This window comes from Streptomyces sp. NPDC058221 (assembly GCF_042882365.1).
In the GTDB taxonomy this organism is placed as follows: domain Bacteria; phylum Actinomycetota; class Actinomycetes; order Streptomycetales; family Streptomycetaceae; genus Streptomyces.
Genome location: NZ_JBHVWF010000050.1, coordinates 1 through 50,725, shown reverse-complemented (window position 1 = coordinate 50,725; position 50,725 = coordinate 1). Strand labels below are relative to the sequence as shown.

The window sequence follows — 50,725 nt, the reverse complement described above, 5'->3', positions numbered from 1 at the left end:
GGCCGGCAGTGATGACTGCCGGCCGCCGCCGCGGCGTTCTTGCAGGACGGTGTTCCTACAGGAACGAGTTGATCTCGATCGTCTCGGTCCGGCCGGGGCCGACACCGATCGCGGAGATCGGGGCGCCCGACATCTCCTCCAGCGCCTTCACGTACCCCTGCGCGTTCTTCGGCAGGTCGGCGAAGGTCTTCGCCTTGGTGATGTCCTCGGACCAGCCCGGCAGCATCTCGTAGACCGGCTTCGCGTGGTGGAAGTCGGTCTGGTTGTACGGGAGCTCCTCGACGCGCTTGCCGTCGATCTCGTACGCCACGCAGACCGGGATCTGCTCCCAGCCGGTGAGGACGTCGAGCTTGGTGAGGAAGAAGTCGGTGAGGCCGTTGACCCGGGTCGCGTACCGCGCGATCGGGGCGTCGAACCAGCCGCAGCGGCGGTCACGGCCGGTGGTGACACCGCGCTCGCCACCGATCCGGCGCAGCGCCTCGCCGTCCTCGTCGAGCAGCTCCGTCGGGAACGGACCGGCGCCGACGCGCGTCGTATAGGCCTTGAGGATGCCGATGACGCGGCTGATCTTCGTCGGTCCCACGCCGGAACCGGTGCAGGCGCCGCCCGCGGTCGGGTTCGACGAGGTGACGAAGGGGTACGTGCCGTGGTCGACGTCGAGCAGCGTGCCCTGACCGCCCTCGAAGAGGACGACCTTGCCCGCCTCGATGGCGTCGTTCAGGATCAGCGAGGTGTCGGCGACGAAGGGCTTGATCTGCTCCGCGTACTGGAGCATGTCCTCGACGACCTTGCCGGCCTCGATGGCGCGACGGTTGAAGACCTTGGCCAGAAGCTGGTTCTTCTGCTCCAGGGCCGCCTCGACCTTCTGCTCCAGGATCGACTCGTCGTAGAGGTCCTGGACGCGGATGCCGACGCGGTTGATCTTGTCGGCGTACGTCGGGCCGATACCGCGGCCGGTCGTACCGATCTTGCGCGTCCCGAGGAACCGTTCCGTCACCTTGTCGACGGTGACGTTGTACGGGGTGATCAAATGAGCGTTACCGCTGATCAGCAGCTTGGACGTGTCCACGCCGCGGTCGTTGAGCCCACTCAGCTCGGAGAGCAGGACGGCCGGGTCGACCACGACACCGTTCCCGATGACCGGGGTACACCCCGGCGACAGGATTCCGGAGGGGAGGAGATGCAGTGCGTACTTCTGGTCGCCGACGACCACCGTGTGGCCGGCATTGTTGCCGCCCTGGTAACGCACCACATAGTCCACGGATCCACCGAGGAGGTCGGTGGCCTTCCCCTTGCCCTCGTCACCCCACTGAGCACCGAGCAGCACAAGTGCGGGCACAGGCGTACACCCCTTCCGGGCGGGGCATGTCCAAGGTCAGGGGGCGTACGTAAACGTCGTACATGCCGTACGACGTTGTACGACAAGGCCTGAACCGTCGAACCGGGTGCCCCGGAATAGACCAAGCCCCTGGCGCAATAGCGCAAGGGGCTCTTGCACCAAGATGCTACCCGAGGAAGGACCGAGGTGTCGGCTGCCCAGCCCCCCGGTAACGGTGCGCCCCATCTGCTGGTGGTGATCGATCCGGTCGCCCGCAGGACGGACGGCGAGTCCGTCCGGATCGCGAAGGACGTGCTGAGCGCCGGCTCGCACGCCAAGATCTGCCTCCCGGACGGGCCCGAGGAGTTCGCCCGCGCCCTGTCCCGCAGGGGCGGCCGACGGCCGGTGGTGGTCGGCGACGACCGGGCGCTGAGGCGTGCGGTGGCCCAGCTGCACCGGGAGCGCGAACCGGCCGGAAGCGCCCTGTCGCTGATTCCGGTCGGCGCGGCGGCGGCACTGGAACTCGCCCATTCACTCGGTGTGCCGACGGGTGCGGTGGCCGCGGCCCGCACCGCGCTGGACGGCGCGGTACGGCGTCTTGACCTGCTGGTCGACGACAGCGACGGGGTGGTCCTGGGCGCGCTGCGCATCCCGGCCCTGAGCAGCGCACCGGGCACCGACGGTCAGCACTCGGGCGTCACCGCCGTCTGGGACACCTGCCGCTCCCTGGTCCGCACCCTGGTGCACCCCGCGCCCTCGGCCCTGCCCGCCCCGCTGCGCACGCACCGGCTGCGGATCGAGGCGGACGGCGTCCTGCTGAACGATCTGGACCGCCCGGTCGCGTCGGTGACGGTGACATCGGGCTGCGGTGCCGGCGGTCTCGCGGAGGTGACGATCCATGCGCCGGACGGCGAGCCGGTCACCAGCGAGGCCAAGGCCGTCACGGTCTCCGGCGCGGACTTCCGCTACCACGCGGACATACAGGTCGGCGGGCCGGTCCGGACACGGACCTGGACGGTGCGGGCCGGCGCCTGGGGACTGATGCTGCCGATAGCGGCGGGATAGCCGGCGCCCCATTCCGGCTGTCCCTTTCCCGCCGGGTCCTTCAGGCGCCCGCGGACTCGTCGGCCGACGGCAGGTCGAGCGTCCTGCGGTGCTCCTGCCAGCGGCCCATCAGGCTCTCCAGCTCCGACTGGAGGAACTCGAAGAACGCCGCCGTCTCGGCGATCCGGGCACCGGCCGGGGTGTGCTCGCCGAGCGTGCGGGCGCCGTCCTTGAGGGTCTGCTCCCATCGGGTGAGCACCCGGTCGCGGCTGGCGAACGTGGTGTACCAGATCTCGTTGTGCAGGCGGTAGCGGTCACGGCGCGAGCCCGGTTCGCGCTCCCGGCCGACCATGCTGACCTGGGTCAGGTAGTTCACCGCGCCGGACACGGCGGCCGGGCTGATCTGCAGCGCCAGGGCGAGCTCGGCCGAGGTCATCGAGGCGTCGTCGTCGGCGAGCAGGGCGGCGAAGACGCGGGACGCCATCCGCTGCATCCCCGCCTCGGTCATCTCGGACGCGAACCGCTCGACGAAGCGCGAGACCGCCTCCGGGTCCCGCTGCCCGCGCGCCCCGCCCGCGTCCTGCCGCTCCGCTGCACTCTCTCCGGATTCGCTGCTCATCGCCCCATCGTCTCCCCTGCGGTCCCGGCTGATCACCGGCCCCGTCACACCTTCGAGTTTATACGTTTCCTTAACTTCACAAGTTTGTGAAAGTAGCGTACGTTCAAAATCATGACGAAGGCAATCACCGTGGCCGGACTGCACAAGTCGTTCGGCCGGACGCATGCGCTGGACGGGCTCGACCTGACCGTCGAGTCCGGTGAGGTCCACGGCTTCCTCGGGCCCAACGGGTCCGGGAAGTCCACCACCATCCGGGTCCTGCTGGGCCTGCTGCGGGCCGATTCCGGTGCGGCCCAGCTGCTCGGCCGCGACCCGTGGCACGACGCGGTCGCATTGCACCGCCGGGTGGCATACGTGCCCGGTGACGTCACGCTGTGGCGCAACCTCTCCGGCGGCGAGGTGATCGATCTGTACGGGCGGCTGCGCGGCGGTCTGGACGCCGCCCGCCGCGCCGACCTCATGGAGCGGTTCGAGCTCGACCCGACCAAGAAGGGGCGTACGTACTCCAAGGGCAACCGGCAGAAGGTCGCCCTGGTCGCCGCGTTCGCCTCCGACGTGGACCTGCTGATCCTGGACGAACCGACCAGCGGGCTCGACCCGCTGATGGAGGAGGTCTTCCAGAGCTGTGTCGCCGAGGAGCGCGACCGCGGGCGGACGGTCCTGCTCTCCAGCCACATCCTCAGCGAGGTCGAGTCGCTCTGCGACCGGGTCAGCATCATCCGTCAGGGGCGGACGGTGGAGACGGGCTCACTGTCCGCCATGCGCCATCTGACACGTACCAACATCCGCGCCGAGCTGGCCGCCGAGCCCCAGGGTCTGGCGGCGCTTCCCGGGGTGCACGATCTCGAGGTCCGGGGGCGCCAGGTCACGCTCCAGGTCGACACGGACAAGCTGGACGCCGTCCTCACATCGCTCTCGTCGTCCGGGGTCCGCTCGCTGAGCAGCACTCCGCCGACGCTGGAGGAGCTGTTCCTCCGGCACTACGCGGCGGACGCCGGCCAGGCCGCGGAGGTGGCAGCGCGATGACTGCCGTGACCATGACCGCACCGGCCCGCACCGGGCGCCGGACCGGGACCGGGCAGCTCGCGGGGACCTGGCCCCTGCTGAGGCTCGCCCTGCGGCGCGACCGGATCGTCATGCCTCTCTGGGTGGTTGTCCTCGGCGGCTCGTTCTCCTCCGTCGGGAAGTCCATCTCCTCCCTGTACGAGACGGCCGCCCAGCGCGCCGAGCTCGCCGCGTCGATGAACGGCAACAGCTCCCTGCGGGCCATGTACGGACCGGTGTTCAGCGATTCCGTCGGCGGGCTCGTCAGCTGGCGGATGATCGCCTTCGGCGCCGCGCTGGCCGCGGTGATGAGCCTGGTCCTCGTCGTGCGGCACACCAGGGAGGAAGAGGAGACCGGCCGTCAGGAGATGCTCTCCTCGGCCATGGTGGGGCGCCGCGCCCCGCTGACCGCGGCGCTGCTGGCCGCGCTGATCGCCAACACCGCGCTGGCCCTGGTGATCATGGCCGGGATGGCCGCATCGGGGGCGGGCGGCGCCGGCGCGGTGGCGCTCGCGCTGGCGGTCGCCGGGGTCGGTGTGCTGTTCGCCTGCACCGCCGCGATCGCCGCACAGTTCACCGAGAGCGCCCGGCTCGCGAAGGGGCTGACTGCGGCGGCGATCGGAGCCGCCTTCGTCCTGAAGGCTGCGGGCGACTCCGCGACGGACGACGGCTCGTCCGTCCTCAACCGGCTCTCCCCCGTCGGCTGGGCGGAGAACACCCGGCCGTACGCGGGCGAGCGGTGGTGGGTGCTCCTGGTGATCGCCGGCGCCGCGGCGGTGCAGTGCGTTCTGGCGTACGCGCTGGCCGGACGGCGCGATGTGGGCATGAGCTTCCTGACGACGCGGCCCGGGCCGGCCCGGGGCCGGATCTCCACCGCGTACGGGCTCGCCATCCGGCTCCAGCGCGGCGCGCTGCTGGGGTGGACGGTGTCGTTCGCCGCGGTCGGCATCGTCTTCGGCGGGCTGACCGGCGGAGCGGCCGACCTCGTGGGGGACAACGCGAAGACCAGGGAGATCTTCGAGCGGATGGGCGGACAGGCCGGTCTGACCGACGCGTTCCTCGCCTCGATGGTCTCCGTGCTCGGCACGGTCGCGGCGCTGTACATCGTCTCCTCGGTCCTTCGGCTGCACGGGGAGGAGATCGCCGGCCGGGCCGAACCGGTGCTGGCGGGCGGGGTCGGCCGGACCGGCTGGGCCGCCGGTCATCTGCTCATCGCCTTCGGCGGCGCGGCCCTGATCATGGTGGCCGGCGGCCTCGGCCTGGCCGCGGGATACGGGCACGAACTCCCGGCCGTGCTCGGCGCCGCCCTGGTGCAACTGCCCGCCGTCTGGCTGCTCGGCGGGGTGACGGTGCTGCTGTACGGGGCGCTGCCGAAGGCCGCCGCGGCGGCCTGGGGCGTGATGGGGCTCTGTCTGGCGCTGGGCTGGATAGGCCCGGCCCTGGATCTGCCGCAGCCGGTGATGGATCTGTCGCCGTTCACGCATCTGCCGAAGCTGCCGGGTGCGGCCGGCATGCAGTGGGGCCCGGTGACACTGCTCACCGCGCTGACGGTGGTGCTGGTGGCCGGTGGCCTGGCCGCGCTGCGGCGGCGGGACATCCTGAACTGAGGCGGTGCGGCAGCCGCCGCCCCGCACCCTGCCCGTCACAGCTCCACGCGCAGCTCCTTCACTCCCCGGATCACGTACCCCGGATTCCACTCCGGCTCCTCGACCAGCCGCATGCCCGGTGCCCGCCGCAGCAACTCCCCGAAGGAGGAGATCAGTTCCACCCGGGCCAGTGGGGAACCCAGACAGAAGTGGACGCCCGCGCCGAAGCTGATGTGCGGGTTCTCCTGCCGGGAGAGGTCCAGGGTCTCCGGGTCGGTGAAGCGGGCCGGGTCTCGGTTGGCCGAGCCGAAGAGCAGCGCCACCTCGGATCCGCGCGGAATGACCGTGGAGCCGATCTCGATGTCGTCCAGCACCCAGCGCTCGAACATCTGGAGCGGGGTGTCGTACCGCATCAGCTCCTCCACCGCGGACGGCAGCAGCCCGTGGTCGGCCCGCAGCGCGGCCAGCTGCCCGGGGTTGCGCAGCAGCGTCCACCAGCCGTTCACGGTGGTGTTGACGGTCGCCTCGTGCCCCGCGTTCAGCAGCAGCACACAGGTGGAGACCATCTCCTGCTCGGTCAGCCGCTCGCCCTCGTCATGGGCCGCGATGAGCGCGGAGATCAGGTCCTCGCCCGGGTTGCCCCGCCGCTCGGCGATCAGCTCGCGCAGATAGGCGGAGAAGTCGAGGGAGGCGCGTACCGCGGCGCGGGCCGTCTCCTGCGACGGGTTCAGCTCGTACATCCCGCAGATCGCCGCCGACCACGGCCGCAGCGGCGCGCGGTCGGACTCCGGAATGCCGAGCATCTCGGCGATCACCGCGACGGGCAGCGGCTCGGCAACGGCCGTGAGCAGATCACCGCCGCCCTGCGCCACGAAGTCGTCGACGAGCCCGGCCGCCAGCCGCCGCACGGTCGGCGCGAGCTGCTCGACGGTACGCGGGGTGAACGCCTTGGAGACCAGCCGCCGGATCCTCGTGTGGTCCGGCGGCTCCAGGTCCAGCATCCCCTGCCCGTTGAGCGTCTCGAACGGCTCGTGCTCGGCGGGCGGGGCGGTCCGGCCGAACTCCTCGTGCGCGTACCGGTGCAGATACGTCCGCCCGAGCCGCCGGTCCCGCAGCAGCGCGGACACATCGGCGTGGTGCGGGACGAGCCACTGGTCGGTGCGCTCGAAGTAGTGCGCCCGGCCGGTGGCACGCAGCTCGGCATAGGCGGGGTACGGGTCGGCGACGAACGCCGCCGACCACGGGTCGAACGAGGCGGCGGGGCCAAAGGACGGGCTCGGCGACGGAGACATGAACCGACGCTAACCGCCCGCCCGCGCCCGGACCAGCCCTCCCGGGGCCTGCCCGGCAAGCGGCGTGCTGCTGCCCGGCAACGGCGTGCTCCGCGTCCTCAGGACGGCGTGACCAGTCTGGCCTCGTAGGCGAAGACCGCCGCCTGGGTGCGGTCGCGCAGGCCCAGCTTGACCAGGATGCGGCTCACATGGGTCTTGATGGTCGACTCGGCGACCACCAGATGCGAGGCGATCTCCGCGTTCGACAGGCCCTGGGCGATCAGGACGAGCACCTCCGTCTCGCGCTCGGTGAGTTCGCCGATCCGGGCGAGGGCGGGCGGGCGCGGGGCCGCCGCGAGCTTGGAGAACTCGTTGATCAGCCGCTTGGTGACGGTGGGGGCCAGCAGCGCCTCACCGGAGGCCACCACCCGTACCCCGTCCGCGAGTTGGCGGGCCGAGGCGTCCTTGAGGAGGAAGCCGGAGGCACCGGCCCGCAGCGCCTGGTAGACGTACTCGTCGAGGTCGAAGGTGGTCAGCACCAGCACCTTGGCGTCTGCGTCGGCGGCGACGATCTCGCGGGTCGCCTCGATGCCGTTGAGCTCCGGCATCCGGATGTCCATCAGCACCACGTCGGGGCGGAGCGCCGCGACCTGGGAGACGGCCTGGCGGCCGTCGACCGCCTCGCCGATGACCTCGATGCCCGGCATCGCGTTGAGCAGCACCGAGAAACCCTCGCGGACCATCATCTGGTCGTCGACGATCAGCACCCGGATCGGTGTACCTGCGGCGTTCGTCATGCCTGCTCCACGTGGGCGTCGGACGGGGCCGGCTGGACGGGGATGAAGGCCGTGACCTCGTAGCCGCCCTCTGTGGTCGGCTCGGCGGTCATCTCGCCGTTCAGCATCGCCACCCGTTCCCGCATCCCGGTGATCCCGTGCCCGGCGCCCGGTGATGGCTTCACCGGACCGGTCGGCGGGCCGTTGACGACCCGCAGTCCCAGTCCGCCCAGCACATAGCCGATCTCCACCTTGGCGCTCGCTCCGGGAGCGTGCCGCAGGCTGTTGCTGAGGGCTTCCTGAACGATCCGGTACGCCGACAGCTCGACACCCTGCGGCAGTTCGCGCACCGCGCCGGTCACCGTCTTCTCCGCCGGCAGCCCCGCCTCGGCGACATTGGCGAGGAGCCCGTCGAGCTCGGCCAGGGTGGGCTGCGGCGCGTCCGGTGCCTCGTAGTCCTCGGCCCGTACGACACCGAGGACCCGGCGCAGCTCGGTGAGTGCGGCCACGGCGTTCTCCCGGATGGTGAGGAAGGCCTGCTCCAGCTCGGGCGGCGGGTTCTCCACCCGGTACGGGGCGGCCTCGGCCTGGATCGCGACGACCGACATGTGGTGGGCGACCACGTCGTGCAGCTCGCGGGCGATGGTGGTGCGCTCCTCCAGCAGCGTGCGCCGGTCGCGCTCGACGGCGGTCACGGTGCGCTGCACGGTGACCTCGCGCTCGGCCTCCCGGCGGATCTGGACCAGGCTCACGACGAGCAGCACGAAGGCCGACGCCACCGCCATGCCCTGGGTGGTCGACGGGCTGCTCCGGCCGGCGACGCCTTCCAGGAGCGTGCCGAGCACCACGGTCAGGACCCACATCCAGGCGGCGGTGCGCGGCCTGTTGCGGGCCGCGACCACGGCCATCACCACGAGGTGCGCGATGAGGGTGCTCGGTCCCCAGGGCCAGTCGTCGTCGCCGGTGACGACGGACACCGGGGCCAGCGCCATCGATATCCAGAACGCCCCGACCGGCCTGACCAGCGTCATCGCCACACAGCCGGCGGGCAGCAGCCCTGAGAGCAGCACCGCGGCGTTGCCGGTCCTGCTGAACCCGACCATGAAGGTGATCAGGGCCGCCGCCAGCACCAGCGCGTGCGGCGTCCACGCGGCACGCTCCCGGAGCCGCGCCGGCAGCCGCCGGGTCAGCGCCCCGTCGGTCCGCATGGGCGGCAGCGGGCGGTAGGCGAACACGTTGTGCAGCAGGTCCTGCCGCAGGCCGTCCATCGCCCCTGCGGCCGCCCGGAGCTCAGGGCTTCTGGTCTTGGTCTCGGTCACGTCTCCACGGTAGGCGGCGCGGCGAACGGGGTCGTCAGCAGTGATACGGATCCTGAGCCGTCCGTCGCAAGTACTACGGGGGTCCGCCCGCCCCCGTACCGCGGGGTTTCACCAGGCGAGCTGGGCGATCTCCTCGGCCACCACGGCACACGCGTCGGCCGCCGGGTCGATCAGCGGGAAGTGCCCGACACCGGGCAGCAGGGTCAGCATCACGGTCTCGCCCTCCTTGGCCGCCGCGTCGACGAACGCCTCCACGACCGCCTGCGGGACCGTGAGGTCCGTGGTGCCCTGCACCACGGCGGTCGCGATGCCGGTGGGCAGCAGCAGCGCCGGGTCGGCGTGCGCGCTCCGCTCCGCGTAGTCCTCCTCGCGCCCCAGGAACTGCCCGATCGCCCCGGAGCACACCTCCAGCTCGATCGCCGAGGCGAAGTCCGCGATGGGTGCGAGGGCCACCACGCCGCGCAGCGCGGGCGGGCGCGGCAGCCGCCACGGAGAACCCTCCGGCAGCACGTGCCGGGCGGCCGCCCACAGGGCCAGCTGCCCGCCCGCGGAGTGCCCGGTGACGACGATCCGCCGGACGTCCGCCGCGGGCAGCTCCCGCGCCAGCAGCTCGGGCAGCGCGTCCATCGCCGCCGCGACATCGTCGAAGGTCTCCGGCCAGCGGCCCGCCACGGGGCCCGAACCGCGCTGCTGCGGGAGCTCGCTGCCGCGCCGGTACTCGACGCTGGCGACGGCGAAGCCGCGTCGGGCCAGGAAGCCGGCGAACGGGGACATGTGGAGCCGGTCGTACGGCGCCCGCCACGCCCCGCCGTGCAGGACGACCACGACCGGGGCACCGGTGCGCCCGTCGTACGGGGCGTAGAAGTCGATCGTCTGGTCCGGGTGACCGCCGTAGGCGGCGGAGGCATCGGGGGCGAGGACCGGATGGGAGAACGCGGACTCGGTCTCGGCTGCGTCCCGATCGCGCGCGGCGGAATCCGACATGCTGCTCCAACCGTCCCTGACATCTGCCCAACTGGCCTGACCTGCACGGACGGTACCAGTACAGCAGGCTTGCGTGCCCGTCGGGAATCCCTGCGGGTGGATGTGTGCGGATACGGCACGCGGGGCCGTCCGGCGACCGGGGCGAGCCGGTCGCCGGACTGACCCGGCAGCCTACGCCGCCGGGGCGGCCAACACGTCCGCGAGCACCCGCGCCGCACGTTCCGCGTCGGCGAACCCCACGTACAGCGGTGTGAATCCGAACCGCAGTACGTCCGGGCGGCGCAGGTCCCCGACGACCCCGCGCGCGATGAGCGCGCTCATCGCCGGTCCGGCGTCCGCGCAGCGCAGCGCGACCTGACTGCCGCGCTCCCCGTGGGCGGCCGGGGTGACCGGGACGACGCGTCCTTCGGGGACGTACGCCCCGACGCACTCCAGGAAGAAGTCCGTCAGCGCCAGGGACTTGGCCCGCACCGCCTCGATCCCGACGCCGTCCCAGACGTCGAGGGACGCCTCCAGCGCCAGCATCGACAGGATGTCGGGGGTGCCGACCCGGCCCCGTACGGCACCCTCGGCGGGCGCGTACCCGGGGGTCATCGCGAACGGGTCGGCGTGCGACGTCCACCCCGGCAGGGGCGAGTCGAAGACCGCCTGGTGCCGCTCGGCGACGTACAGGTAGGCAGGCGAACCGGGGCCGCCGTTGAGGTACTTGTACGTACAGCCGACGGCCAGGTCCACCCCGTGCGCGTCCAGGCCCACCGGCAGCGCGCCGGCGCTGTGGCACAGGTCCCAGACGGCGATCGCGCCCGCCGCGTGCACGGTGGCGGTGAGACCGGGCAGGTCCTGGAGCCTGCCGGTGCGGTAGTCGACGTGGTTGAGCAGGACGGCAGCGGTACGCGGGCCGAGGGCGCCCGGCACGTCGGCGGGGGCCACCGGGACGATCCGGTGGCCGGTCATCCGGGCCGCCGACCCGGCGATGTAGCCGTCGGTGGGGAACGTGTCCGCGTCGACCAGGATCTCGTCGCGGCCCTCCGGCGCCAGCCGGGTCGCGGCGACGACGGCCTTGAAGACGTTGACGCTGGTGGAGTCGCCGACGACGATCTGCCCGGCGGCGGCCCCGACGATCGGTGCGATGCGGTCGCCGATCCGCTCCGGCGCGGTCCACCAGCCGCTCTCGTCCCAGGACCGGATGCGCAGCTCGCCCCATTCGCGGGTGAGGACCTCCTGCAGCCTGGCCGGCACATGGCGAGGCAGTGCGCCCAGCGAGTTGCCGTCCAGGTAGACGGTGTCGTCGAGCGTGAACAGCTCGCGCAGCGGGGCCAGTTCGTCGGCGGTGTCGAGCGCCTGTGCGCGCTCCTGGAGATCAGACATGGCTGCGGGCCGTCCAGAGCTCGGGGAAGACGTTCTTCGTGGCGCGCTTCTCCAGCCAGGCGACGCCGGCCGAACCCCCGGTCCCGGTCTTGGAGCCCATGGCCCGCCGGGTGGCGACGAGGTGGTCGTTGCGCCATCGCCACACCAGCTCCCCGACGTCGGTGAGCGCCTCGCCGAGCCGGACCAGCTCGTCGTGCTGGTCCGCGTTGGCGTAGATCTCCGCCCAGACGGCCTCGACCTCGGGCGACGGCTCGTACTTCTGCGTGAGGTCGCGGCCGAGCACGGCCTGGGGGATCGCGTGGCCGCGCCGGGCGAGCAGGGCGAGCGCCTCGTCGTACAGACCCGGCTCACCGAGCGCCTTCTCCAGCTCGGCGTGGACCCGGGGCGCGCCCCGGTGCGGCACGAGCATGGAGGCGGATTTGTCGCCGAGCAGGAACTCCATCCGCCGGTACATCGCCGACTGGAAACCGGAGCCCTCGCCGAGCGCGGACCGGTAGGAGTTGAACTGTGCGGGGGTGAGCTGGGCGAGCGGTGTCCAGGACGCATTCAGCGCCTCCAGCTCCCGCACCGACCGCTTCAGCGCGTCGCGCGCGACCGGCAGCCGGTCCTCGCGCAGGGCGTGCGCGGCGGTCTCCCACTCATGGACGATGACGGTGAACCACAGCTCCATGACCTGGGTCGTGACCAGGAAGACCATCTCGCCGGGGTCGTCCGAGCGAAGGTGCTGGAGGTGGGTCAGGACATCCGCCTGGACATAGTCCTCGTACGGAGTCGTTCCCGCGAAGTCGAGGTGCGGGGTCTGCGCACCGGTGGCTTCGGGGTCGGGGTGAATCGTCGACATTGCTGTCTCCTCGACACGAGCTTCCGGGTAGCGGTCCGCCCCTTCCGTGAGGTGGTGGAGCTCCGGTCCCCTGCTCGCATCCTAAACGTGCCCCCGGGGGACGCGCAGGCCCCGCGGACGGTGAGCGTCCGCGGGGCCGGTGGGACAGGTGCTGCGACGAATTAGCCGAGCGTCTCGGCGGCGGTCGGCGAGGAGTCGCGCAGGAACGCCGAGCAGCGCTCGTACTCCTCCTGCTCACCGATCGACCGCGCGGCGCGCGCCAGGGCGTGCAGGGCGCGCAGGAAGCCGCGGTTCGGCTCGTGCTCGAACGGGACGGGGCCGTGGCCCTTCCAGCCGGCCCGGCGAAGCGCGTCCAGGCCGCGGTGGTAGCCGGTGCGGGCGTAGGCGTACGACTCGATGACCCGGCCGCCCTCGAACGCCTCGTCGGCGAGCTGCGCCCAGGCCAGGGAGGAGGTCGGGTACTTCGCTGCGACATCGGCGGGCGCGGTGTCCGCCGCGAGCAGTTCACGCGGTCCCGGGTCGTCGGGCAGGTGGGTCGGGGCGGGGCCCCCGAGCAGGTTCTCGTGGATCGACATGGGTCCAAGTGTGCCTGGCACCGGCACCTCCGGGGCACCAGGTGCGCACAATGCCCGCCCGGACACTCATGGCTCGTCCGCCTGCCGTGCCGCCTCCGGGGCGGGCTCCAGCGGCGGGGCGGTGACACCGCAGTGCATCGTGCACTCGGGCCGGGCGGTGTCCCGCACGGCCGACGGGGGTGTGCGGACGGTCGACCAGGCGATCAGGGCGCCCAGCACCAGCACCCCGGCGCACATCGGCATGGCGCGCCGGAACGTCACGGCGAACTCCCCGGCGTCCCGGTAGGCCTCCGGCCCCATCCCGGCGAGCAGCGGCAGGGCGGCCACCGCGATCAGCCCGGCGGCGCGGGCCGCGGCGTTGTTGATCCCGCTGGCCAGACCGGCCCGGCCGGTGTCCACCGAGGCCAGCACCGTCGCGGTGAGCGGGGCCACCAGGGTGACAAGACCGACGCCGAGCACGGCCACGGCGGGCAGCACCTCGGTCAGATACCCGGTGACGGAGTTCGACCCCGGCCCCACCCGCAGCATCAGCAGCATGCCCGTGGCGGCGATCAGCGGGCCCGCGGTGAGCGGGATCCTGGGTCCGAGGCGCTGGCCCAGCTCACCCGATCTGGCCGAGAACAGCAGCATCAGGACGGTCGTCGGCAGCAGTGCGGTACCCGCGCCGAGAGCGGAGTACCCCGCCACGACCTGGAGCTGGATCGCGGAGAGGAAGAAGTAGCCGCCGAGCGCCGCGTACACACAGAGGGTGACGAGGTTGACGGTGGTGAACTGCCGGGAGGCGAACACCGACGGCGGCAGCATGGGGTGCGCCTTGTGCCGCTCGACCTGGACGAACGCGACGCCGAGCAGCACCCCGCCCACCGCGGCCCCGATCACGGCCGGGGATGCGCCGAGACCCGGGGCCTCGATCAGCGCGTACGTCACCAGCGCGAGAGCGAGCGCGCCGAGCGCTGCCCCGAGGACGTCGAAGCGCCCGCGCGCGTACGGGTCGCGGGACTCCGGTACGTGGCGCAGGGCGACGGGTACGCAGACGGCGGCGAGCGGCAGGTTGAGCAGGAACACCCACCGCCAGCCGGGCCCGTCGACGAGCCACCCGCCCACGAACGGCCCGACCGCGGCCCCGACCCCGCCGAACCCGGACCACAGCCCGACCGCGCGGGCCCGGTCGTCCGGATGGAAACTCGCCTGGATCAGGGCCAGCGACCCGGGGGTGAGGAGCGCCCCGCCGACGCCCTGCAGGGCCCGGGCCGCGATGAGCACGACGGCGTTGGGCGCGATGCCGCAGAGCATCGAGGCGAGGGCGAACCACACGACCCCGACGACGAAGACCCGCCGCCGCCCGTACCGGTCCCCGAGCGCTCCACCGAGCAGGATCAGCCCGGCGAGGGTCAGCATGTAGGCGTTGACGGTCCACTGGAGTGCGGCCAGATCGGTGCCGAGATCGTCGCCGATGCGGGGCAGGGCGACATTGATGACGGTGGAGTCGAGCATCGCCATGCTCGACCCGAGCACGGTCGTGAGAACCACCCAGCGCCCGGTGGCGGAAGAGACCCGGATCCCGGGCCCGTCCGTCTCACTCATCTCCATGCCCTCAGCATCGCTCAGCCGGGCAATTCAAGCCCCTCCAGCGAGGAGTCCGGCCCAGCCGGGCAGGTCAAGCCTCTCCGGCGATTGAGGAGCGGGGGCCCGGGGGCAGCGCCCCCGAAACGGCCCGCACCACCCGCGCCCGCACCAAACTCCCCGCAGCTACGCGCCGGCGCCCCGTACCGCCTCCACACCCCGGATCAACGCCGCCACCCCCGCCTCCACCTTGCTCCGCGCACACCCCACATTCAGCCGCACAAAGCCCTCCGCCCCGTACACACTCCCCGGCATCACCGCGACCCGCTCCCGCTCGATCAGCACCCGCTGGAGCGCCTCGTCGTCCTCGACGCCCGCCCGCCGCAGATCGATCCAGGCCAGGTACCCCGCCTGCGGCGGCTCCCACCCCAACTCCGGGAACGCCGCGTTCAGACGTTCCGCGACGAACTCGAGATTCCCGGTGACATACGCCCGCACCGCGTCCAGCCACTCCGCACCCTCCCGGTACGCGGCGATGTGCGCGGTCAGCGAGAGCACCGCCGGGGAGGCGAGCCCCTCCGCGGTCTCCATCCGGCGCAGGTACTCCGTACGGTCGTCCGTCCGCCCGATGAGCCCGTACGAACCCGTCAGCGCCGGGAAGTTGAACGACTTCGACGCCGAAGTGATGACCGCCCACCTCCCGTCGCCCGCCACCCGCGTCCACGGCACGTGCGGGCGCCCGCCGTGCACGAAGTCCGCGTGGATCTCGTCGCTGATCACCGCGACCCCGTGCCGCGCGGCGAGCGAGGCCATCTCCGCGAGCTCCGCCTCCGTCCACACCCGCCCCGTGGGGTTGTGCGGCGAGCACACCAGCAGGACCTTGCTGTCCGCGCGTGCGAGCTCCCGCTCCAGCGCGGCCGGGTCCCCGAGCGGCACCCCGCGCAGCTCCCGCCCGAGCCCGGTGATCGCCTTGCGGAAGCCGTCGTAGGTGGGGGCGTGGACGACGACACCGTCCCCGTCGGATGTCCACATCTGCAGCAGCTGCGACAACTGGCTGAGCACGGACGGCCCGTACACCAGCCGGCCGGTGTCGATCGTGGTGCCGTAACGGGTCTCGTACCAGTGCGCGATCGCCGAAGTGAAGTCCTCGTGCCGCCAGTCGGTGTAGCCGAACACGCCGTGGTCGAGACGGGCCCGCAGGGCGGCCAGCACCTCGGGGGCCGTCGCGAAGTCCATGTCCGAGATGGTGAACGGCAGCAGCCCGTCCACCCCGAAGCGGTCCGCGACGCCGTCCCACTGGACACACCAGGTGCCGCGACGGTCGATGACGGTGTCGAAGTCGTAGGACGTGCTCACAGCTGTTCCCTCAGATCGTCGTTCCTGCCGGGTGCGGACATGCCGTGGGCCCGGCATCCCAAGGGATACCGGGCCCAGGCAGACATCCGTACGGGACTACTTCAGCTTGGTACCGGTGGACCGCAGGTTGGCGCAGGCCTCCGTGACGCGCTTGGCCATACCCGCCTCGGCGGCCTTGCCCCAGGTGCGCGGGTCATAGACCTTCTTGTTGCCGACCTCGCCGTCCACCTTCAGCACACCGTCGTAGTTGCGGAACATGTGGTCCGCGACCGGCCGGGTGAAGGCGTACTGGGTGTCGGTGTCGAGGTTCATCTTCACGACGCCGTTCTCCAGCGCGGTAGCGATCTCCTCGGCGGTGGAGCCGGAGCCGCCGTGGAAGACGAAGTCGAACGGCTGGCTGCCGGCCGGCTTGCCGTACTTGGCGGCGACGCCCACCTGGAGGTCCTTCAGGAGCTCGGGGCGGAGCACGACGTTGCCCGGCTTGTAGACGCCGTGCACGTTGCCGAAGGACGCGGCCAGCAGGTAGCGGCCCTTCTCGCCCAGGCCGAGGGCCTCGGCGGTACGCAGCGCGTCGTCGACGGTCGTGTACAGCTCGTCGTTGATCTCGTGCGTGACGCCGTCCTCCTCACCGCCGGTCGGGGTGATCTCGACCTCAAGAATGATCTTGGCGGCGGCGGCCTTGGCCAGCAGCTCCTGGCCGATGGAGAGGTTGTCGGCCAGCGTCTCGGCCGAACCGTCCCACATGTGGGACTGGAACAGCGGGTTCAGACCCTTGGCGACGCGCTCCGCGGAGACCTCGATCAGCGGACGGACGTACGTGTCCAGCTTGTCCTTGGGGCAGTGGTCGGTGTGCAGCGCGACCGTGATGTCGTACTTGGCGGCGACGATGTGCGCGAACTCGGCCAGGGCGACAGCGCCCGTGACCATGTCCTTGTTGTACTGGCCGCCCAGGAACTCCGCCCCACCGGTGGACATCTGGATGATGCCGTCGCTCTCGGCCTCCGCGAAACCGCGCAGCGCAGCGTGCAGGGTCTGGGTCGAGGTCACGTTGATGGCCGGGTAGGCGAACTTGCCTGCCTTCGCCCGGTCGAGCATCTCGGCGTAGACCTCGGGGGTTGCGATGGGCATCTGTCCGCTCCTTGGGATGTGCGGGTGTGCGTTGCTGGTTCCCTGACCTGGGGGCGACGTCATCGTCGCCCCCATCTTCCCAGACTCTGACCTCGGCTCCACCCGGTGTATCCCCCCAGTCTTCGGGGCCCCCGGTTGCGGACATACGACGAGGGTGGGCGGTTTCACGTGAAACCGCCCACCCTCGAAGGAAACCGCAGGTCAGGACAGGCCGAGGTCCGGGACCGAGTACACGTGCACATACGGGAGACCGGCCTCGGCGATGGCCGGAGCCGCGCCCCGCTCCACGATCACGGCGACGGCGACGACCTCGCCACCCGCCTCGCGCACCGCCTCGACGGCGGTCAGCGGCGAGCCACCGGTCGTCGAGGTGTCCTCGACGACCAGACAGCGGCGGCCCTTGACCTCGGTGCCCTCGATCCGGCGCTGCATCCCGTGGGCCTTCTGCGCCTTGCGGACGACGAACGCGTCCAGCTCCTGGCCACGGGCGGCGGACGCGTGCAGCATCGAGGTGGCGACCGGGTCGGCACCCAGCGTCAGCCCGCCCACGCAGTCGTAGTCCAGCTCCGCGGTCGCGTCGAGCATGACCTGGCCGACCATCGGAGCAGCCTTGCCGTCCAGCGTGATGCGACGCAGGTCGATGTACCAGTCGGCCTCCAGACCCGAGGAGAGCGTCACCTTGCCGTGAACAACGGCCTTGTCCTTGATCTGCTGCAGCAGCTCAGCGCGTACGTCTGTCATGGCTACGAGGATAAGGCGCCCGGCAGCGGCCCGTGCCCGGCGCCCGCACCGGCCGCCGGGCCGGATCAGGGACCGCATCAAGGTCCGGATCAAGGACCGGCCTCAGAGCGTGCGCCAGCTCCAGGTCGTGGCGATCTCCAGCGGCTCGATCGGGGTGACGTAGCGGGGTGCGGTGTTCAGCCCGTTCGGCGGGCCCGACTGCGGCTCCACACAGACCGCCTCGGCCTGCTCGTCGTAGACCACGACCCATTCGGCCCGGCTCTTCACCTTCAGCTCCAGCTGCTCCGGCCAGGTGAGGGTCACATCGACGCCGTCGGGCATCCCGAAGGCGTCGTCCCACGGACCCTCCAGCGGCGGGATCCGGCGGCCGGTCGGCAGGTGGTTCTCGCCGCGCTCCTCCTGCCAGGCCGCGTCGAAGTCGATCCGGACGTCCTCGCCACCGAGGTTGCGCCGGAACCAGGGGTGCCAGCCGGCCTGGGCCGGAAAGGAGTCGCCGTACGTCTCGATGCCGAACGCCAACGTGAGGGAGTCCTCGGCCAGTTCGAAGGTCTGCGTCACCCGGCCCGGGTACGGCCAGGGGTCGGCCAGGTCGTAGTAGAACGAGGCCTCCGTCCCACTCTCGCGCGCGGTCTGCCAGGCCGTGTCACGGCCCGTGCCGTGAATGGCGTGCGGCGGGGCGGTCAGCGGCATCCGGTGCAGGACATCGCCGTTGCGGAACTGCCCGTTCTCCGTACGCCCGCACCACGGCACCATCGGGAAGCAGCCGTACCGCTCCCCCTGCCGCAGCAGTTCGGTACCACCGATCCGGAGGCTGCTGATACGACAGCCGTTGGCGGGGCTCACGGTCAACTCTGTGTCGCCGGCGGACAGCCGGACGCTCTTCTCGCTGCTGCTCACACGACGACACTACTGGCGCGGCTACCGCCGGCGGCGCAGCGCCCGGCCCACCACCACGGCGGAGGCGATGGCGAGGGCGGCCGCCGGGGCCACCCAGCGGAGCGTGGCGCCCGCACCGGACGAGTCGGGCGACGGCACAGGGGCGTACCGGCCACGCGGCGGGGCGTGGTCGACCTCCTCGGCACTGCGCCCGATCATGGTCCGTCGGGCGTGCGCGGCCTCGGCCGGCGGCCCGTCCGGAACGGTGAACTCGATCCCGGCCACCGGGTCCAGCGACGGCGGCGGCACCGGGGTGTCGAAGACGGACGCCTCGTCCGGCGGCTGCTCCCCGGCCGGCGCCTCGTCGGCGGCGGCGTCATGCGTGGGCGGGGCCTCTTTCGCACCGGTCGTGTCCGCCTCCTCGGCGGCCTCCTCGATAGCCTTCTCCACCGCTGCCCCGACGGACCGCTCCTGGGAGGCGGCGGCGCCGGATCCAGGGTCATCGCCTTCGGTGTCAGCGGCCTCGGCACCAGCAGCGGCTTCGGGAGCGTCGCCCCCGGACCCTTCGTGTCCGGAACCGCCGTCCCCGCCGCCCTCGTGCTCGGCGAGCGCCTCGGTCACCAGCTGTTGTGCGAACCGGTCCAGCAGGCGCCGGGCCGCCGCGAGGGCTGCCGCCGCGTCCAGCTCCAGCAGGCGGCCGTCACCGCTCGCCGTGCCCTCGAACGCGAGCGTCGTACCGCCGTCCCGTTCCGTCAGGCGGATGGTCAGGGCCAGCTTCGCCGAGCCGGTGCCCCGCGCCTCCACACCCTCACCCGTCACGGAGACGCCGGTCGCGGAAACACCGGCAGCCGAAACGCCGGTCGCGGAGTCCCCGCCGGGGCCGCCCGCCGGCTCGGTGAGCCGCAGCGCGCCCCGATAGGTGATGGTGTGGCCGCCGATCCGCACCTTGAGCCGGCCGGCCAGCGGACCAGCGGACGCGTCGGCGTCCTGTTGAAGCCCCGGCACGCAGCGCGCGACCCGGGCAGGATCGGCCAGCGTCCGCCGAAGGACAGGGACCGGAACCGGAACGAACACCTCATGCTCCATGGAAACCGAGCCTACTCAGCCCCGGCCATCTCGTCAGCGCTTCCGCTGCTCCGGAGCCACCCGCCACCGCCCCGCCGCGAACGGCCCCGCGGCTCCCCGCACAGGCCCCGCTCACGACTCGTCCCAGTACCTCGGATGCACCAGCGTCGAGGGCGGCAGGCCCGGAAGCCGGCCCGTCTCGGCCCGCCGGCCCGCCTCCCGGAGCTCCGGCACCGTCAGGGACTTCAGCTCCGGCGCCTCCGGGTCCAGACCGAGCGCCGGGGCCCGGCCGAGCCCGCCCAGTACGAACCCCCAGCCGTGCACCTCGGTGGCCCGGCCCGTCGCCCGGCCCGTCGCCCGGTCACGGTCCGGGCCCGCCGTGGAACGGGCGTACCGTCCGCTGATCCGGTAGGGGCGGGTGTGCAGCCCCGCAGCCCGCATCGACGCCTCGACCGTCCAGTAGGTGTGCGGCCGGCCGAGCGGCGGCCCCCCGTGCACCACCAGCCGGCCGCCCGGCGCGAGGGCCTCGGCGACCAGGCCGTAGAACTCCGCCGAGTAGAGCTTCGTACTGGCCGAGATCCCCGGATCCGGCAGGTCCGAGATCACCGCGTCGAAGGGGCCGTGCGGTGCGCGCAGCCAGCTGAACGCGTCCCCGGCCACGGCCGTCAGCCGCGGGTCCCGGTACGCGTGCCCGTTCAGCGCCGACAGCGCGTGGTCCGTACGGGCCAACCGGGTGACGGCGGGATCCAGCTCCACCACCGTGACGCTCCGCACGCCGGGGTAGCGCAGCACCTCGCGGGCCGCCAGACCGTCGCCGCCGCCCAGGATCAGCACCCGCGCGTGCGGCCCGTTCATCACCGGGTGGACCAGCGCCTCGTGGTACCGGTACTCGTCGCGCGAGCTGACCCGCAGCCGCCCGTCCAGATAGAGGTCCAGCGAGCTGCGGCCGGCACCGGTCAGCACCACCTCCTGGACGTCGGTCTGCATCGCGACCCGCACCCGGTCCCCGTACACCGCACGCCTGGCGGCCCGCTCGAAGTCGTCGGCCAGCACCGCGGCCGTGGCCAGCACGGCGATCACCGTCACATTGACCGCGATCAGCAGCCACCGTGAGCGGCAGCCGAGATCCCGCCGGAACACCCACAGCACCAGCGCCCCGCCCGCCGCCGCGTTGACCGCGCCGGTGAACAGCGCCCCGGTGAGCTGTCCGAGCATCGGCAGCAGCAGGAACGGGAACGCCAGCCCGCCGACGAGCGCCCCCACGTAGTCCGCGGCGAAGAGATCGGCGACGGCCCCGCCCGCGTCCTGCCGGTCGACCCGCTGGATCAGTGTCATCAGCAGCGGGATCTCCGCACCGATCAGGATCCCGATCGCCAGCGAGAACCCCACCAGCGCGTACCGCGACTCCCCGATCCAGGCGAACGTCGCGTAGAGCACCAGCGCGGAGGAGCCGCCGATCAGGGCCAGCAAGGCCTCGATCAGTCCGAAACCGACCGCGGCCCGGCTGCATAAACGTTTCGCGAGAAGTGAGCCGATCCCCATGGCGAAGACCATCACCGAGAGCACGACGGACGCCTGGGTGACGGAGTCACCGATCAGATAGGAGGCGAGCGCGACCAGTTCGAGCTCGTACACCAGACCGCAGGCGGCGCAGACGAAGACCGCGGCCAGCACGAGATACCGGCCGGTCCTCGGCCGTACGGGAAGCCGCGCCGCGCCCCCTCGCAGCGACACCTGCTGGTCGATCATGCCGCGAACGCTACGTCACTGACACCTCGCCGCCTGTCACCCACAAGGGTGTAAGTGACTCATCCGCAACGGAGTTGGCCCCCGTCACAGCACAGCTGCCGGCATCCGCACACCCACGCGGGTGCGCGTCACCACCAGTTGCCCTTCCTGGGGGTACGCGTGCCAGGTGCGCCACCGCACCTGGCCCTCGGTCCGCTGGGCGAGCATGGCGGTGAAGGCGTGCGGGCTGCCCGGGAACGTCCCGGCCAGACCGTGCGGATGGTCGGCGACGAGCGCCAGGAGCTCCTGCGCACGCCCCGCGAACGAGCCCGCACCGAGCTTCTCGACGCGGGCCGCGAACTCGTAGTCCCAGTCGCCGAGCCGCTTGGAGACACCGAGAGGCAGCGGTGTGCTGCTGCCCGGCATACAGGCGACGGTTTCGGAACAGCTGCCGCGGTCCTCCTCCAGGAGCACCTGGTGGGAGGCGCCGAGCAGGCGCAACTGGAGTTGGGCACCGTCGAGATGGAGATCGAGCACGGCGAGCGCCGGGAGCGGTTCGCGCCCCAGCGCCCAGGCCAGATCGGCGGCACGGGTGTCGGAATAGGCCGTATGGAGGGTCGTGAGCATGGGTCGGCTCCGCAAACACGCATGGACACATGGACAGGGGACGCCCCCGACGTGATGCACGTGGGAGGTGGGAAGCGCCCGATCAGGTCCAACTGGGGTCCGAGGGCTGAATGTTCTCTGCAACGAGGGAATCACGAACTAAGCCGCACTCGCAGTGTTTTTACCCAACTTGGAGGGGTTTCCATCCCCTCGGGGGCCTTCCGGTTCACCTGTTCACCGGCGACTCGCCGTGCGGCCCAACAAAAAGGTGTCCGGCGGGAGTTAGGACCGGATCCGAAAACCCCGCCCACCCCGCCGGACACCTCCACCGGCACCGGGCCTTCATGCGCCTGCCCGGTCGCGGACCAGCTGCCCCGTGTCAGCTGCCTCCGCCGCATCCGCCCCCGCCACCGCAGGAGGAACCCCCGCCGCACGAATGGCCACCGCCGCACGAGTGACCACCGGAGTGGCCGCCGGAGTGGCCCCCCGAGTGACCGCTGCCGCACGACGAGCCGCCCCCGTCACCCGCCCACCAGCTGCCGCCCGCCGCACCACCGGCCGCACCACTGCGGCGGCCCCGGCTCTTCCCCCGGCTGCCACTGGCCGCCACCGCGGACACGAACACCCCGATGGCCACGACCACGAGCACCACCACGAGCACTTCCTTCACGGACCTCACGTCCTTCCGTTCCCCCGAAGCGAGTCCCCCGCTCCGCACCGGTTCCTGCGTGCAGGAGGGATGCCCCCGCCCCCGTCAGGTCAAAGCAGACTTGAGCAACTCCAGAGCTTCCGCGCAGGATGGCGGTCATGACACAGGGACGACCACTGCTCAACCGCCGCCTCGCCGAGTTCGGCACGACGATCTTCGCGGAGATGTCCGCGCTGGCCGTCCGCACCGGCGCCATCAACCTCGGCCAGGGCTTCCCCGACACCGACGGACCCGAGGATGTGCGCGAGGCCGCGGTCCGTGCCCTGCGCGCCGGGCACGGCAACCAGTACCCGCCGGGCCCCGGTGTCCCCGAGCTGCGCACCGCGATCACCGACCACCAGCAACGGCGCTACGCCCTGACGTACGACCCGGACACCGAGGTCCTGGTCACCGCGGGCGCCACCGAGGCCATCGCCGCCTCGATGCTGGCCCTCCTGGAGCCCGGTGACGAGGTCATCGCGCTGGAGCCGTACTACGACTCGTACGCCGCCTGCATCGCCATGGCGGGCGCCACCCGCGTCCCCGTCACCCTGCACCCCGAACCCACCACCGGCAGCTACCGGCTGGACCTCGACGAACTGCGCGCGGCCGTCACCCCGCGGACCCGGCTGCTGCTCCTCAACACCCCGCACAACCCCACGGGCACGGTACTGACCCGCGCGGAACTCGCCGCCATCGCCGAGCTGGCCTGCGAGCGCGATCTCCTCGTCGTCACGGACGAGGTCTACGAGCACCTGGTCTTCGAGGGCGAACACCTGCCGCTGGCCGGCTTCCCCGGCATGCGCGAGCGCACCGTCACCATCAGCTCGGCCGGCAAGACGTTCTCCTTCACCGGCTGGAAGGTCGGCTGGATCACCGCGAGCCCCGAGCTGGTGACGGCCGTCCGCTCGGCCAAGCAGTTCCTGACGTACGTCTCCGCAGGGCCGTTCCAGTACGCGGTCGCCGAGGCACTGCGGCTGCCCGACAGCTACTTCGACGCGCTGCGAGCGGATCTGCGGGCCAAGCGGGACCTGCTGAGCGGCGGGCTCACCGAGGCCGGCTTCCAGGTCTACCGCCCGGCCGGCACGTATTTCGTCACCACCGACATCCGGCCACTGGACAGCAGCGGCGACGGCTTCGCCTTCTGCCGGTCGCTGCCGGAGCGGTGCGGGGTCGTGGCCGTCCCGAACGCGGTCTTCTACGACCACCGGGAGCAGGGCGCACCCTTCGTGCGCTTCGCCTTCTGCAAGCGCACCGAGGTACTGGCGGAGGCGGTCTCCCGGCTGAAGGGCCTGTAGGACCGCGGCCGCAGCGCCCACAACAGAGCCCGGCGCGGGGGACGGTCCGATGGGACCGTCCCCCGCGCCGGGCTCGGCAGTGCGTGCTGCGGCTCAGGCGTCCGGAGCGGCCGGCTCCGCGCCGTCCGTCTTCTCCTCGGCCGGGGCCAGGCCGAGGCGCTCCAGCAGCCACTTGTCGAACTCGATCGAGGCCCGCACCCAGCTGACCGTCGAGGAGACGAAGTGCTCCAGGCTGACGCCGGTGCCGATGAGCATCTGCGCCTCACCGATCAGCCGCACCGAGGTGGCGGTGTCCTCGGAGCCCTCCTCGGGCTCGTGCGTGTGCGTGTAGACCTTGGGCCACAGGGTGCGGCGGTTCCAGTCGTCGATCGCGTCGAGGAGGACCGGGCGCTGGTCCGTGTCGTGCGGGCGGTCGTAGAACGTACGGACCGAGAAGACCTGCTGCTCGCCCTCGCCACGGAACATGAAGTACGTGCGGAAGTCTTCCCACGGCGCGGCGAGGTCACCCTCGTCGTCGACGACGTACTTCAGCTCCATCTGCTCCAGAAGCTGCTTGACGAGGTCCTGGTCAGGGACGACGGGGCCCTCCGGTCCTGCCGCCTGCGGTTCGGGCTGGCCCCCGAAGTTAGGAATCGAGGACGGATCGATGCTCACCGTAATTTCCCTTCGTGCGGTTGGCTGCCATCCTCTCCCATGCCGGGCGGGGCATGGCAAGCGGGAACGGCCCCGATCCGCCACAAGCTGATATCCAGCCGGTGCGGACCGGGGCCGTCGTTGCGCCAAGTGCTCCGGTCAGGTCGCCGCGCCGACGATCAGGCCGTCGCCGACCCGGTCCACCCGGACCGTGTCGCCGTCCGTGATCTCGCCCGCGAGGATCTCCTTCGCGAGCCGGTCGCCGATCGCCGTCTGGATGAGGCGGCGCAGCGGCCGGGCACCGTACGCCGGGTCGTTGCCCTCCTCGGCCAGCCAGGCCAGGGCGGCCGGGGTGACGTCGAGGGTGAGCTGCCGGTCGGCGAGCCGCTTGGCCAGCCGGTCGATCTGGAGGCCCGCGATATGGGCGAGCTCGTCGCCGGACAGCGCGGAGAAGACCACCAGGTCGTCCAGCCGGTTGAGGAACTCCGGCTTGAAGGATGCCCGTACGACGTCCATGACCTGGCGCTTCTTCTCCTCGGGCTTGGTCAGGGGATCGACCAGGTACTGGCTGCCGAGGTTGGACGTCAGGATCAGGATCGTGTTGCGGAAATCCACCGTCCGGCCCTGTCCGTCGGTGAGCCGGCCGTCGTCGAGGACCTGGAGCAGGATGTCGAAGACCTCGGGGTGGGCCTTCTCCACCTCGTCCAGCAGGACGACGCTGTACGGGCGGCGGCGGACCGCCTCCGTGAGCTGGCCGCCCTCCTCGTAGCCGACGTACCCGGGCGGGGCGCCGACCAGCCGGGCCACGCTGTGCTTCTCGCCGTACTCGCTCATGTCGATGCGGACCATGGCCCGCTCGTCGTCGAAGAGGAAGTCGGCGAGGGCCTTCGCCAGCTCGGTCTTGCCGACGCCGGTCGGACCGAGGAAGAGGAACGACCCGGTGGGCCGGTCGGGGTCGGCGATTCCGGCCCGGGTGCGGCGCACCGCGTCCGAGACGGCCTGCACGGCCTCGGTCTGGCCGACCAGGCGCCGGCCCAGCTCCTCCTCCATGCGCAGCAGCTTCTGGGTCTCGCCCTCCAGCAGCCGGCCGGCCGGGATGCCGGTCCAGGCGCCGACCACATCGGCGATGTCGTCGGGCCCGACCTCTTCCTTGACCAAGGTCTCCTTCGGCTCCTTCGCGGCTTCCTCCTCGGCCTCTGCGGCCTCGGCCAGCTCCCGCTCCAGGCCGGGGATCTCCCCGTACAGCAGCTTGGAGGCGCTGTCGAAGTCGCCGTCGCGCTGGGCCCGTTCGGCCTGTCCGCGCAGATCGTCGAGGCGCTCCTTCAGCTCACCGACCCGGTTGAGGCCCTGCTTCTCCTTCTCCCAGCGGGCGTTGAGGCCGCGCAGCTCCTCCTCCTTGTCGGCGAGGTCGCGGCGGAGCTTCTCGAGACGCTGCTTGGAGGCGGTGTCCGACTCGTTCTTGAGCGCCAGCTCCTCCATGTGCAACCGGTCGACGGCGCGCTGGAGTTCATCGATCTCGACGGGCGAGGAGTCGATCTCCATGCGCAGCCGGGAGGCGGCCTCGTCGACGAGGTCGATGGCCTTGTCGGGGAGGAAGCGGGAGGTGATGTAGCGGTCCGAGAGGGTCGCGGCGGCGACCAGCGAGGAGTCCGCGATCTGCACCTTGTGGTGGGCCTCGTAGCGGCCCTTGAGTCCGCGCAGGATCGCGATGGTGTCCTCGACGGACGGCTCCGCCACCAGCACCTGCTGGAAGCGGCGCTCCAGGGCCGGGTCCTTCTCGATCCGCTCGCGGTACTCGTCGAGCGTGGTGGCGCCGACCATCCGCAGCTCGCCACGGGCCAGCATGGGCTTGAGCATGTTGCCCGCGTCCATGGCGGAGTCGCCGCCGGCGCCCGCACCTACGACGGTGTGGAGCTCGTCGATGAACGTGATGATCTGGCCGTCGCTCTCCTTGATCTCGGAGAGGACGGTCTTCAGCCGCTCCTCGAACTCACCGCGGTACTTCGCGCCCGCGACCATGGCGCCCAGGTCCAGCGAGACGAGCCGCTTGTTCTTGAGGGACTCCGGGACGTCCCCCTTGACGATGCGCTGGGCGAGGCCCTCGACGACGGCCGTCTTGCCGACGCCGGGCTCACCGATCAGCACGGGATTGTTCTTGGTGCGGCGCGAGAGCACCTGGACGACGCGACGGATCTCCTGGTCGCGGCCGATGACCGGGTCGAGCTTCCCCTCGCGGGCGGCCGCGGTGAAGTCCGTACCGAATTTCTCCAGGGCCTTGTACTGGCCCTCCGGGTCGGGTGTGGTCACCCGGCGCCCTCCCCTGCTCTTCTCGAATGCGTCCAGCAGCCTCTTCGCACTGGCACCCTGCCCGTCGAGGATCTCACCGGCACGGCCTCCCTCGGCCGCTACGCCGATCAGCAGGTGCTCGGTGGAGATGTAGTCGTCGCCGAGCTCCTTCGCCCGCTTCGCCGCGTCGGAGATGACGGCGAGCAGCTCGCGGTTGGGCTGCGGCGGTGCGACGGTCGACCCGGTCACGCTGGGCTGCGCGGCCAGCAGCTGTTCCGTCTCGGTCCTTACGACGATCTGGTCCGCCTCGACGGCGGCCAGCAGATCGACGATGTTCTCGTTGTCCTCGCCCGAGAGCAGCGCGAGCAGCAGATGCCCCGGGGTCAGATCGGGGTGCCCGTCCTTCACGGCCCTGCTGGTGGCCGCGTTGATGGCGTCCCGGCTCCTGTTGGTCAGCTCGGCGTCCACGTGCGCTTTCTCCTCCTTGCGATGACTGGCCCGTACTCACTTCTGACACGATCAACGTGCACAAAGTTGAGTCTATTCCACTCAAGGCAAAAACGGTGCCCGTTCCCGCACCGTTCCGGGCCCATGCTCCGAGTGAACCGGCCCCTCCGGCCGCCCGCCACCGCAGGGCGCCCTCCGCGCTTCTACGCTGGCCCCATGGCAGTCGACGTACGCAGTCCCGGGCCCGAATACCTCGCCTTCTGGCGCGAGCACCACCTGTGCACCCTCACCACGCCCCGCCCCGACGGCACCCCGCACGTGGTCCCGGTGTGCGTGACGTACGACCCCGAGGCCGGCCTCGCCCGCATCATCACCAACAGGAAGAGCCGCAAGGTCGCCAACATCCTGGCCGCGGGCCCGGAGGGCGCCCGCGTCGCGGCCTGCCAGGTGCACGGACGCCGCTGGGCGACCCTGGAGGGCGTCGCCAGGGTGCGTACGGAGCAGGACAGGGTCGACGACGCGGTGCGCCGCCACACGGAGCGCTACGGGCGCACGCCGTCGCCCAATCCGGACCGGGTCGCCATCGAGATCACCCTGGACCGGGCGCTCGGCCGGGGCTGACCGCCGGTCGCCGGCCGGGACGACCGCACACGGACAGCACAACGGCGCCACCGTGTTCAGGTCACGGTGGCGCCGTTGTGTGGGGGAGTGTCTGAGCGACGTGGAACGACGGGGGATCGCTCAGGCACTGCGGGGGGTGGCGGCGATGGCTTCTGGGGCGAACAGCTGATGGTCACGCTGTGCGAGATTCACAAAAATCATGTCGTACCGAACGGCACAGCGGACGGGCTGCGGTGCGCCACGCGGTTTGCGCAGGCAACGGTAGGCGCGAACCTCTCCGTCGTCCTCCCGTGCGACGACGACCGGGTCACCGAACAGAGTGACCATCAACGAATCACCACGGTGGGGGAGTGCCGTGACGAGGTCGATGAAATGCCACCCTGAGCGGTAGGCGGTTGCCATCTCGCGCCGGAAGGTCCGGTCGTCGGGCGGGGTGGTCATGTCACGCGCCCACGACGGTCGTCGGGCCGGAACCCCACGTGATATCGCCGTGCGCGTCCGCCGGTACGGCGTTCCCCCACGTGATGTCGCCCTTGGCGTCCTCCGGTGCGACTTCCCACGTGATGTCACCGGAAGCGATAGCGCTCGCGACGCCACTCGACGCCGTCTCCGGCGCAACGTTGCCCCAGGTAATGTCAGTGGCGCCCAGCACGCTGTAGGCCAAGGCCCCCGCAATCGCAGTGGCAAGCACCGAGCGAAGCATTCGCTTATACATTTCGGCTTCGTCCTCACTTGATGGGTCATCTCCCCCGCACATAAGACGATGTCTCACCCAAGGACACGAACACCACTGGGTCGATGCATCATGTTCCTGCTGGTTCAAGAACATGGGGGGGAGAGATATAGTGTCAAATGGAGTGAATCCGGGACATCCTCATGGGATCACCGAACTGTGCGACGCAGGGCAACGCCTTTATGCCAGTGCACTGCGAACCGGCCGGATACCTCGCTCAGAGGTTGCCCCCGCGCCATGCCTGATGGACTTCGCCCTCCTGCACCCGGACCCCGACGACCCTGCCTGGCTTCGCCCGGTACCTCCGTCAGCCGCACTTGCGCAGCGACTCCACCCCATCGAGCGGGAGATCCAGGACCGACGACGACGCTCGCTCGAACTGACGGATTCCTTCGAGCCGTTCATGGACATCAGCGCCCAGGACGCTCCGACCACGCACGCCATCACCGTGCTGGAAGGCACGGCCAGGATCAATGCAGCGATCGATGTCGCGACAGCCGAGTGCACCACTGAGGTCCTGACCATCCAGCCGGGCGGTGGGCGCAGCGAACTCACACTCAGCAAGGGCGTCGAACGCGGCCAGGCCGTGATCGACCGCGGCGTCAGCATCCGCACGCTGTATCAGCACACGGTTCGGCACCATCACGGGACGTACGCCTACGCCGAGCGCCTGGCGGAGGGAAAGGTCGAGATCCGCACCCTTGAGGAACTCGTCGAGCGCATGCTCGTGTTCGACCACACCGTGGCCTTCATCCCGGCCCAGGAAGATGCGGAAGTCGCACTCGAGCTGCGCCATCCCGGCCTGGTCGCATACCTCACGAGGGTTTTCGAGCAACTCTGGCAGCGCGCTACTCCCTTGCTGGAAGACGTCCGGTACGACCCCACCCCCGCAGGCATCAGCGGCGTCCAACGCTCCATCGCCCAACTCCTCGTGGAGGGGCACGTGGATGACTCGATTGCCCGCCGCCTCGGCATGAACGTACGCACCTGCCGAACCCATATCGCCAAACTGAACGCCGCTCTCGGCAGCAAGAGCCGGACCCAGCTCGGCTTTCTGATTGCCCGGTCAGGAATCCTGGAACAGGATTCCTGACCGGCACCCGCGAGATCCCCGCCCCCGGGCCAGGCGTGACCGCGCAACGGGGGAGATTTGTGGCCATGCCCTGATACAGACCGGGAGGGTTCCCGGCCCCCCGGCACCTCCACACTGCCTCGGCCGATACGCTGCCGCCACCGTCATCTTGTTGCACTGCAAAGAATGGGGGGGTCCAGATGGGAACGGAAAAGGGCATAGCAGACCACGCGCACAGCAGCACCGAGTTGTGCGAGCCGGGGGTCAGGCTCTACTCCGAAGCCCTGAGTCAGGGGCGCATTCCACGGGCCGACATCGCACCGGCCCCCTGCCTCATCGAGATGGCGCTGCTCCACCCCGATCCAAGCGATCCGACGATGATGTGCCCCGTCCCCCCGTCCGCCGCCCTGGCGCACCTGCTCCAACCCATCACCCGCGATATCCACGAGAAAGTGCGACGCAGCGCAGCGCTGGTCGAGGCCTTGGCGCCCTTGGCGACCATCGCAAGCGAGGACCCCAGCCTCTCCATCACGGTGCTGGAAGGCAAGGTCTTGATCGACTCCGCCCTCCAGGAGGCGGCAGCCGCCGCCGAGACAGAGGTTCTGACAGCTCAGCCGGGCGGTCACCGATCGCCGGAACAGATCCAGCAGGGTCTGGCCAACGGCCTGTCAGCCGTGGGCAGAGGAGCCCGGCTCCGCCACATCTATCAGCACCCGGCCCGCTACAGCTCTCCCGTGAGGGACTATCTGAAGCGGATGCCACCCGGCCAGGTGCAGGTCAGAACGATGGAACAGACCATTGACCGGCTCATCATCTTCGACCAGGCGGTGGCCTTCATTCCGGCGACGGCCGACCGCGGTGTGGCTCTGGAGATCCGGCATCCCGCCCTGGTCCGCTACCTGGTGCAGGTGTACGAGGTCCTGTGGGTTCAGGCCACTCCGATAACTGAGCAATTGCAGACAACGCCCCCCGGCACCCCGGTGACAGCCGTGCAGCTCAGCATCGCCACGCTCCTGACCGAGGGGCACCACGACGAGGCCGTGGCCCGCAAGCTCGGAATCAGCATCCGCACCTGCCGCGCCCACATCGCCAAACTCATGCACACCCTCGGCGCCACCAGCCGCACCCACCTCGGCGCACTCCTCGTCCAGTCCGGCATCACGGAACGCACCGGGAAATGACACCCCCACCCACTCACGCTCATGGCGACCGCCCGTTGTGCGACGCGGCTGTCCGCCTCTACACCGAGGCGCTGAGCCAAGGCCGCATCCCACGGACCGCCGTCGAGGCCGCGCCCTGCCTTCTCGGGATGGATCTGCTCCTGCCCGACCCACTCGACAACCGGCATCTGTGCCCCGTACCGCCCTCCGCGGCCCTCGCGCACCTGCTGCACCCCGTCGCCCAGCAGCTCCTCGACCAGGTACGGGCTTCCGACCTACTGGCGAAGTCACTGCTCCCACTGGCTTCCCTCAGCAGCGATACACCCCGACTCGGCATCGACGTCCTCGTCGGTTCCTCCACCATCCAGGCGGCCATCGACCGTTCTGTGCGGGAGGCCGATGACGAGATCCGCACCCTTCAGCCAGGCAGCACGCGGTCACCCGAGATCCTTCGGACGGCACTCTCCAGCACCGCGCCCACCGTTGAGCGAAGCGTTCGGCTGCGCCACATCTATCAGCACTCGGCTCGCTACAGCCCGGCCCTCAAGGTGTACGTGGGCCAGCTGCCCAGCGGCCTCCTCCAAGTCCGCACCATGGAGCAGGCCATCGACCGCCTCATGATCTTCGATCACACCGTCGCCTACCTCCCCGCCACCCCGGACCGAAGCGCCGCCCTGCAGATCCGCCACCCCGCGCTCGTCCACTACCTGGCCCACGTCTACGAAACCCTCTGGGCGGGCGCCACCCCCTTCACCCAGACCCTGCCGACCGCCGTCCCCGGCACCCCTGTCACCGCTGTCCAGCACAGCATCGCGCGCCTCCTGGCCGAGGGATACGCGGACCGGACGGTCGCCGACAAACTCGGCATCAGCGTCCGCACCTGCCGCGCCCACATCGCCAAACTCATGCACACCCTCGGCGCCACCAGCCGCACCCACCTCGGCGCGCTCCTCGTCCGCTCCGGCATCGCCGAGTCCGCGGCCCCGCTCGCACACGGAGAAGCCCGTCACCCCTGAGGTTCCGGGGTGACGGGCTCCGTCCACGGGTCGTCCGACCCGTTCAGTCCTTCGGCCGCTTGGGCCGCCAGACCACCAGTGCGCTGGTCTGCTGCACATCCTGATACGGCACCAGATCGCGCCGGTACGAGGCATGCACCTGCGCCTCGCGCTGCTGCAGCGCAGCGTCCGCCCCGTCCACGGCCGCCGAGAGCTCGGCGATCCGCTGCTGGAGCGCCGCGACCTGGTTCTCCAGCTCGATGATGCGCTTGATACCGGCGAGGTTGATGCCCTCGTCCTGCGACAGCTGCTGCACGGTGCGCAGCAGCTCGATGTCGCGGGCCGAGTAGCGCCTGCCGCGCCCGGCCGAACGGTCGGGAGAGACCAGGCCGAGGCGGTCGTACTGGCGCAGCGTCTGGGGATGCAGGCCCGAGAGCTGGGCCGCGATCGAGATCACGTACACCGGGGACTCATCGGTCAGCTGGTACGGATTACGCCGGCGGCCGTCCATCTCAAGCTCCCTTCGCTGCCTGGAACAGCTCCGCCCGCGGGTCCTGGTCCGCGGTGGCCTTGCGATAGGCCTCCAGGGCGTCCCGGGCGTCCGTGCCCAGGTCCTTGGGGACCGCCACCTCCACGGTGACCAGCAGGTCGCCGCGGCTGCCGTCCTTGCGCACCGCACCCTTGCCGCGGGCGCGCATGGTGCGCCCGTTGGGCGTGCCGGCCGGCAGCTTCAGGGTGACCGGCGGTCCGCCGAGCGTGGGCACCTTCACCTCGCCGCCGAGCGCCGCCTCGGTGAAGCTGACGGGCACGGTGACCGTGAGGTTGTCGCCCTTGCGGCCGAAGACCGGGTGGGCGTCGACGTGGACGACGACGTAGAGGTCGCCGGCCGGTCCGCCGCGCTCGCCCGGGCTGCCCTTGCCGCGCAGCCGGATCCGCTGGCCGTCGGAGACGCCCGCCGGAATCCTGACCTGCATGGTGCGGGAGGACTTCGCCCGGCCGCTGCCCTTGCAGACGTCGCAGGGGTCCTGGGCGATGAGGCCCCGGCCCTTGCAGTCCACGCAGGGATCGGTGAGCGAGAAGCCGCCGCCGGTGCCGCGCGAGACCTGTCCGGTGCCGACGCAGGTCGGGCAGACCCTGGGGGTGCCGTTCTTGTCGCCGGTGCCGGAGCACGCCTTGCAGGGTGCCTGGCTGGACATCCGCAGCGGGACCGTGGCCCCGTCGACCGCCTCGGTGAAGCTGAGCGTCACCTCGGACTCGATGTCCTGGCCGCGGCGCGGCTGCACCCGGGTGCCGGTGCCGCCACCGCGGTTGAAGAGGCCGCCGAAGACATCGCCCAGGCCGCCGCCACCGCCGCCGCCGAAACCACCGGCTCCGCCGCCCTGGCCGCCGCCCGGGGCTCCTCCGAAGAGGTCGCCCAGGTCGAAGTTGAAGTTGCCGCCGCCGCTGCCGGGGCCGGGGCGGAAGCCACCGTTCCCGAAGAGGGCGCGGGCCTCGTCGTACTCCTTGCGCCTCTTGGTGTCACCAAGGACGTCGTTGGCCTCGGAGATCTCCTTGAAGCGCTCCTCCGCCTTGTTGTCACCCTTGTTGGCGTCCGGGTGGAACTCGCGCGCGAGTTTCCGGTACGCCTTCTTGATCTCGGCGTCCGTGGCGTCCTTGGGGACGCCGAGAACCTTGTAGTAGTCCTTCTCGACGAAGTCCTTCGTACTCATCGACGTCCCTCCTTCCGGACGACCGGCCCGGGGCCTCCCGATCGGATCATGCCGGACTCGTGGAGTCCGGCATGATCCGGGCGATCGGCCCCGTCGGCCGGGCGGTGTACAGCCAAGTGGTCGGACAGAATGTCAGACCTCCTCGCCGCCACCGCTCTCCTCGTCGGCTGCCTGCTCCTCGTTCGCGTCCTTCGCGGCCGCCGGCGCCGCCCCCGGCTGGGGTTCGGCCACCGCCACCCGTGCGGGACGGATGGTGCGCTCGCCGATCCGGTACCCAGGCTGCAGGATCGCCACGCAGGTCGTCTCCGTGACATCCGGCGCATACGAGTGCATCAGGGCCTCGTGGATCGTCGGGTCGAAGGGCTCGCCCTCCTTGCCGAACTGCTGGAGGCCGAGCTTGGCGACGACCGTCTCCAGCGATTCGGCCACCGACTTGAACCCGCCCACGAGCTCGCCGTGTTCCCGGGCCCGGCCGACGTCGTCGAGCACGGGCAGGAGCTCGGACAGGAGACCCGCTGCTGCGACCTCCTTGACCGTGACCCGGTCCCGCTCCACGCGGCGGCGGTAGTTCTGGTACTCGGCCTGGAGCCGCTGGAGGTCGCCCGTGCGCTCGGAGAGCGCGGTGCGGACCTGGTCCAGCTGTGCCGTCAGGCCTGCTGTCTGGTTCGCGTCCCCGGCGGGGGCCGCCTCCTCCTCCGAAGAGGGGGTGGCGGCCTCCGTCCCGGCGTCGTCAGAGGTGGCGCCGGAGGGGACGTCGGGCTTCTCCTCGAAGCCCGGAGTCTCCTCGGTCACGCCGCACCGCCCTTGGTGTCCTTCTCGTCGTCGACGATCTCGGCGTCGACGACGTCGTCCTGTCCGTCACCCTGGGCCTGCTCGGCACCCTCGGCGCCCGGCTGGCCGTCGGCCTGCGGACCGCCCTCGGCCTGGGCGTTGGCGTACATCGCCTGGCCCAGCTTCTGGGAGACGGCCGCGACCTTCTCGGTGGCGGTACGGATCTCGGCGGTGTCCTCGCCCTTGAGCTTCTCCTTCAGCTCGGTGAGCGCCTCTTCCACCTCCGTCTTCACGTCGGCGGGGACCTTGTCCTCGTTGTCCTTGAGGAACTTCTCCGTCTGGTAGACGAGCTGCTCGCCCTGGTTGCGCGACTCGGCGGCCTCGCGGCGGCGGTGGTCCTCGTCCGCGTACTGCTCGGCCTCTTCGCGCATCCGGTTGACCTCGTCCTTCGGCAGCGAGGAGCCACCGGTGACGGTCATCTTCTGCTCCTTGCCGGTGCCGAGGTCCTTGGCGGCGACGTGCATGATGCCGTTGGCGTCGATGTCGAACGCGACCTCGATCTGCGGCACACCGCGCGGGGCCGGCGGCAGACCGGTCAGCTCGAACATTCCGAGCTTCTTGTTGTACGCCGCGATCTCGCGCTCGCCCTGGTAGACCTGGATCTGGACGGACGGCTGGTTGTCCTCGGCCGTCGTGAAGATCTCGGAGCGCTTGGTCGGGATCGTGGTGTTGCGCTCGATGAGCTTCGTCATGATCCCTCCCTTGGTCTCGATACCGAGGGACAGCGGGGTCACGTCGAGGAGCAGGACGTCCTTGACCTCGCCCTTGAGGACACCGGCCTGGAGCGAGGCGCCGATGGCGACGACCTCGTCCGGGTTCACACCCTTGTTGGCGTCCTGACCGCCCGTGAGCTCCTTGACGAGCTCGGCGACGGCCGGCATACGGGTCGAGCCACCGACGAGAACGACGTGGTCGATCTCGGAGAGCTGGATGCCCGCGTCCTTGATGACGTTGTGGAACGGGTTCTTGCAGCGGTCCAGGAGGTCCGCGGTGAGCTGCTGGAACTGCGAGCGCGTGAGCTTCTCGTCCAGGTGCAGCGGGCCCTCGGCCGACGCCGTGATGTACGGCAGGTTGATCGAGGTCTCCGTCGAGGACGACAGCTCGATCTTCGCCTTCTCCGCGGCCTCGCGGAGACGCTGGAGAGCCATCTTGTCCTTGGACAGGTCCACGCCGTGCCCGTTGGCGAACTGCTTCACCAGGTAGTCGACGACGCGCTGGTCCCAGTCGTCACCACCGAGGTGGTTGTCACCGTTGGTGGCCTTCACCTCGACGACGCCGTCGCCGATCTCCAGGAGGGACACGTCGAAGGTGCCGCCACCGAGGTCGAAGACGAGGATCGTCTGGTCGTCCTTGTCGAGCCCGTACGCCAGCGCGGCGGCCGTCGGCTCGTTGACGATACGCAGGACGTTCAGGCCCGCGATCTCGCCGGCCTCCTTCGTCGCCTGACGCTCGGAGTCGTTGAAGTACGCCGGGACGGTGATGACCGCGTCGGCCACCTTCTCGCCCAGGTAGGACTCCGCGTCGCGCTTCAGCTTCTGCAGGATGAAGGCGCTCATCTGCTGCGGGTTGAAGCCCTTGCCGTCGATCTCGATCTTCCAGTCAGTGCCCATGTGGCGCTTGACCGAACGGATCGTCCTGTCGACGTTCGTCACTGCCTGGCGCTTGGCGACCTCGCCTACCAGTACCTCGCCGTTCTTCGCGAAGGCGACGACGGACGGCGTGGTCCTGGCGCCTTCGGCGTTGGTGATGACGGTGGGCTCGCCGCCTTCGAGAACGCTGACGACGGAGTTAGTCGTGCCCAGGTCGATGCCGACCGCACGTGCCATTTCAATTCCTCCAACTGACTACTTGAGTGGATCTGGCTCAAGGATGCACGACATCGCTCCCGGAGTCAACAGACCTGAGTCGAGGCGACTCAACTATCGTGCACACACCTACCGCCACCAGCACGTTCTCCGGCTTCGCGACGGCTTCGCGACGTCTCCGTGATGGCGGACACGCTTCGGGCGCGCTTCATATGCGGGTCACTCAGGGGCGGGTCCGAGCCGATCACGGGCGACACCTGCCCGCGCCACGGCTCACACGCCCCTCCCCATCATGGGGCCATGGGATCGTTCTGTCACAAAATGCCGCGAGCCGCACAAACCTGACACTCACCGGCACTGGAGTCGCGCCCCGGTCGCGACTGCCGCGGCTCCGGATCACCGGCCCCAGGCCGTCGACCCCAGGCAGGTGCGAACGATGCAGAGACAGACGCAGAGGCAAACACCACGGCGGAGACAAGGGCCGGCGGCGAGGCGCCCGTGGCAGCCTCCCAGGCCGTCCCGCACGGCACGCACCCTCGGCACCCTGCGCGCACTGGCCCCGGCACCTCTGCCCCGCCCCACGGCCAAGCGCACCCTGGACCTGCTCCTCGGCTCGCTCCTGCTGATCCTCGTCGCACCCGCACTCGCCGTGGCGGCCCTCGCCCTCGCCGCCCGGCGGCCCCCCGGCGGCGTACTGACCCGCTCGCCCCGCACGGGACTCGCGGGCAGACCCTTCGTACTGCGGTCGCTGCGCACCCGGCGGCTGCGGCTGAACGTGCTCTCCCGGCTCCCCCACGTCGTGCGGGGCGAGCTCTCGCTGGTCGGACCCGAACCGCTCGCGCCGGGCGACGTACGGGACCGGGCCGCCGGTGCGCGACACTGGCGGCAGGAACTGAAGCCCGGACTGACCGGCCTGGCACAGGTACGCCACCGCTCCACGATGCCGTGGGACGAGGCGGCGCTCCTCGACCAGCACTACGCCGAGCACCACCGGCTCGCCCTGGACCTGGCGATCCTGGCCCAGGCCGTGCACACGCCGCTGCGCGGTGCGGTGCGAAGCCTGGCCCGGCGGGGCCAGGCTTGCCTGAGCGACACAGATCACCGCCTGCCCGGCTACAGCGCGGCGGAATAAGTGGATAGTGTCAGCACAGACTGATTAAGTTACTGCTTAGTAATTCCCAGTACTCGCCAGTAGCGCTGGAATCCACCTCAGTAGCGCTGGAACCCCACCCTCGCAGGCCCGAGGAGCCCCCAATGCAACTCGCCGCGATCATCGTGTCGCTGGTGCTGACCGTGGTCGGCGTTGCGCTCATCGCCCGAGCCGTCGCGCAGATCTACCGGTTCGTCACGCTCGGACAGCCGGTCCCGGCCGGCAGTCGCACCGACAACCCGAAGCAGCGCACGATCACCCTGGTCAAGGAGTTCCTCGGCCACACCCGGATGAACCGGTGGGGGATCGTCGGCTTCGCGCACTGGTTCGTCGCCATCGGCTTCCTGACGCTGCCGCCGACGCTGCTCCAGGCGTACGGGCAGCTCTTCAAGGCCGACTGGGTCCTCCCGATCATCGGTGAATGGCTGCCGTTCGAGCTGTACATCGAGTTCATCGGGCTGATGACGACGGTCGGCATCCTCGTGCTGATCGCCATCCGGCTGCTGAACCTGCCCTCCCGGGCCGGCCGCAAGTCGCGTTTCGCGGGCTCCAAGGCCTGGCAGGCGTACTTCGTCGAGTACGTCATCCTCGTCATCGGCCTGGCGATCCTGACCCTGCGCGGTCTCGAGGGCGCGATCCACCACGTCGGCGGCTACGAGGCCGCGTACTTCGTCTCGTACCCGCTGGTCCTCGCCTTCAAGGGGCTCGCGCTCGGCACGCTGCAGAACCTCATCTACTTCGTCGCGATGATCAAGATCGGCGTCTCGCTGATCTGGATGATCACGGTGTCGCTCAACACCAACATGGGTGTCGCCTGGCACCGCTTCCTCGGCTTCCCGAACATCTGGTTCAAGCGGAACGCCGACGGTGCGGTCGCACTCGGCGCGCTGCAGCCGATGACCTCGGGCGGCAAGGAGATCGACTGGGAGGACCCGGGCGAGGACGACACCTTCGGTGTCTCCCAGGTCGAGCAGTTCTCCTGGAAGGGCATCCTCGACTTCTCCACCTGCACGGAGTGCGGCCGCTGCCAGTCGCAGTGCCCCGCCTGGAACACCGGCAAGCCGCTCTCCCCGAAGCTCCTGATCATGTCCCTGCGCGACCACGCGCACGCCAAGGCCCCGTACCTGCTGGCCGGCGGCGGCAAGGACATGGAGGGCAACGAGAAGGCGACCGAGGAGCAGCTCAAGGACGTTCCCGCGGCCGCCCTCGCCGAGGCCGAGCGCCCGCTGATCGGCACGGTCGAGGAGAACGGCGTCATCGACCCGGACGTCCTGTGGTCCTGCACCACCTGCGGTGCGTGCGTGGAGCAGTGCCCGGTCGACATCGAGCACATCGACCACATCGTCGACATGCGCCGCTACCAGGTGATGATCGAGTCCGCGTTCCCGTCCGAGGCGGGCACGATGCTCAAGAACCTGGAGAAGAAGGGCAACCCCTGGGGTCTCGCCAAGAAGCAGCGCGTCGAGTGGACCAAGGAGGTCGACTTCGAGGTCCCGATCGTCGGCAAGGACGTCGAGGACCTCACCGAGGTCGACTACCTCTACTGGGTCGGCTGCGCCGGCGCCCTGGAGGACCGCGCGAAGAAGACCACCAAGGCCTTCGCCGAACTCCTCCACATCGCGGGCGTCAAGTTCGCGATCATGGGCGGCGACGAGAAGTGCACGGGTGACTCGGCCCGCCGCCTGGGCAACGAGCCGCTGTTCCAGCAGCTCGGCCAGGAGAACGTCGCGATGCTGAACATGGCGTTCGGCGAGGACGACGAGGACGACTCCACCAAGAAGGCCAAGGCAACGAAGAAGATCGTCGCGACCTGCCCGCACTGCTTCAACACCATCGCGAACGAGTACCCGCAGCTCGGCGGCGAGTACGAGGTCATCCACCACACACAGCTGCTCCAGCACCTGGTGGACGAGGGCAAGCTGATCCCGGTGACCCCGGTCGAGGGCCTGATCACGTACCACGACCCCTGCTACCTGGGCCGTCACAACAAGATCTACACGCCCCCGCGCGAGATCATCGCGAAGGTCCCTGGTCTGCGGAACGAGGAGATGCACCGCCACAAGGAGCGCGGCTTCTGCTGCGGCGCCGGCGGTGCCCGGATGTGGATGGAGGAGCGGATCGGCAAGCGCGTCAACAACGAGCGCGTCGACGAGGCCCTCTCCCTCAACCCCGACATCGTCTCCACGGCGTGCCCGTTCTGCCTGGTCATGCTGACCGACTCGGTCAACGGCAAGAAGAACGACGGCCAGGCCAAGGAGTCGATCCAGGTGGTCGACGTCTCGCAGCTGCTGCTCGACTCCGTGAAGACCCCGGCAGACCCGGCGGGCGAGCCGGAAACGGCTGACGCGCCGGAGCCGGAACCGGTGAAGTAACCGGTAGCGCGCCACCGCGTTGCACCAGCGGCCGGACCTGCCTCGGGGGCAGGACCGGCCGCTTCTGCTTTGCCGCTCCCGTGACGCATCATGTGGGGCGGCCACCGGGACGGGTGAGCACCGACGGACGGACGAGGTACTCCTGTGCGGATACGTATCGCAAGGGCGACGGCAACCACTGCGGCCGGCTGCGCCTGCGCACTCCTGCTGGCCGCCTGCACGGGCTCCCCCGCCTCCGAAGCGGCCTCGGCCAAGAACGGCGACGCCCCGCCCACCGCCCTGTCCGGGGTCGCGGGCGCCGAGCATCACCCCGTACCGCGCGGCAGCGGCAGCCACACCCCCGACGACTTCAACGGCGACGGCCACCGCGATCTCGTCCTGAACAACCTGGTGAAGCCCGCATCCGACAGCCACGGCGACGACGCGGGGATCGGCATCGTGTACGGCTCCGCCTCCCGGGGCCTGGACCCGTCGGTACGCCAGCTGCTCAGCGCGCACGCGAACGCCGCCAAGATCGGCGACACCCTCCCCTCGGCGTTCGACGCCGAGGCCTCGTGCGACCTGGACCGGGACGGCTTCACCGATCTGGTCGTGGCCACCGATCCCCCGTACAACGGCATCGGCCGCCCGCCCGTACCGCTGCAGATCCTCTTCGGCTCCCCCGCGGGCCTCACCGGCAAGGCGGTCGCGCTGCACATCCCGGACCGGGCCCGCTTCGGCAACGAGTGGCCCGACCACCCCGTGTGCGGCGACTTCGACGGCGACAGGAAGCCCGATCTGGCCGTGACGGCGAGCGCGGGCCGCTTCAGTCTCCTGCGCGGCCCCTTCACCCGCGACGGCCGCCCGCACGCCGCCGGCGGCACCATCCCGGGGGCCGGCCCGGCACTGTCCGCCCCCGAGCCCCGGGCGGACACGAACGGCGACGGCTACGACGACCTGGTGTACGCCGCCCGCCCCCACGAGCCCGGCACCGCCGCCAAGGGCACGCTGCTGCTCGGCGGCCCCGACGGACCGGGACGACCCGGCGGCCCGTACCGCTTCGAGGCCCCGGCGGGAAAGCTCCCGGCAGCCCCCCTGCGCAAGAGCCCGGGCAGCGCCGCCCCGTCCCGCGCAGAAACGACCCTCCTCATCCGCTACGCGGACTTCGACGGCGACAAGAAGCCGGACACGGTGGTCCGCACCCACCGTGGCGAGACGGCGGATCTGATCGCGCTGTACCCGGCGGCCACCCCGGACCGCCCGCTGATCACGTTCACCAGCGCGCTGTTCCTGACGGACTGAGCACGGGCCGGGCCCCCACCCGGGACCCTGTGGACAACCCCCCGGGGTTCCCTTAGGGGATGTCACAGGTAGGCCGCAAAGGCGGCCCAGTTCCCCCGCCCCTCCCACCCGACCCGGACGGACCAGGTACGTTCGATTACGTGGCTGGATTCAGGATCGGACGCGGCCGGGACAACCGCACCCCGCAGCAAGCGCAGCAGCAACCGCGGCAGCAGCCGTACGGCAATCAGGCACCACCGCCGTACGGACAGCAGCAATGGCCGCAGGCGGGAGGAAACGGCGCCCCGCACAACGGCGGCGGATACAACAACGGCGGCTATCACCCGGGCGGTGGTTACAACGGCGGCAGAGCCGAGGAACCGGAGTACTTCGCCGACCCGTACCCCCAGCAGCCCCACCAACCGCACCAGGGCGACCCGTACGCCAACAACCCCGGCCACACGCAGGCCTTCAGCATCAACGAGGACCCGTACGGCGACGGCAACACCTACCGCGCCGGCCAGGCCCCCGCCCAGCCCGCAGGCCCGCGCCTGCACTGGAAGCAGCTGCTGAGCGGCATCGTGACGCGCCCCGGCCCGACGTTCTGGCAGATGCGCGACTACCCCGTCTGGGGCCCGGCGCTCATCGTCACGTTCCTCTACGGCCTGCTGGCGCTGTTCGGCTTCGACCAGGCCCGCGACGACGCGATCCACGCCCCGGTCGGCAGCGCCATCCCGTACGTGATCATCACGGGCGTCGGCTTCGTGCTCGGCGGCTTGGTCCTGGGCGCGGTCACCCACACCCTCGCCCGTCAGCTGGGCGGCGACGGCGCCTGGCAGCCGACGGTGGGCCTCTCCATGCTGATCATGTCGGTCACGGACGCCCCCCGCCTGGTCTTCGCACTGTTCCTGGGAGGCGAGAACTCCCTGGTCCAGATCCTCGGCTGGATCACCTGGCTGGCCGCGGCGGCCCTGCTCACCTCGATGGTGAGCAAGTCGCACGACCTGCCGTGGCCGAAGGCACTGGGCGCGAGCGCGATCCAGCTGATCGCGCTGGTGTCGATCCTGAAGCTGGGCACGATCTGACCCGATCCGAGAGATCCGGGCGTGCACGACATGAGAGACCCCCGGGGCCTGGCGGCCCCGGGGGTCTCTCATGTTCAGCGCGCTGCTCAGGCGTCCAGAACCTGCCCGCTGCGCCGCACGACCGGCTTCTCCACACTCCACGGGAAGTTGATCCACTGATCGGTCTTCTTCCACACGTACTCGCACTTCACGAGCGAGTGCGACTTCTCGTAGATGACCGCGGAGCGCACCTCGGCGACATGATCGATACAGAAGTCGCGCACCAGCTTCAGCGTCTTCCCGGTATCGGCGACGTCGTCGGCGATCAGCACCTTCTTCTGCGAGAAGTCGATGACATTGGGCACGGGCGCCAGCATGACGGGCATCTCCAGCGTGGTGCCCACCCCCGTGTAGAACTCCACGTTCACCAGGTGGATGTTCTTGCAGTCCAGCGCGTACGCCAGCCCGCCCGCGACGAAGACCCCGCCGCGCGCGATGCTCAGCACCACATCCGGCTCGTACCCGTCGTCGGCCACGGCCTGCGCCAGCTCCCGCACGGCATGCCCGAAGCCCTCGTACGTCAGGTTCTCCCGCACGTCATCGCTCATCGGGCATCACACCTGCGTCCGGTGGAAGTTCATGTACGAGCGCGACGCGGTCGGACCGCGCTGCCCCTGGTACCGCGACCCGTACCGCTCGGAGCCGTACGGGAACTCGGACGGAGAAGTCAGCCGGAACATGCACAGCTGGCCGATCTTCATCCCCGGCCAGAGCTTTATGGGCAGCGTCGCCAGATTCGACAGCTCCAGGGTCACGTGCCCGGAGAACCCCGGATCGATGAACCCGGCCGTCGAATGCGTCACCAGCCCGAGCCGGCCGAGCGAACTCTTGCCCTCCAGCCGCGACGCGAGATCGTCGGGCAGCGAGATGACCTCGTACGTCGAGGCGAGCACGAACTCACCGGGGTGGAGGATGAACGCCTCGTCCCCGTCCGGCTCGACGGTGCGGGTCAGGTCGACCTGCTCCACGGCGGGATCGATATGCGGATAGCGGTGGTTCTCGAACACCCGGAAGTAGCGGTCGAGCCGCACATCGATGCTCGAGGGCTGCACCATCGACGTATCGAAAGGATCAATACGTACGCGTCCGGCGTCGATCTCGGCCCGGATGTCCTTGTCTGAGAGAAGCACCCACCGAGGATACGCAGAACGCGCGGACCCGCCCGCATCGGGCCGCCCCGCGCGCCTGTCGCCACCGTCCCGGAAGCTCTACCGCTCCTCGAACGCCACCGGCACGGCATGCCGCAACCGCGCGCAACGAGGACAGCGGATAAGCCGTCCGGGACCGATCCGCCCGGACCCGAGCTGCTGCATCGGGAACGAAGCGGTAGCGAAAACGTGCCCTTCGGCACAGCGGACGACGGTGCGCTCCAAGGAGTCCATCAAGTCCCTTCCCCATCAAGCCGTGGACGAGAAAGCCACATTAGGGGATGAACGGGACGCAGCTGCACCCGGCACTCCGACACCCACGCTACGCCCCCCAACTCCCGCCCCACTCAGCCACGTCCACCCCTCGACGCAGCACACCCCCACGACGTCCCGCACTCGGGCTCACACCTCGGGGGGTCTGCGATGGGGTACAGTGTGGGACGATGCGTCGCTGGTCAGCCAGTGCGTTACGCGGGTGTAGTTTAATGGTAGAACATGAGCTTCCCAAGCTCAGAGCGCGAGTTCGATTCTCGTCACCCGCTCCATCAAAAGCCCCAGGCCGACGGCCGGGGCTTTGTTGTTGTTCAAGTCCGATCGAGAGTGCCCCGCGCGCCCGTTATGCACCCAACGCGCCCGTCGGCCCCTTCGGGGCGCCAGCGCCTCTCGAGCACATATGTCAACTATGATAGTTGTTATATGCTTCAGCGTATGGAGACGAAGTCGTACACAACCATCGACCTGCGCAAGGGGATGGGCGAGATCCTGGACCGGACCCGGATCGCCGGTGAGGCCGCCGCCATCACCCGCAAAGGGAAGACGGTCGCCTACCTGGTGCCGGCCGAGTGGTTCGAGGAGATGGCCCGTCGGCACCAGTCGCACGAGGACCGGCACGAGGCGGCCTGACCCACCCTTCATACCAAGGAGCCCGAACCATGCCCGCCCATGCACTCCACTTCGATGGGTACGAGGGGGAACCCCTGCGGTTGCCGCCCATGCCCGAACGCACGCCTCAAGCACTTCGGTTGGCGATTCAGGAACACGCTCCGCACCTCCTCCCGGACTTTGAGGCGCACTGGAAGCGCGTTATCGGCGACGCCTTCAACATCACGCCCGTGCCCGCCTTCATGCGCCTGTGGTGGACGCAGTACGCCATCGCGCGGAATCCCGTCCTCGACTCGCACCTTCGCGACCTCGAAGCCCGCGCCGCCAAGTCCGAGGACCCCGAGGAGTCCACCCGGCTTCTGGAGGAGTACAGCCGCCTCCGGCACGAAGCCGCCGAGAGGAAGCCCGGAGAGTGATCGACGAACCACTCCGGCCGCCCTGGCAGATGGACTGGACGAAGCAGGCGCAGCACGACTTCCAAAGCATGCCTGCCGAAGGCAGTGACCTGGTCATGAGTGCTCGTGCGGAACTGATCACCGCTGAAGACCCGTACTTCCGGGGAATCGACGCCGACGTCTCGCTCCCGCGCTGGATGACCGTCCGGCCAGTGGCTTCCACGAACCCCGGCGGCCCCCACATCGTGGACCTGGCCGGCGGACGCGGCTGGCTCATCTACACCTTCATGCGCCGCCACGCCGACCCACAGATCGTCGTCACCGAAGCCTTCTGGGCCTGACGCCTGCGTCACCGCGGCGTCTGCACCACGGGAGGCTTCCGCTTCCCGCCACTGCTTCGGCCTATCACCTCAGGTTGATGACCTGCCGTCGGCGTGCCCCATCCGTGCCCTTCGAAGCGGACAACAGCGGTCACGTGCGGCACGCAGAGACCACACCGACCTCGCACCCTCCAGTCGAACCTGCGGGTCAGGTCGGTTTTGGCTGTCCAAGAACCGTTGATTCCCAATCTCAGAGCGCCAGTTCGATTCTCGTCACCCGCTCCATGGAAAAGCCCCAGGCCAGCGGCCGGGGGCTTCTTTATACGCGGCAGCTCGTCACCGTTCGGTCGGCTTCGGTCGCCTCTCCCTGGATAATCGACGTATGGCATCACAGCCCAGCCTTTCCGATCTCCGCCGCGCCAAGTTCGCCCGGCGCCTGCCAGCAGCACTCTCCGAACTTGCCGGCCCTGAGCACGGCACAGTGAGCCTGCCACTTCACCTGGCGTGGTCGGGACTGACCACATTCGATCTCGATCAGCCCCGGCTGCGGATGAGCTACTACCGCATCGTGCTGGCCGAGGGCCAGCACGACGATCTGGTCCGGTATCTCAATCGCGGCCTCGTCGTCAGCTTGTGGCCCACACTGCGTACGCTGATCAGCCGTGATGTCCGTGAAGTCTGGGAACGCTCCTTCGACGAACTCGCCCAACGGGCCCGGGCCGCTGCGTGAACCTCACCGACCTGCACCGTCGCCTGCTTGCAGACGTGCTCGCTGTAGGCGGCTCCTACCCTCTGGCGCTTACCGGCGGCTACGCGGTCCAGGCACACGGCCTGGTCGACCGGCTCAGCCAGGACCTCGATGTCGCGACCGAGAACCCAGATCGTATGGAGGACATTGCCACTTCCGTGCGAACGGGCCTGGAACAACGCGGGTGGCAGGTCAGCGCGCTGGAAACAGACCCGCTCTCCGCCCGTCTGATCGTCACCGACCCCGCCAGCCGTGAAGAGTGCGAGGTCGACATCCTCAAGGAAGCACTCTGGCGGCCGCCCGTACGCACCGAACACGGCTTGGTGCTGTCCCTCGAAGATGTCGTGGGGACCAAGGTCCGCGCCCTGGCCGACCGCGGACTCGCCAGGGACCTGATCGACGTGCAGGCCGCTGCGAACCGCTGGAGCCATGTCGAACTCGAAGAGCTAGGACGGCGCCACGCGCGCGACTCCTTCGACCTGAGCGAGCTGCAAGCCCGACTGGGCGGAGCCGACTGGATCGACGACACAGAATTCGCCGCCTACGGGCTCGACGAACAAGGAATCACCGGCCTGCGGAAGTGGGCACAGGCATGGGGCGAGGACATCGGCGAACGGCTCCAGGAAGTGGAAGCTCCGCCCGAAGACTGATGGCCGCATGGAAACTGGAAGCTCGGCAGGATGCGCATCGAGCCGATCAGACCTCAGCGGCCATGCCGCAGCCGTGCCCACTGAGCGGACAACAGCGGTCAGGTGCGGCTTCCACGGACCGTAGACAACCATCCAGGAACGGCTCACCAGGGATGCCGTTGACGGCGGCTGCCGTACGGTTTCGGCCGGGCCTGATCAGGCTCCGCCTGAAGGTGAAAGACGCGAAGTGTTTCCCGCCATCACCCGTCAATGCGTACTTGCGTGCGCCCCCGTACCCGTTCCTACCGTCGTCCGGTCCCGCGCGAACGGCACGCATCGACGAAGGGTCGCCCGTGAAAGAGGACGGAATCGGAGACGGGTCAAAGGCCACCACTCAGATCCTGGATGAGCTGGCTGTCGACGCTCATGTCCAGGTCCGCTCATCTCACGAACTGACCGCGGAGGTTCACGGGGCAACGGCGGAGGAGGACGAGAAGCGCAGCGCCAAGAAGCACCGTCCGCTGCGCAGGCGGAGAGACTTCCGTACCGTCAGGAAGGCGCCGCGATCGCTGACCATCACCCCGTGGCAACTTCTGCACGCCATGGGGCTTGGCGCGGCGGTGTCGCGTCAGGGGGCCGGGCGAGGGCTCGCGGAGCATTGGGGAAGTCTGCGCTACAGCCAGGCCCTGGAGCAGAACCACGGGCAGTACCTGAAACTGTCGTCCGAGGGCCGCGACCTTCTGCGCTTCTACAAGGCCACGCAGTCGGGGGAGATCGGTGCCGGGTTCGCCTCACTGTTGGCCGAGGCGATCGTCAGGTCCCGTTATCCCGACCATCTCGTCTCCATCATCCCGGCGGACATCGCACTGAAGGCCGGCTGGCCCAAGCTGGGGACCGGCGACGGGCCTCGCCCAGAAGCGCTGCAGCGTCGGCCGCAGTTCTTCGTCGAAGCCTGGCGACCCGGGCAGCCGTCCAAGGTCCTCCTGCTGGCCTCCAAGGGCACCCACAGCAGTGTGCACCAGGTGTACAAGCAGCTCAGCAACGCCAGTGCGCACGTCGAGTCGGTGCACATCGGGCCCTATGGGTCCGTGCCCTACCTGCTCATTGGCACGGAGATCCCTTCGAAGGAGAGCCTCGTCCTGCACGCTCTGGAGGCGCCCGGCACGACCGCGCTGAACCCAGCAGCGGGGAAGCCGGGAGCCGACCTGGACCTCGTCCTGAACCGGGGAAACCTGATGGCCGACGCCGTCAGGTACGAAGACGGTTCTGCTGAGGTCCTACCGGGGTTTCATGTGGTCGCCGAAGACTTCACCTGGTTCAACATCGTTCTGGCGCGCACCGCAGCAGCGATGCTGACCGCGTTCACCGGCGGGGGAAAGCCGACCGGGCAGTACCTCACGACGGACCAGGGACGACGCCACTTCCAGCACGACAGTCTTGCCCGCACGGGCAAGGTACGAGACGCCGCTCACAGCATCCACGGCATTGACTTCGTCGGCACCGATCACATTTACCGCCTCAACGGCGTCCGGGTCGAAGCGTTCTCCGGGCTTCACTCCAGCCTCTACGGCCACGTTCGCAAAGGGCACGTCAACGAGTATCGCCGTCACACGTACGACCTGCGAGACGAGTGGCCGCGGCACAGCACGGCGAAGGGCTGGAACGCGGTCTCGATCCGGGCTGACGGAACCGTAATGGCCATCCGTCTCAGTGATACGTAGACGGCCAGCAGCCTCCTCCGCTACCCCCAGTGGTCGCGGGGCCATCGGCATCAGGGCGGAGCCGATGGACGGCACCTTCACAATCCGCTGACCTGCCCTTCTGAGACGGCTTGGCCGACGACGGGCAGGCCCTCTTTCCCTGAGAGCCTGCCCGGGGAGTGAAGTCGTGCCACAACGGCCGGCGGGCGGGTTCGAGCCCGGCACTTCCTCAGGGCCACCGACGCGGAACTGCCTTACCACCAGGCTTACGGCACCTGCTGAAGTCTTTCGCCCGGGCGCGCTCCCTCTCCAAAAGACCCAGTAAGGGAGCCGGCCCCGCAATCCAGAGATTCAGCCGAGTGCGGCTGCGGAGGGGATACCCGGAGAAGCGGTGGAGATCGTGATTCGCGTAGACGCCGGCTTCAGAGGATCCAGAAATCCAAGGGCACCTCACCTGGCCAGGTCGCAGAATGACGACATGGATATGTCTGAGCCCTACGCGACAACTGTCGCAGCCGTCGCACCTGTGGTCTGGGCAATTGGAACTGTCGAAGTTCACCAGGTGATGAAGCGTGTGTGGGCGGTACGCGACGAGCGGGATCGCCTGGCGGCGGAGTGTCTCGGCACCATCGCCGTCGTAGACGATGACGCAGGCCTCGCTCAAGTACGCAGAGACTGGACGTCCGTCAGTCGGCAGGACCGGCGTGCCCTGCCTTCGGTCCTTCTCTACGTGGCATGGACCTACCTCGGGATCACCATGGTCATGTGCGTGATCAACGCGTTGAGTTGGTTGGCCGAGAGTGGCGGGCCAGGTGAGATCAGCGGAGCGGACCCGGCGACAGCAAGGTTCTGCCTGCTGGCCATCGCTGCTGGCCTCGTCTTCATCACTCTTCTGCCCGTGGTGGCGGCCACAACAGAAGCGATCCGCTCTCTTCGACGGGCCCGCGGCAAGCGGCGAGAGTTCGCCACGCGCGAGGCGGAAGCCGTCTCGCGCCTTGCTGCCCGACGATCTGCCGAATCGGCGATGCCGTCAGCCTCCCTGCCATCTCCGTAATGCCTGGACCGGAAGCATCAAGGTTGAAGTGACTCAGCGGGCGGTGCCCATCGAAGTGGCCACTGCAGTGGGCACGGACCGGACCGGTATATGGCCGGCGCCGACGTGCCACGACGTGCCAGTAGGGCGGTAGACAACGGTCAACACGGGTTCGGGTGGGATCCCAGCGTTCCCCCTGCGGCAGCCATTTTCGCAGGCCAAGTGCCGCCCATATGCGCAAGTGCCGGGTGATTCCCAAGCTCAGAGCGCGAGTTCGATTCTCGTCACCCGCTCCATGCAGAGAAACCCCGGGCTAGCGGCGAATTCCAGGGGGGGGCTTCTCTGCTGCCCGGGCCGGGACATCCTCGGGCCGACCACGGCGCGGGACCCTCCGGGCCCGCAGCGGTGCCCCCCCCATTACCTTTTTGGTGGCCCCGCAACGGGGCTCCCGGCCTCCGGGCTCGGCATGACTTCCCCCCCTTGTTAATCATGATCCGGGGGGTGGTGTCACCGAGCCCGGAGGCACTGATTGACCGCTGATTAGGGGCATGACCACCGGCCTGTCCGCAGGCCGGGAGGCTCTTCGTAATGTGGATGTGGCGATCGGTGCCGTGGACGAGGCCGGGCAGAAGCACGACCGGAGGATGCACGTGATCGAGACCGGCGACATCGACGTCTATCTCGGCCTGGACGTCGGCAAGGGCGAACACCACGCCACCGCCGTCACCCCGGCCGGGAAGAAGGCGTTCGACAAACGCCTGCCCAACACCGAGCCCAAGCTCCGCGAGCTGTTCGCGAAACTCCAGGACAAGCACGGAACGGTGCTGGTCGTGGTCGACCAGCCGGCCTCGATTGGAGCCCTGCCCCTGGCGGTGGCGAGGGACATGGGCTGCCCCGTCGCTTACCTGCCCGGCCTGACGATGCGGCGGATCGCCGACCTCTATCCCGGCGAGGCCAAGACCGACGCGAGGGACGCGTTCATCATCGCCGACGCCGCCCGCGCGATGCCTCACACCCTGCGCTCGGTCGACCTCGAAGACGAGACGATCGCCGAGCTGGAGATGATCGTCGGCTTCGACGACGACCTGACCGGTGAGGCCACCCGGGTCGCGAACCGACTCCACGGTCTGCTGACCCAGATCCACCCGTCCCTGGAGCGTGTCCTGGGCCCGCGGTTGCAACACCCGGCTGTCCTGGCCCTGCTGGAGCGGTTCGGGTCACCGGCCCAGATCCGCAAGGCAGGCCGTCGGCGGCTGGTCACGCTGCTGCGGCCGAAGGCGCCGCGGATGGCCGAGCGGCTGGTCCAGGACATATTCACCGCGCTGAACGAGCAGACCGTGGTCGTTCCCGGCACCGAAGCGGCCGCGCTGATCGTCCCGAGCCTGGCCGGCTCGCTCGCCGCCGTCCTTGACCAGCGCAAGCTCCTGGCCGGGCGGATCGAGGAACTGCTGGAGGCCCACCCTCTTTCGCAGGTCCTGATCTCGATGCCAGGAGTCGGGATCAGGACCGGAGCCAGGATCCTCATCGAGGTCGGCGACGGCAGCAGTTTCCCCTCCGCCGCCCACCTCGCCGCCTACGCCGGGCTCGCTCCGGCAACCCGCAATTCGGGTTCCTCAATCCGCGGTGAACAGCCGTCCCGGAGAGGGAACAAACAGCTCAAGCGGGCCTTCTTCCTCTCCGCGTTCGCCGCCCTCGGCGACCCGGCATCCCGGGCCTACTACGACAAGAAAGTCGCCCAGGGCAAGCACCACACTCAAGCCCTCCTCTGCCTCGCGAGACGACGAGCCGATGTCCTCTTTGCGATGCTCCGCGACGGCACCTTCTACGAGCCCCAACCCGCCCGATCAGCTTGACCAAACCCATAGGGGCACCCCCCCG

47 protein-coding genes and 1 tRNA gene are annotated in these 50,725 nt (G+C 69.9%); 21 read left to right on the top strand and 27 right to left on the bottom strand.

The window, feature by feature from the left end; translation table 11 throughout:
- Window positions 1-55: 55 nt before the first annotated feature.
- Window positions 56-1,339 carry an adenylosuccinate synthase gene (locus ACFVW8_RS18105; RefSeq protein WP_389691030.1) on the bottom strand — a complete coding sequence of 428 codons (1,284 nt, stop codon included), beginning with the start codon at window positions 1,337-1,339 and terminating at the stop codon, window positions 56-58.
- A 186-nt stretch (window positions 1,340-1,525) separates the two neighbouring features.
- On the opposite strand from ACFVW8_RS18105, the gene ACFVW8_RS18100 reads away from it, so the two are divergent.
- Entirely contained in the window at window positions 1,526-2,383 is an 858-nt protein-coding gene (locus ACFVW8_RS18100; protein ID WP_389691028.1) for a diacylglycerol kinase, read from the top strand.
- Window positions 2,384-2,423: 40 nt separating this feature from the next.
- Here ACFVW8_RS18100 and ACFVW8_RS18095 read toward each other — a convergent pair whose 3' ends face one another.
- The gene (locus ACFVW8_RS18095; protein ID WP_389691026.1) at window positions 2,424-2,981 is read right to left on the bottom strand and encodes a GbsR/MarR family transcriptional regulator; all 558 of its coding nucleotides are present in this window, start codon (window positions 2,979-2,981) and stop codon (window positions 2,424-2,426) included.
- Between the two features lie 111 nt (window positions 2,982-3,092).
- On the opposite strand from ACFVW8_RS18095, the gene ACFVW8_RS18090 reads away from it, so the two are divergent.
- On the top strand, window positions 3,093-4,007 hold the full coding sequence (locus tag ACFVW8_RS18090) for an ABC transporter ATP-binding protein (protein ID WP_389691024.1): 915 nt from the start codon (window positions 3,093-3,095) through the stop codon (window positions 4,005-4,007).
- Window positions 4,004-5,632, top strand: coding sequence for an ABC transporter permease (locus ACFVW8_RS18085; protein WP_389691022.1), 1,629 nt, complete (start codon window positions 4,004-4,006; stop codon window positions 5,630-5,632). The genes ACFVW8_RS18090 and ACFVW8_RS18085 overlap by 4 nt, the downstream gene beginning before the upstream one ends.
- A 35-nt stretch (window positions 5,633-5,667) precedes the next feature.
- On the opposite strand, the gene ACFVW8_RS18080 is transcribed toward ACFVW8_RS18085, so the two are convergent.
- The 15 genes from ACFVW8_RS18080 to ACFVW8_RS18010 form a co-directional block, all read right to left on the bottom strand.
- A complete protein-coding gene (locus ACFVW8_RS18080; RefSeq protein ID WP_389691020.1) occupies window positions 5,668-6,903 on the bottom strand; it encodes a cytochrome P450 in 1,236 nt (411 codons plus the stop codon).
- Between the two features lie 98 nt (window positions 6,904-7,001).
- Window positions 7,002-7,679, bottom strand: coding sequence for a response regulator (locus tag ACFVW8_RS18075; RefSeq protein ID WP_389691018.1), 678 nt, complete (start codon window positions 7,677-7,679; stop codon window positions 7,002-7,004).
- Window positions 7,676-8,926, bottom strand: a complete 1,251-nt coding sequence (locus tag ACFVW8_RS18070) for a sensor histidine kinase (RefSeq protein WP_389691034.1) — start codon at window positions 8,924-8,926, stop codon at window positions 7,676-7,678. The genes ACFVW8_RS18075 and ACFVW8_RS18070 overlap by 4 nt, the downstream gene beginning before the upstream one ends.
- Before the next feature lie 159 nt (window positions 8,927-9,085).
- On the bottom strand, window positions 9,086-9,961 hold the full coding sequence (locus tag ACFVW8_RS18065) for an alpha/beta hydrolase family protein (protein ID WP_389691016.1): 876 nt from the start codon (window positions 9,959-9,961) through the stop codon (window positions 9,086-9,088).
- Between the two features lie 171 nt (window positions 9,962-10,132).
- Window positions 10,133-11,329, bottom strand: coding sequence for a kynureninase (gene kynU / locus ACFVW8_RS18060; protein ID WP_389691014.1), 1,197 nt, complete (start codon window positions 11,327-11,329; stop codon window positions 10,133-10,135).
- A complete protein-coding gene (locus ACFVW8_RS18055) occupies window positions 11,322-12,170 on the bottom strand; it encodes a tryptophan 2,3-dioxygenase family protein (protein WP_389691012.1) in 849 nt (282 codons plus the stop codon). The genes kynU and ACFVW8_RS18055 overlap by 8 nt, the downstream gene beginning before the upstream one ends.
- 161 nt (window positions 12,171-12,331) lie before the next feature.
- Window positions 12,332-12,745: a DUF3151 domain-containing protein gene (locus tag ACFVW8_RS18050; RefSeq protein WP_389691010.1), complete on the bottom strand. Its 414-nt coding sequence runs from the start codon at window positions 12,743-12,745 to the stop codon at window positions 12,332-12,334.
- Window positions 12,746-12,811: 66 nt separating this feature from the next.
- Window positions 12,812-14,335, bottom strand: a complete 1,524-nt coding sequence (locus ACFVW8_RS18045) for an MFS transporter (protein ID WP_389691008.1) — start codon at window positions 14,333-14,335, stop codon at window positions 12,812-12,814.
- A 159-nt stretch (window positions 14,336-14,494) separates the two neighbouring features.
- Window positions 14,495-15,664 (bottom strand): MalY/PatB family protein, encoded by a 1,170-nt coding sequence (locus ACFVW8_RS18040; RefSeq protein ID WP_389691006.1) that lies wholly within the window; start codon window positions 15,662-15,664, stop codon window positions 14,495-14,497.
- Window positions 15,665-15,760: 96 nt separating this feature from the next.
- Window positions 15,761-16,792: a class II fructose-bisphosphate aldolase gene (fbaA, locus tag ACFVW8_RS18035; RefSeq protein WP_389691004.1), complete on the bottom strand. Its 1,032-nt coding sequence runs from the start codon at window positions 16,790-16,792 to the stop codon at window positions 15,761-15,763.
- Between the two features lie 201 nt (window positions 16,793-16,993).
- Entirely contained in the window at window positions 16,994-17,533 is a 540-nt protein-coding gene (gene pyrE / locus ACFVW8_RS18030; RefSeq protein WP_389691003.1) for an orotate phosphoribosyltransferase, read from the bottom strand.
- A gap of 102 nt (window positions 17,534-17,635) precedes the next feature.
- Window positions 17,636-18,430 carry an aldose 1-epimerase gene (locus ACFVW8_RS18025; protein WP_389691001.1) on the bottom strand — a complete coding sequence of 265 codons (795 nt, stop codon included), beginning with the start codon at window positions 18,428-18,430 and terminating at the stop codon, window positions 17,636-17,638.
- Window positions 18,431-18,451: 21 nt separating this feature from the next.
- On the bottom strand, window positions 18,452-19,495 hold the full coding sequence (locus tag ACFVW8_RS18020; RefSeq protein ID WP_389690999.1) for an SRPBCC domain-containing protein: 1,044 nt from the start codon (window positions 19,493-19,495) through the stop codon (window positions 18,452-18,454).
- A 111-nt stretch (window positions 19,496-19,606) separates the two neighbouring features.
- Entirely contained in the window at window positions 19,607-21,223 is a 1,617-nt protein-coding gene (locus ACFVW8_RS18015; RefSeq protein WP_389690997.1) for a polyamine aminopropyltransferase, read from the bottom strand.
- An 84-nt stretch (window positions 21,224-21,307) separates the two neighbouring features.
- Window positions 21,308-21,829 (bottom strand): DUF2617 family protein, encoded by a 522-nt coding sequence (locus tag ACFVW8_RS18010; RefSeq protein ID WP_389690995.1) that lies wholly within the window; start codon window positions 21,827-21,829, stop codon window positions 21,308-21,310.
- 786 nt (window positions 21,830-22,615) lie between these two features.
- On the opposite strand from ACFVW8_RS18010, the gene ACFVW8_RS18005 reads away from it, so the two are divergent.
- On the top strand, window positions 22,616-23,794 hold the full coding sequence (locus ACFVW8_RS18005; RefSeq protein ID WP_389690993.1) for a pyridoxal phosphate-dependent aminotransferase: 1,179 nt from the start codon (window positions 22,616-22,618) through the stop codon (window positions 23,792-23,794).
- Window positions 23,795-23,887: 93 nt separating this feature from the next.
- Here ACFVW8_RS18005 and ACFVW8_RS18000 read toward each other — a convergent pair whose 3' ends face one another.
- Both ACFVW8_RS18000 and clpB read right to left on the bottom strand, forming a co-directional pair.
- Window positions 23,888-24,448 carry a YbjN domain-containing protein gene (locus tag ACFVW8_RS18000; protein WP_389690991.1) on the bottom strand — a complete coding sequence of 187 codons (561 nt, stop codon included), beginning with the start codon at window positions 24,446-24,448 and terminating at the stop codon, window positions 23,888-23,890.
- Between the two features lie 138 nt (window positions 24,449-24,586).
- Entirely contained in the window at window positions 24,587-27,181 is a 2,595-nt protein-coding gene (gene clpB / locus ACFVW8_RS17995; RefSeq protein WP_389690989.1) for an ATP-dependent chaperone ClpB, read from the bottom strand.
- Window positions 27,182-27,376: 195 nt separating this feature from the next.
- Between clpB and ACFVW8_RS17990 the strand changes: the two genes are divergently transcribed.
- The gene (locus ACFVW8_RS17990; RefSeq protein ID WP_389690987.1) at window positions 27,377-27,781 is read left to right on the top strand and encodes a pyridoxamine 5'-phosphate oxidase family protein; all 405 of its coding nucleotides are present in this window, start codon (window positions 27,377-27,379) and stop codon (window positions 27,779-27,781) included.
- Between the two features lie 120 nt (window positions 27,782-27,901).
- Here the strand turns inward: ACFVW8_RS17990 and ACFVW8_RS17985 are convergent, their stop codons facing one another.
- Both ACFVW8_RS17985 and ACFVW8_RS17980 read right to left on the bottom strand, forming a co-directional pair.
- Window positions 27,902-28,222 carry a (2Fe-2S)-binding protein gene (locus ACFVW8_RS17985; protein WP_389690985.1) on the bottom strand — a complete coding sequence of 107 codons (321 nt, stop codon included), beginning with the start codon at window positions 28,220-28,222 and terminating at the stop codon, window positions 27,902-27,904.
- 1 nt (window position 28,223) lies between these two features.
- Window positions 28,224-28,472, bottom strand: a complete 249-nt coding sequence (locus tag ACFVW8_RS17980) for a 5'-nucleotidase (protein WP_389690983.1) — start codon at window positions 28,470-28,472, stop codon at window positions 28,224-28,226.
- Between the two features lie 286 nt (window positions 28,473-28,758).
- Between ACFVW8_RS17980 and ACFVW8_RS17975 the strand changes: the two genes are divergently transcribed.
- From ACFVW8_RS17975 to ACFVW8_RS17965, 3 genes are all read left to right on the top strand, one after another.
- Window positions 28,759-29,607: a helix-turn-helix transcriptional regulator gene (locus ACFVW8_RS17975; RefSeq protein ID WP_389690981.1), complete on the top strand. Its 849-nt coding sequence runs from the start codon at window positions 28,759-28,761 to the stop codon at window positions 29,605-29,607.
- A 179-nt stretch (window positions 29,608-29,786) separates the two neighbouring features.
- The gene (locus tag ACFVW8_RS17970) at window positions 29,787-30,767 is read left to right on the top strand and encodes a LuxR C-terminal-related transcriptional regulator (protein ID WP_389690979.1); all 981 of its coding nucleotides are present in this window, start codon (window positions 29,787-29,789) and stop codon (window positions 30,765-30,767) included.
- Window positions 30,764-31,762, top strand: coding sequence for a LuxR C-terminal-related transcriptional regulator (locus ACFVW8_RS17965; protein WP_389690977.1), 999 nt, complete (start codon window positions 30,764-30,766; stop codon window positions 31,760-31,762). The genes ACFVW8_RS17970 and ACFVW8_RS17965 overlap by 4 nt, the downstream gene beginning before the upstream one ends.
- Window positions 31,763-31,805: 43 nt before the next feature.
- On the opposite strand, the gene ACFVW8_RS17960 is transcribed toward ACFVW8_RS17965, so the two are convergent.
- From ACFVW8_RS17960 to dnaK, 4 genes are all read right to left on the bottom strand, one after another.
- Window positions 31,806-32,252: a heat shock protein transcriptional repressor HspR gene (locus ACFVW8_RS17960; protein WP_384122981.1), complete on the bottom strand. Its 447-nt coding sequence runs from the start codon at window positions 32,250-32,252 to the stop codon at window positions 31,806-31,808.
- Between the two features lies 1 nt (window position 32,253).
- Window positions 32,254-33,450, bottom strand: coding sequence for a molecular chaperone DnaJ (gene dnaJ / locus ACFVW8_RS17955; protein ID WP_389690975.1), 1,197 nt, complete (start codon window positions 33,448-33,450; stop codon window positions 32,254-32,256).
- 132 nt (window positions 33,451-33,582) lie between these two features.
- Window positions 33,583-34,242: a nucleotide exchange factor GrpE gene (gene grpE / locus ACFVW8_RS17950; RefSeq protein ID WP_389690973.1), complete on the bottom strand. Its 660-nt coding sequence runs from the start codon at window positions 34,240-34,242 to the stop codon at window positions 33,583-33,585.
- On the bottom strand, window positions 34,239-36,107 hold the full coding sequence (gene dnaK, locus ACFVW8_RS17945) for a molecular chaperone DnaK (RefSeq protein ID WP_389690971.1): 1,869 nt from the start codon (window positions 36,105-36,107) through the stop codon (window positions 34,239-34,241). The genes grpE and dnaK overlap by 4 nt, the downstream gene beginning before the upstream one ends.
- A gap of 415 nt (window positions 36,108-36,522) precedes the next feature.
- Between dnaK and ACFVW8_RS17940 the strand changes: the two genes are divergently transcribed.
- The 4 genes from ACFVW8_RS17940 (at window position 36,523) to ACFVW8_RS17925 (ending at window position 41,953) form a co-directional block, all read left to right on the top strand.
- Window positions 36,523-37,218 carry a sugar transferase gene (locus tag ACFVW8_RS17940; protein WP_389690969.1) on the top strand — a complete coding sequence of 232 codons (696 nt, stop codon included), beginning with the start codon at window positions 36,523-36,525 and terminating at the stop codon, window positions 37,216-37,218.
- Between the two features lie 122 nt (window positions 37,219-37,340).
- Window positions 37,341-39,608, top strand: a complete 2,268-nt coding sequence (locus ACFVW8_RS17935) for a (Fe-S)-binding protein (RefSeq protein ID WP_389690967.1) — start codon at window positions 37,341-37,343, stop codon at window positions 39,606-39,608.
- 144 nt (window positions 39,609-39,752) lie between these two features.
- Complete coding sequence (locus tag ACFVW8_RS17930) at window positions 39,753-40,889, top strand: FG-GAP repeat domain-containing protein (RefSeq protein ID WP_389690965.1); 1,137 nt, start codon at window positions 39,753-39,755, stop codon at window positions 40,887-40,889.
- Between the two features lie 140 nt (window positions 40,890-41,029).
- Complete coding sequence (locus tag ACFVW8_RS17925; RefSeq protein ID WP_389690963.1) at window positions 41,030-41,953, top strand: Yip1 family protein; 924 nt, start codon at window positions 41,030-41,032, stop codon at window positions 41,951-41,953.
- A gap of 86 nt (window positions 41,954-42,039) precedes the next feature.
- Here ACFVW8_RS17925 and ACFVW8_RS17920 read toward each other — a convergent pair whose 3' ends face one another.
- Together ACFVW8_RS17920 and dcd are read right to left on the bottom strand one after the other, a co-directional pair.
- Window positions 42,040-42,540 carry a phosphoribosyltransferase gene (locus ACFVW8_RS17920; protein ID WP_389690961.1) on the bottom strand — a complete coding sequence of 167 codons (501 nt, stop codon included), beginning with the start codon at window positions 42,538-42,540 and terminating at the stop codon, window positions 42,040-42,042.
- Window positions 42,541-42,546: 6 nt separating this feature from the next.
- Window positions 42,547-43,122, bottom strand: coding sequence for a dCTP deaminase (gene dcd, locus ACFVW8_RS17915; RefSeq protein WP_024490769.1), 576 nt, complete (start codon window positions 43,120-43,122; stop codon window positions 42,547-42,549).
- Between the two features lie 489 nt (window positions 43,123-43,611).
- On the opposite strand from dcd, the gene ACFVW8_RS17910 reads away from it, so the two are divergent.
- From ACFVW8_RS17910 to ACFVW8_RS17870, 9 genes are all read left to right on the top strand, one after another.
- A tRNA-Gly gene (locus tag ACFVW8_RS17910) sits at window positions 43,612-43,685 on the top strand.
- A 151-nt stretch (window positions 43,686-43,836) separates the two neighbouring features.
- Window positions 43,837-44,043, top strand: a complete 207-nt coding sequence (locus tag ACFVW8_RS17905) for a type II toxin-antitoxin system Phd/YefM family antitoxin (protein WP_389690958.1) — start codon at window positions 43,837-43,839, stop codon at window positions 44,041-44,043.
- Between the two features lie 29 nt (window positions 44,044-44,072).
- On the top strand, window positions 44,073-44,438 hold the full coding sequence (locus ACFVW8_RS17900; protein WP_389690956.1) for a hypothetical protein: 366 nt from the start codon (window positions 44,073-44,075) through the stop codon (window positions 44,436-44,438).
- A complete protein-coding gene (locus ACFVW8_RS17895) occupies window positions 44,435-44,758 on the top strand; it encodes a hypothetical protein (RefSeq protein WP_389690954.1) in 324 nt (107 codons plus the stop codon). The genes ACFVW8_RS17900 and ACFVW8_RS17895 overlap by 4 nt, the downstream gene beginning before the upstream one ends.
- Window positions 44,759-45,119: 361 nt before the next feature.
- Window positions 45,120-45,467: a transcriptional regulator gene (locus ACFVW8_RS17890; RefSeq protein WP_389690952.1), complete on the top strand. Its 348-nt coding sequence runs from the start codon at window positions 45,120-45,122 to the stop codon at window positions 45,465-45,467.
- Entirely contained in the window at window positions 45,464-46,135 is a 672-nt protein-coding gene (locus tag ACFVW8_RS17885) for a nucleotidyl transferase AbiEii/AbiGii toxin family protein (RefSeq protein WP_389690950.1), read from the top strand. Before ACFVW8_RS17890 ends, ACFVW8_RS17885 begins: the two co-directional genes overlap by 4 nt.
- Window positions 46,136-46,467: 332 nt before the next feature.
- A complete protein-coding gene (locus ACFVW8_RS17880) occupies window positions 46,468-47,835 on the top strand; it encodes a hypothetical protein (RefSeq protein WP_389690948.1) in 1,368 nt (455 codons plus the stop codon).
- Window positions 47,836-48,292: 457 nt separating this feature from the next.
- Entirely contained in the window at window positions 48,293-48,868 is a 576-nt protein-coding gene (locus tag ACFVW8_RS17875; RefSeq protein WP_389690946.1) for a hypothetical protein, read from the top strand.
- 623 nt (window positions 48,869-49,491) lie between these two features.
- Window positions 49,492-50,700 (top strand): IS110 family transposase, encoded by a 1,209-nt coding sequence (locus ACFVW8_RS17870; protein ID WP_389691032.1) that lies wholly within the window; start codon window positions 49,492-49,494, stop codon window positions 50,698-50,700.
- The last annotated feature ends 25 nt before the right edge of the window (window positions 50,701-50,725 follow it).

Excerpts from the sequence above, each read along its gene's own strand:
- ACFVW8_RS17970 (WP_389690979.1), top strand. The coding sequence starts at position 29,787 with ATGGGAACGGAAAAGGGCATAGCAGACCACGCGCACAGCAGCACCGAG.
- ACFVW8_RS18085 (WP_389691022.1), top strand. The coding sequence starts at position 4,004 with ATGACTGCCGTGACCATGACCGCACCGGCCCGCACCGGGCGCCGGACC.
- ACFVW8_RS17890 (WP_389690952.1), top strand. The coding sequence starts at position 45,120 with ATGGCATCACAGCCCAGCCTTTCCGATCTCCGCCGCGCCAAGTTCGCC.
- ACFVW8_RS17940 (WP_389690969.1), top strand. The coding sequence starts at position 36,523 with ATGCAGAGACAGACGCAGAGGCAAACACCACGGCGGAGACAAGGGCCG.
- ACFVW8_RS17920 (WP_389690961.1), bottom strand. The coding sequence starts at position 42,540 with ATGAGCGATGACGTGCGGGAGAACCTGACGTACGAGGGCTTCGGGCAT.
- ACFVW8_RS18080 (WP_389691020.1), bottom strand. The coding sequence starts at position 6,903 with ATGTCTCCGTCGCCGAGCCCGTCCTTTGGCCCCGCCGCCTCGTTCGAC.
- ACFVW8_RS17985 (WP_389690985.1), bottom strand. The coding sequence starts at position 28,222 with ATGACCACCCCGCCCGACGACCGGACCTTCCGGCGCGAGATGGCAACC.
- ACFVW8_RS18010 (WP_389690995.1), bottom strand. The coding sequence starts at position 21,829 with ATGCTCACGACCCTCCATACGGCCTATTCCGACACCCGTGCCGCCGAT.
- ACFVW8_RS17965 (WP_389690977.1), top strand. The coding sequence starts at position 30,764 with ATGACACCCCCACCCACTCACGCTCATGGCGACCGCCCGTTGTGCGAC.
- ACFVW8_RS18075 (WP_389691018.1), bottom strand. The coding sequence starts at position 7,679 with ATGACGAACGCCGCAGGTACACCGATCCGGGTGCTGATCGTCGACGAC.
- pyrE (WP_389691003.1), bottom strand. The coding sequence starts at position 17,533 with ATGACAGACGTACGCGCTGAGCTGCTGCAGCAGATCAAGGACAAGGCC.
- dnaK (WP_389690971.1), bottom strand. The coding sequence starts at position 36,107 with ATGGCACGTGCGGTCGGCATCGACCTGGGCACGACTAACTCCGTCGTC.
- dnaJ (WP_389690975.1), bottom strand. The coding sequence starts at position 33,450 with ATGAGTACGAAGGACTTCGTCGAGAAGGACTACTACAAGGTTCTCGGC.
- kynU (WP_389691014.1), bottom strand. The coding sequence starts at position 11,329 with ATGTCTGATCTCCAGGAGCGCGCACAGGCGCTCGACACCGCCGACGAA.
- ACFVW8_RS18065 (WP_389691016.1), bottom strand. The coding sequence starts at position 9,961 with ATGTCGGATTCCGCCGCGCGCGATCGGGACGCAGCCGAGACCGAGTCC.
- ACFVW8_RS18095 (WP_389691026.1), bottom strand. The coding sequence starts at position 2,981 with ATGAGCAGCGAATCCGGAGAGAGTGCAGCGGAGCGGCAGGACGCGGGC.
- ACFVW8_RS17990 (WP_389690987.1), top strand. The coding sequence starts at position 27,377 with ATGGCAGTCGACGTACGCAGTCCCGGGCCCGAATACCTCGCCTTCTGG.
- ACFVW8_RS17905 (WP_389690958.1), top strand. The coding sequence starts at position 43,837 with ATGCTTCAGCGTATGGAGACGAAGTCGTACACAACCATCGACCTGCGC.
- ACFVW8_RS18050 (WP_389691010.1), bottom strand. The coding sequence starts at position 12,745 with ATGTCGATCCACGAGAACCTGCTCGGGGGCCCCGCCCCGACCCACCTG.
- ACFVW8_RS18020 (WP_389690999.1), bottom strand. The coding sequence starts at position 19,495 with ATGGAGCATGAGGTGTTCGTTCCGGTTCCGGTCCCTGTCCTTCGGCGG.
- ACFVW8_RS18090 (WP_389691024.1), top strand. The coding sequence starts at position 3,093 with ATGACGAAGGCAATCACCGTGGCCGGACTGCACAAGTCGTTCGGCCGG.
- ACFVW8_RS18015 (WP_389690997.1), bottom strand. The coding sequence starts at position 21,223 with ATGATCGACCAGCAGGTGTCGCTGCGAGGGGGCGCGGCGCGGCTTCCC.
- ACFVW8_RS18045 (WP_389691008.1), bottom strand. The coding sequence starts at position 14,335 with ATGGAGATGAGTGAGACGGACGGGCCCGGGATCCGGGTCTCTTCCGCC.
- ACFVW8_RS17900 (WP_389690956.1), top strand. The coding sequence starts at position 44,073 with ATGCCCGCCCATGCACTCCACTTCGATGGGTACGAGGGGGAACCCCTG.
- ACFVW8_RS18070 (WP_389691034.1), bottom strand. The coding sequence starts at position 8,926 with ATGGACGGCCTGCGGCAGGACCTGCTGCACAACGTGTTCGCCTACCGC.
- ACFVW8_RS18005 (WP_389690993.1), top strand. The coding sequence starts at position 22,616 with ATGACACAGGGACGACCACTGCTCAACCGCCGCCTCGCCGAGTTCGGC.
- ACFVW8_RS17960 (WP_384122981.1), bottom strand. The coding sequence starts at position 32,252 with ATGGACGGCCGCCGGCGTAATCCGTACCAGCTGACCGATGAGTCCCCG.
- ACFVW8_RS17870 (WP_389691032.1), top strand. The coding sequence starts at position 49,492 with ATGCACGTGATCGAGACCGGCGACATCGACGTCTATCTCGGCCTGGAC.
- ACFVW8_RS17875 (WP_389690946.1), top strand. The coding sequence starts at position 48,293 with ATGGATATGTCTGAGCCCTACGCGACAACTGTCGCAGCCGTCGCACCT.
- ACFVW8_RS18055 (WP_389691012.1), bottom strand. The coding sequence starts at position 12,170 with ATGTCGACGATTCACCCCGACCCCGAAGCCACCGGTGCGCAGACCCCG.
- ACFVW8_RS17975 (WP_389690981.1), top strand. The coding sequence starts at position 28,759 with ATGGACTTCGCCCTCCTGCACCCGGACCCCGACGACCCTGCCTGGCTT.
- fbaA (WP_389691004.1), bottom strand. The coding sequence starts at position 16,792 with ATGCCCATCGCAACCCCCGAGGTCTACGCCGAGATGCTCGACCGGGCG.
- ACFVW8_RS17935 (WP_389690967.1), top strand. The coding sequence starts at position 37,341 with ATGCAACTCGCCGCGATCATCGTGTCGCTGGTGCTGACCGTGGTCGGC.